Consider the following 54112-nt stretch of genomic DNA (forward strand, 5'->3'; position numbering starts at 1 on the left):
GGCAGCGGCTGGCCGCAGCCCTTCGCCCCGGCGTGCCATCGATCCTGCTGACCACGCTTTTGGCGCTCACCGGCGCCTTTACGGTCTTTGCCTTTGTCGCGCCGCTGGCCATCGAAGGCGGCGGCCTGAGCCCGATTGCGCTGCCTGGCATGCTGCTTGCCTTCGGTGTCGGCGCCGTCATCGGCAACATTGCCGGCGGGCAGGCGGCCGACCGCTTCGGCGCGACGCGCACCGTCAGCTGGTCGCTGGCGCTGAGCGCGGTGATGCTGGTCATGCTTTCGGTCATCCCGGCATTCCTGCCGCACAGCATCGCCGGGCCGGCGCTGATGGCCATGATGGTGCCATGGGGTATCGTCGGCTGGGCCTTCCCGCCGGCGCAGGCGAGCCGCATCATCAGGCTGGCACCCGATGCGGCGCCCATCGTGCTGTCGCTCAACGGATCGGCGCTCTATCTCGGCGTGGCGCTGGGCGCCGTCGTCGGCGGTGCGGTGTTGCGCTATGGCGCGCCGGCCGATCTCGGCCTGGTCGCGGCAGTGTTCCCGATCCTCGGGCTTGGCGTCATGCTGGCCGGCCACCGGGCCGCCCGGGCGGTAGCCATGCCGGCCGAATGAATAAAGTTTTGGCTACCGCCGACCGTCCGAGACCTCAGGGCGCTGCCGGCGGTATACCGAAATCCAGCGCGGCGATGTCGTCCAGCGCCGCTCGCAGCTTTGCCGCCTGCTCCTTGCCGACCATGTCCTCAAAACGCTGCTGGGCGACGCGCCACAGCTTCATCGCCTCATCGAGCTTGATCAGGCCCTGCGGCGTCAGCCGCACGCGCTTGATACGGCGGTCGTCCGGATCAGTGAAGGTCTCGACATAACCGTCGCGGATCAGCGGCTTCAAAGTATGGCCGAGCGCCGACAGGTCCATGACCAGGGCCGCGGCGATGGCGCCCATGGCCGGCTCGTCGCCGATATGGATCTGGTAGAGCAGGCCCTGCTGGGTGGCCTTCAGACCCGACGGGGCGACCACATCGTCATAGAACTGACCAAGCTTGCGCGTCGCGCGGCGCAGCACGGCGTTGTTGCAAAGGGTCAGGCCCGGAAGGGGGTCTTTCGACATGATAGGTCCTCGGCGACGGCGACATGATGCCGGTTCGCTGCCTTACAAATAATCCCCGCGTCAATCATTGACAAGATAGTGGCATATACCTACTTCGCAAACAGTGGCATATGCCACTAAGTGAATCGCACGGCTTACCGGCAAGGCGAGGGCCGTCGCCCACCGTGCCTCCAGCCGGTTCGAAGCGAAGCAGATCAAACCGAAAAAGGAACAGGACAATGAGTGTACAGAGCAACAAGGGCACGGCGGTTGTCACCGGCGCCTCGTCGGGCATCGGCGCGGTTTATGCAGACCGGCTGGCGGCGCAGGGCTATGATCTGGTGCTGGTGGCCCGGCGTGCCGATCGGCTCGAGGAACTGGCCGGCAAGCTGCGCGCCGAATACGGCCGCAAGGTTGGCGTGATCAGCGCCGATCTCGCCGACGACGGCGATTTGCGTCGTGTCGAGCAGGTGATATCGGCCGACGACAGCGTAACGCTGCTGGTCAACAATGCCGGCCTTGGGGGCGCGCAGGTCGTGGCAACGGCCGACGCCGATGTGGCGGAGCGGATGATCAAGGTCAATGTCATCGCCTTGACACGCTTGACGCGCGCGGCGCTGCCGGGACTGCTGTCGCGCAACCGTGGCGCTATCGTCAACATCGCTTCGGTGCTGGCGTTCGACACCTCGTTCGGCGGCATCTACAGCGGCACCAAGGCCTATGTCGTCAACTTCACCGAGGCCTTGCAGCGCGAAATCGCCGGCACGGGGGTGAAGGCTCAGGTGGTGCTGCCAGGGGCCACGCGAACCGAATTCTGGGAACTTGCAGGCAGCGATATCGACAGCCTCCCGAAGGAGATCATCATGACCGCCGACGATCTGGTGGATGCAGCACTTGTCGGCCTTGCCAGGGGAGAAGCCGTCACTGCACCAGCGCTTGCCGATGCGGCCAAGCTGGACATCTTCCTTGGCGCTCGGCAAGCCTTCTACGGCAGCTTGCATGCCGACAAACCAGCGGCACGCTACGCGGCGTGAGGGTCGAGGTGGGATTGGCGCCCTCGCAGAATTTGAGTTCCTCGCCCCACGTTGGTGGGACGAGGAATTCAAGCGTTTAGAGCGGTTCAGCTTTTGATAGAATCGCTGACCCGCTCTAAGTGTTTTTTTTTTACGCAATTCCGAACGGAAAACCGCTACGCACTTTTCCTGGAATTGCTCTAGGCTGGCCGCCACATCGGAATGATCGAGGCGGCGAGCAGCAGGCCGAGCACGATGTTGAGCACTCGCCACTGTCGCTCGGTTCTAAGCAACCGGGCGAGCAGCGTGCCGGCCACACACCAGGCCGACAGCGACAGCGCGGCTGCCAGGCCGAAGATTGCGCCGAGCAGAAAGGCAAGCTGCAGCGGTCCGTCGGCGAGTGCGGCAAACGACGCCGCCGCCCCCAATCCCATCGCCCAGCCCTTGGGGTTCATCCACTGCAGACCGGCGCCACCGAAAAAGCTGTTCGGCTTTGCCATGGTCACGTCCAGATTGGGTGGGCCGCTGCGGCCGATCTTGAAGGCGAGCCAGATCAGATAGAGCGATCCGGCTATCTTCATCGCCAGTTGCAGGGACGGAGCCGCCGCCAGCAGGCCGGCGAGCCCGGCCGCACCTGCCGCGGCCACCGTGGCCAGGCCGGCTGCACTGCCGGCCATCAGCGGAACCGAGCGGCGAAAGCCGAACTGCGCCCCCGACGCTGTCGACAAGGTCGTGGCCATGCCGGGCGTGGAGGTCGAGACCAGCGCAAACAGGACGAGCGGAAAGATGGCCTCAAACATGCTGTTTCCTCTGTTGGGAATCCGGCATGCTAAGCATTGTCATGCATCATTAAATGCAATGTTTGCAATGGTTGTCATTAGAGAATATAATGCCAATCATGATCCGCAATCTCGACACGGCCTTGGTCCGGACCTTCGTCACCGTCGCCGACAAGGCCAGCATGACGGCGGCGGCGAACGCGCTGCATCTGACGCAGGGCGCCGTCAGCCAGCAGATCAAGCGGCTGGAGGAGGTCCTCGGCTGCAGCCTGTTCGAGCGCGACCGGCGCGGGCTGCGGCTGACCCGTTCCGGCGAACGGCTGTTCGGCAAGGGCAAGCGCCTGCTTTCGCTCAATGACGAGATCTGGGCCGAGATGGCGACCAGCGCAGTTGCCGGCGAGGTGCGGCTCGGCGTGCCGTTTGATCTGGTCGGCACCATGCTTGCGCCGGTGCTGAAGACCTATGCCGAAACCTATCCGCAGGTCGAGATTTCGCTGGTCTGCGCTTCGTCGCCGGAGCTTGCGGCCGCCCTGGCGGCTGGCACGATAGACCTTGCCGTAATCGAAGAACCGATCGGTCCGTCCACCGGCGAATGTCTCGTCATCGACCGGCTGGTCTGGGTCGGCGCCAGAGGCGGCATAGCGCGCCGCAAGCGGCCTTTGCCGGTTTCGATGGTGGCGGACACCTGCGCCTTCCGCCCGGCGGTGCTGGCGGCGCTCAACGAGCATCGGCTGGAATGGCGGACCGTGTTCGAGAACGGCAACCTCGACGCGACGACGGCGACGGTGCGTTCGGACCTGGCCGTCACGACCTGGCTGGCCTCCACCGTGCCTGGCGATCTCGACATTCTATCCGCCGATCCGGAGCTGCCGGCCTTGCCGAATTTCTCGATCAATTTGCATCTGCCGAAGCATGGTGTCGGGCCGGCGGCGCGGGAATTTGCCGCGTGTATCCGCGACGGGCTGGCGCGGCGGCAACAGGCGGCGTGATCGGCAAAATGGCAAAGGGACGGCCGGTGTCGGCCATCCCCTTGTTGTTGAGGAAGTGCGCGGTCGTCTATTTCCAGGTTCGGCGTCTCTCGATCTCGGCTTCGGACGGCTGTTCCTGGGCGAAGGACCCGGTCTTGATCTCACCGCCACGTTCATAGGTCGCCATGATGACGCCGGTGGTCGATACCTGTGAGCGGCTCAGCTTGAAGGCCGCCGGAATTGCGCCGCTGCCGAACAACCGCTTGCCCTTGCCCAGCACCAGCGGGAAGGTCAGCAGGCTGATCTGGTCGATCAAGTCATTGGCGAGCAAGGTCTGGATGAGTTCGCTCGATCCCTGGATGAGCAGGTCGGGGCCGTCCTCCTGCTTGAGCTTGCGCAGTGCGGCCACGACGTCGTCGCCCAGCCACCGGCTGTTTTGCCACGACAGCGTATCGGGCCGGTGCGTTGCCACATATTTGGTGGCGGCGTTGAAGCTGTCGGCGATCGGACCGCTCTTCTGGTACGGCCAATGCGCGGCGAAGATGTCGTAGGTCTTGCGGCCGAGGAGCAGCGCGAAGGGTTTTGCGAAGGTCTCACCAATAAAGGCGCCCCCGACGTCGTCCCAGTAATGGAACGTCCAGCCACCGAATTCGAAGCCGCCGACCGGGTCTTCTTCCGGCCCGCCAGGCGCCTGCATGACGCCGTCGAGGCTGACGAATGTCGCAGTGATGATCTTCCTCATTGGATTCTCCCTTTTTCATTATCCGTGCCGTTTAGGCCGGAGTTCGGCCAAAGGACGCGCGAAAGGACGCCTGTCCGACAGCGGCCGGAAAAATTTCCGGCATTCCGGTTTCACGAAGGCCCGATGCTCCGCGACGAGAACCAGACGTCGCCGATGACGGCAGTGGCGGTATTGTCCGGTGCCTTGTCGGCCGTCAGCCAGATCGAGCGGCTGCGCGCCGCCTTTTCGCGATTGGGGATTTTCGTCGCGGAGCTTGCGAGCGAGGCGCCGATGCAAGGGATGAACCATGACCGCATGAACGGATCGCAGGCAAAACCCTGTTCGGTGTGGGTCACCATCACCGCGAGGCCAACGCGCTCGGCCGGACGCCACGGAAAGACCATGCGGCCGCCGGGTTTCAGCGCCTTCAACCACTCGGCCGGGGGAGCCGCGACGCCGGCATTGACATAGATGATGTCGGACAGTGGCAGGCCGCCGATGACCGCATCGCCATGGATAACGGTGACCTTGTCATAAGCTTTGAGATTCTTTCTCGCGCGGTCGGCGAGACTGGGTTCCAGTTCGAAGGCAGTGACTACGCCGCCCGGCGAAACCAGCTGTGCCAGCAGAGCTGTGTAATAGCCGGTGCCTGCGCCGACATGGGTGACGGTCTCGCCGGGTTTTGGCGCCACCTTGCCGATCCACACGGCGTGCAGAAACGGCTCGCCATTGTTGATGCCCTTATCAGCGTCAAGCGCTACCAGCACGTTCTGATAGATGTGTACGGGATCGGCGCTCGGCGTTTCGACCTTGCCGTCGCCGGCAACGACCGTCCACGGCCCAGGCCCGAGAAAGGCTTCGCGCGCCACCGCGGCGAACACGTCTTCGAGACGCGGATCGGCCGAACCTGCATTGGCGGCCATCAGTCGCGCGTAGAATTTTCGGGCTTCGGCAATCCGCGTCATGGCCTGGCAAGATAGCGCGGATTGACGATTTGTCGCGTCCGTCCTGGCTGAAAGAAGCTTTCAGCCAATGCCGGCGACGGTGTCGTAGAGCAGCTTGAAGTTGAGCACCAGGATGAGAGCGGCGACCGCCCAAGCCAGCGCCGCCACGGCGCGCGAAATGGCGAGATTGCCCATCTTGCGCTTGTCGGAGACGAACTGCACCAGCGGCACCACCGCGAAGGGGAGCTGCATCGACAGGATCACCTGGCTAAAGACGAGGAGCTGGCCGGTTCCCTTCTCGCCATAGAGCGCGGTGACGACCACCACCGGGATGATGGCGATGCCGCGCGTCAACAGGCGGCGCGCCCACTGCGGGATGCGCAGGCGAAGAAAGCCTTCCATCACGATCTGGCCGGCGAGCGTCGCCGTCACCGTGGAATTCAGGCCGGAGGCAAGCAGCGCCACCGCAAACAGGATTGAAGCGATGCCGAGACCAAGCAGCGGCGAGAGAAGCTCGAAGGCCTGACCGATCTCGGCGACGTCGTGATGGCCGGTGCCGTGGAAGGCCACCGCCGAGACGATCAGGATGGAGGCGTTGACGAACAGCGCCAATATCAAGGCGATGGTCGAGTCTGTGGTCGCCCATTTGATGGCGTCGCGCTTGCCTTCATCGGTGCGCTCATACGCGCGGGTCTGCACGATCGAGGAATGGAGATAGAGATTATGCGGCATCACGGTGGCGCCGATGATGCCGATGGCGATGTAGAGCATCGCCGGGTTGGTGACGATCTCCGACGACGGCACGAACATGGAATGCAGGATCGAGCCGACCGGCGGAGCGGCGGCGAAGATCTGGATGGCGAAACAGCCGAAGATGATGATCAAAAGCGCAACGATGAAGGCCTCGAGGTAACGGAAGCCCCTGTTCATCAGCAGCAGAACGAGGAAAGCGTCGAGGGCGGTCAAGACGGCGCCGCCGATCAGCGGAATTCCGAACAGCAGCTGTAGCGCAATCGCAGTGCCGATGACCTCGGCCAGATCGCAGGCGATGATGGCCAGCTCGCAGGCGATCCACAGCATGAAATTGACCGGCCGCGGATAATAGGCACGACAGGCCTGGGCGAGGTCGCGACCGGTGGCGATGCCGAGTCTGGCGGCGAGCGCCTGCAGCAGGATCGCCATCAGGTTCGACAGCATGATGATGAAGAGCAGCGTGTAGCCGAACTGGGCGCCGCCGGCGAGGTCGGTCGCCCAATTGCCAGGGTCCATGTAGCCGACCGAAACCATGTAGCCAGGGCCCATGAAGGCGAACAGCCGACGAAACCAGACCCCGGACTGCGGCACGGCGATCGAGGCGTTGACCTCGCGCAGGCTCGGCTGCTCGTCGTCTTCCGGCCGGGCAAATCGCCACATCGTTCGGGATGCTGCTCCGGCTTCGGTTTCTGACATTGGGGGATTTTCCGCTGGATCGGCTACGTTGCCGTTCTATCTAGGTCAGGGTTGAAAATTATGCAATATGCTATAATTCATTGTGTGTGCTTTTGAGGACCCCTTGCCGGCGGGGCGAGGGGAGCGGGATCGCTGGTTGCGTCCGCCGTCGAATGCAAATAAACGGCCAGAAGAATGGAAGCCCCGTGCTATGAATGTGCAAACGCCGGTGCATCCGCCGACGATCGAGGAGGAGCGCATATTGGCGCTGAAGAACAGACCGGTTCCACGCGAAAAGCTGCCTGACGCCGAGATTCACTCGGAGGGGTTCAGGCAGACGCGCGAAGCGCGTCGCAGCGCGCTGGTCGAGGATTACGTCGAACTCATCGCCGACCTGATCGAGGACGGCAACGAGGCGCGCCAGGTCGATATCGCGGCGCGGCTCGGCGTCGCCCAACCGACCGTGGCCAAAATGCTGACGCGGTTGTGTGCGGATGGGCTCGTTTCCCGGAAACCCTACCGGGGCGTGTTCCTGACGGATGCCGGCCGCAAGGTCGCGGAAGAGAGCCGCATTCGCCACCAGACGGTGGAAGCCTTCCTGCGCTCGCTCGGCGTCAGCGCCGAAACGGCGCGTATCGATGCCGAGGGCATCGAGCACCATGTCAGCGCCGAGACGCTTGAAGCGTTTCGCAAGGCAATGACGGCGACACGCTGAGTTTACCGCCATTGTCGACAGCCCTGCCGGAACCGCCGCGTTGCCGCTGCGTTTGAGATCGTGCCACGCGATTGGCGCGAGGCCGAGGAGGATACGATGGGCGTTGAACAGGCACCGACACCGAAGGGCAAGCAAGCTGCCAAGGGATTGAAGCAAGCTGCGGCGAAGGACGAGCGCAAGACGGAAGCGGAAACCGGGCATCAACTGAGGAAAGGTGCGGCCCGCTTCGATGAGCGCTCGAAGAGCTCGGACGGAAAGAGCGCCGGTGCCAAGCAGAAGATCTGAGCGTAACACCCATGACCCGGAAAGGCGCCAACAAAGTGTCCGCGAGCAGCGTGGCGCCCGCACCAGCGGGAGCATAGCGACGCGCCGGGATCGATTCTCTGCATGCGCACGACGCCGGAGCCGCGCCGCACCATTCGCTCGATTGACGCCGACAACCCTCATGTTGCGGCCCGTCAGCCTTTGCGCAGCGTGCCGTGACGGCTGCAGCGCTGCGAAGCGCCCTTCATGCGAAAAATGCTGTGACTTGATGCAGCCGTTGGGATATTTGTTGTCGGGTCCGGTGAGCCGAGACACGGTTCGATAGACCGGAAATATATTACGGGGGATTCGCCATGCTCTGGAAGGGTCGTCGTCAAAGTGACAATGTCCAGGACCAACGTGGTCAGAGCGGTGGCGGGTTCAACCTGCCTGGCGGCAGGCCCGGCCAGTTTCGCATCCCAATCGGCGGACGCGCCGGCGGCGGCGGCATTTCTACCATCGTCATCCTGGTCGTGGTGTTCTTCGCGCTGAAGGCCTGCGGCATCGACCCCATGCAGATATTGGCTGGCGGCGACGGCGGCCTGCTGCCGGGCGGCGGCGGCCAGATCACCGACAACAGCGGTGCGCAGGGCACAGGTGCGCCGGCCTCCGACGAAATGAAGCAGTTCGTCTCGACGGTCCTGGCCGAGACCGAGGATACCTGGAGCGGCATTTTCCAAGCCAACGGCCTAACCTACGAGGACCCGAAGCTGGTTCTGTTCAGCGGACAGATCCGATCGGCCTGCGGCTTCGCCTCTTCGGCAGCCGGTCCGTTCTACTGTCCCGGCGACCGCAAGGTCTACCTCGACACCACCTTCTTCCAGCAACTCGACCGACAGTTCGGCGCTTCGGGCGATTTCGCCCAAGCCTATGTGATCGCGCACGAAGTCGGCCACCACGTGCAGAACCTCACCGGCATCCTGCCCAAGTTCAACCAGATGCGCCAACAGATGGGCGAGGCCGAAGCCAACCATATGTCGGTGCAGGTCGAGCTTCAGGCCGATTGCTTCGCCGGCGTCTGGGCGCATTTCACCGGGCAAAAAGGCATCCTGGAACAGGGTGACATGGAAGAGGCGCTGAACGCGGCCCAGCAGATCGGCGATGACACGATGCAGAAGAAGATGCAGGGCTATGTCATTCCGGAAAGCTTCAACCATGGCACGTCGCAGCAGCGGCAGACCTGGCTGGCGCGCGGCTACAGGAGCGGCAAGCTTTCGGATTGCGATACGTTCAACACCCCGATCTGAAGCGCTTGGTTTTCTCGCTGATCTGACGGCGGCATTGCCGTCAGGGAATGTCAGGATGGAAACATCGTCGGCGTTCCCTTATTGTTCCAGGCGATGCACTCACCTATAAGGTGCCTTCGCCTTCGCCCCGGGCGGCCCGAGGAGATATCATCATGATCGATCCCAAAACCGCCAAGCGGGGTCTTGCGCTCGTTTTCACCACGCTGCTGCTCGACATTATCGGCTTCGGCATGATCATGCCGGTGCTGCCGGCCTATCTCAGGGTTGACTGGCGTCGACGCTAGCGAAGCCGCGATCGAAGGTGGCTGGCTGTTGTTCGCCTATGCGGCGATGCAGTTCGTTTTCGCACCGGTGATGGGCGGGTTGAGCGATCGGTTCGGACGACGGCCGATCCTGCTCGCCTCCGTGCTCACCTTCTCCATCGACAATCTGATCTGCGCCATTGCCTGGTCCTACCCGATGCTGTTCATCGGCCGGGTGCTGGCCGGCATCAGCGGTGCCAGCTATTCGACGACATCCGCCTTCATCGCCGACATCTCGACCGATGAGAACCGGGCGAAGAATTTCGGCCTGCTCGGCATCGCCTTCGGCGTCGGCTTCGTCATCGGGCCGGCTCTGGGTGGGGTGCTCGGCACGTTCGGGCCGCGCGTGCCGTTCTATTTCGCTGCCGGGCTTGCTTTCGTTAACTTCCTGATCGCGCTGTTTTTCTTGCCGGAAACGCTTGATGACAGGCACCGTCGCCGCTTCGAGTGGAAACGCGCGAATCCGGTTGGCACGCTCATCCAGATGCGCAGTTACGAAGGCATCGGCTGGATCGGCCTTGTCTTCTTCCTGATGACGCTTGGGCACATGATGTATCCGGCGGTCTGGTCGTTTGTGTCCAATTACCGCTATGGCTGGAGCGAACAGCAGATAGGCTTCTCGCTTGGCGCCTTCGGCCTGTGCGGGGCGATCGTCATGGCGACGGTGCTGCCGCGCGTGATCCCCAAGCTTGGCGAGTGGAGGACGGCGGTAATCGGTCTGGCGTTTACCGCCCTCAGCGCCTTCGGCTACGCCTTCGCCTGGCAAGGCTGGATGATCTATGCGGTGATCGTCGTCGGCTGCCTCGAAGCGTTGGCCGATCCGCCGCTCAGGAGCCTCGCCGCCGCCAAAGTGCCGCCTTCGGCGCAAGGCGAACTCCAGGGCGCGATGACTTCAATCTTCTCGATCACCTCGATCATCACGCCGCTGCTTTATACGGCGATCTTTTCCTGGTTCACGGGGCCGAACGCGCCCGTGACCTTCGGTGGCGCGCCCTATCTGCTCGGCGCGATTTTCCTGACGCTGGCGCTCATCGTCTTCATCACGAAAGCGGCCAAACCGACGCCGCAGGAAGCCGAGCGCATGCATGCGCAGGAAGCGGTGACTGACACGGCTTGAACGGCGCGACGCGCGCCTCGGTCCTTCCACTGCTTGGCTGGTTTGCCGCTAAGCCCGCTCCGCCAGCAATTCCTCGCCGCGCTTTTCACGGATGAGGTTGACGAAGCGGCGGAACAGATAGTGCGAATCCTGTGGGCCGGGCGAGGCTTCGGGATGATGCTGGACCGAGAACACCGGCCTGCCTGTCAGGGTGATGCCGCAGTTCGAGCCGTCGAACAGCGAGACATGGGTCTCTTCGACGCCGCTTGGCAACGAGTCGGCATCGACGGCAAAGCCGTGGTTCATCGAGACGATCTCGACCTTGCCGGTGGTGTGGTCCTTGACCGGATGGTTGGCGCCGTGATGGCCCTGATGCATTTTGGCGGTCTTGCCGCCCAGCGCCAGCGCCAGCATCTGGTGGCCGAGGCAGATGCCGAAGACCGGGATGTCGGTCTTGAGCAGGTCGCGGATAACAGGAACGGCGTAGTCGCCGGTGGCTTCGGGATCACCGGGACCATTGGAGAGAAAGATGCCGTCGGGCCGCATGGCCAGGATCTCCTCGGCGCCGGTGTTGGCCGGCACCACGGTGACCTTGGCGCCAAGACCGGCAAGCAGGCGCAATATGTTGCGCTTGACGCCGTAGTCGATGGCGACGACATGCATGGACGGATCGGTCTGTTCGCCAAAGCCCTCGTCCCAGACCCAGGGCGTCTCGCGCCAGACCGAGGATTGGCCGGACGTGACGTCCTTGGCCAGATCGAGCCCGATCAGGCCGGACCAGGCGGAGGCCTGGCGCTTCAGATCATCGACGTCGAAGATGCCGTCCGGCGCGTGAGCGATGACGGCGTTCGGCATGCCCTTTTCACGGATCAGCGCGGTCAGTGCGCGAGTGTCGATGCCCGAAAGCGCTACGATGCCGCGTTTCTTCAGCCATTGGTCGAGACCGGCTGCGGCACGATAGCTGGACGGATTGGTCACGTCGGCCTTGAACACGGCGCCGACGGCGCCGGCGCGGGCAACCGGGTTGAGATCCTCGATGTCCTCGTCATTGGTGCCGATATTGCCGATATGCGGAAAGGTGAAGGTGACGATCTGGCCGGCATAGGACGGATCGGTGAGGATTTCCTGATAGCCTGTCAGCGCGGTGTTGAAGCAAACCTCAGCAACGGCGGAGCCGGTGGCGCCAAGACCGCGACCCTCGATGACGGTGCCGTCGGCCAGCACCAGCAAGGCGGTCGGCTTCTCAGTGGCCCAGGGGGCAGTCATCGTTGCCATGGCGGCACTCCTAAAGGGCTGCGCCCTTCGATCGGCGCAGCAAACCGCGCGCAGCGGCGATTTCGCAGCCAGCGAGCGCAACAAAAATTCAGTTCATGCAAGGCCCAGTACATAGGATAAGGCGCCAGAGCGGTCAATGCGGCCATGCCGAACGGCATCGATTTATTTCATTGAACGATATCAGGCATTTGCCGGTCAGTGCCGAATTTGCCTTGGGCTTTTGGCAAGGCTATTGTCCGCGCCACATTCGAAGGAGAAAGCATCATGCGCGGCAAAATCGCCGAATCCCTGAAGAGCGCGATGAAGGCGCAGGACAAGCGGCGGCTGCCGACCTTGCGGCTGATCCAGGCGGCCATTCACGATCGCGACATCGCCAATCGCGGCGCCGGCAAGGAGCCGGCAAGCGATGACGAGATCCTGCAGATACTGGCCAAGATGGTGAAGCAGCGCGAGGAGTCGGCCAAGGCGTTCGACGACGGCAAGCGGCCGGAGCTTGCCGCGCAGGAGCGCGACGAGATGGCCGTTATCCGGGACTTCCTGCCGACGCAACTGGGCCAGGCCGAGACCGAAACGGCAATCCGCGCCGCCATCGCCGAGACCGGCGCCAGCGGCGTCAAGGACATGGGCAAGGTGATGGCCGTGCTCAAGGAGAAATATGCCGGCCAGATGGATTTCTCCAAGGCGAGCGGCATCGTCAAGGGACTGCTGCAGTAGGGATTTTCCCGCTGCAGCGATGTCATAAGTCGTGGGGAGCGACCGCGAGGAGCCAGCCCGCCGGATGATCCTCAAGTGCTCTTCGATCTCTTCTGAGAGCGGGTGGTAGCTCGCACCGACATGTTCAGTGCCACGGCGGCGCGAATGAGCGCCTTCAATGCCTCTTCATCGATCTTGTCGCCCTCATGGATATCGATGGCGCGTCTGGTGTTGCCTTCGAGGCTGGAGTTGAAAAGGCCTGAAGGGTCCTCCAGCGAAGCACCCTTGGCGAATGTCATCTTCACGACATTCTTGTAGGTCTCACCGGTGCAGATTATTCCCGCGTGCTCCCACACCGGAACCCCTCGCCACTTCCATTCCTCGACCACTTCGGGGTCAGCCTGCTTGATGAGGCTTCGGACCCGAGCGAGCGTCTCGCCCCGCCAATCGCTCAGCTCGCTGATTCTCGCATCTATCAACCGAGAGGGAGCGTCTCCTCCTTCTGCTTCCTTCGAACCGCTCTTCTTCGTGGCTGCTGTCGCTTTGGTCATATTGGTCCCAGTGGCTTGTGCACGTTCGGCGTCTGGCGTCTCACGACGGCATAGATGCGGCGAGCCATTTTCCATTCGGGCGAAGCGCCCGGCTCGCGACAAACTCTCGACGCCGAGGAGGAACCTTCCTCCCTCCGGACACGTTTTGCAACGAAGATCATACGAAAATGGAGCATCGATTGGCGGCGCGTGTGTTGAACATTATCGGCGCCACCACCAGCGCTGGCGCCTATTCGCCGGGGCAGGAACAGGCCCCTGCGGCCTTTCGGCGACACGGGCTTGCAGAGGCGCTCGCGAGCCGAGGCAGAACCATCACGGATCAGGGCGATGTTGCATCGTTTAGGTGGCGGCCGGATCCCTCGCGGCCGCAGGCCATGAACCTGGAGGCCGTGCGCGACGCCTGTGACTTGGTCGCAAGCCATGTGGCGACGGCGATCGCAGCGCAGGAAGACGTGCTTGTTTTAGGCGGCGATTGCACTGTGGAGCTGGGAACCGTCGCCGGAGCGAACGCCGCCGACGCGCGGATTGGACTCGTCTACATAGACTTCGACGCCGATCTCAACACGCCCGACACGAGCGATGGCGCCTTGGACTGGACCGGTGTCGCGCATCTGCTGGATATTCCCGGGTGCGAGCCTGCGCTCGCCAGGCTCGGCCCGACCTGTCCGATGCTCGTGCCTCGGCAGCTTCTCTATTTCGGCGTTGAGAATATCACTGCGCCCGAAGGCATCACGATGCGGGATTATGCGATTGAGGCAATATCGCGCGAGGAAGCGTTGAGCGATATCGACGCGGCGGCGACGCGCGCGGCCGAATGGGCGGCGCGCTTTGATTGCGTGCTCATTCACCTCGATGTCGATGTACTCTCCTTTATCGATTTTCCGGTTGCCGAGAATGTGCGCCGTTGCGACGGTCTCAAACTGGAGCAAGCCGCCTTCGTGCTGAAGCGGTTGACCGCCCTGCCGCAATGGCGCGGCCTGACCATCACAGAGGTCAATCCGGCCCATGCGCCAGACGAGTCCACCGCATTCAAACGCTTGAATGAGGTGCTTCTAGACGCCCTTGGCTAGTTCGAGATGCGTCTCACAGCCGTTCGCCGGGCAATTGGCTGGCTTGCTTCACCCAGGCGGCGAACTGAGCTTCGTCGAGCTGGTCCTCATAAACGTCGAGATAGCGCACTTCCTTGTGCTTGGATTCCCCCGGAGGAACCGGACTCAGCGACGTGCCTCGGAAGAAGGTCACTTTGACGTAGCGCGCAAAGACATGGAACGACAGAAACCAGCCCTGGCCCTCGATGCCGTAAAAAGGCGAGTTCCATTTGACTGCCTTGTGCACGCTGGGGACGGTGCGCACGATGATCGCGTCGAGGTGCCGCCCTACGTCGCTTTTCCAGCCCGGCATGGCCGCGATGTAGGCCTGCACGGGAGCATCGCCGTAGCCCTTCGGTATCTGAGGGTTGCCGCCCGAGAGGAGGGTCGGTTTCGTCGCGACCCGCTCGGCGGCCTTCGCCGACTTCTCAGACGTGTTGCCGGCCATTGTGTTCACTCCAATTGGTAGACCTAGTCGATAATGCTTGATTTTAGAAAGCTGCCCCTGAAGGTCAACTTCCTACTCCGATTGATCTCTGCCCAAAGCGATAAGGGCACAGGCAGAGGCGCCAAGGTCGTACGTCAATGATCGAACTCGTCAAACCGGCGCTTGAACATCTGCCGTCCTACAAGGCCGCCCTTGAGCGCGGCTGGTCGCCGGACAATATGCGGCTGATGGAGGCTGTGCGCGAACAGCTTGCGGCCATCGAAAAGGATCCGGTGGTTTTCCTCGCCGGTCTCGACGACCGGGACGCCAAGGGACCCCCAATCCATCTGCCGGACGGATCGACAGTGCCACGCCTGCCGGGATTCCGGCGTTGGATCTGGGATGGCGAAGTCGCAGGCTCGATCGGCTTGCGCTGGCAGCGCGGCACCGCCGAGCTGCCACCGCATGTGCTCGGCCATGTGGGTTATGCTGTGGTGCCGTGGAAGCAGCGGCGCGGCTATGCGACGGAGGCGCTGCGGCTGATGCTCAGCGAAGCGAGGGCGCTCGGCCTGCCCTTCGTCGAGATCACTGCCAAGCTGGGTAATCTCGCCTCACAGAAGGTGGTGCTGGCCAATGGCGGCCAGCTCGTCGGGCGTTTCTTCGAGGACGCTGTCTATGGCGGCGCCGAAAGCTTGCGGTTCCGGATCGAGTTGTAGGAGGCTGATGGGCGTTGGGTCGGCCCTCCGCCTCATCCGTCAGCGGTCGAAATCCATCGACAATGCAGTATCCCTCTGGGCTTCGAGTTCGGCGAGCCTGCCCTGGAGCGCACTGCTGATCGAGGCGTAGGCGGCGGCGCCGAAGGTCAGCCGCCGAGGAGCGGGATTTTGTTCTACGGAGGCGATCATCGTCTCGACCATCTTCTCTGGATCGCCCTTCACTTCGAAGCGGCCTTCGGCAAAAGCCCGGCGCAGGTCACCAACCGGCGTGTTCTCATAGGTAACGGTAGGCTCGGCGCTGACCAGGCCGGCCGCAAAGTTCGTCCGCGTCGGTCCGGGCTCGACGATCGTGAAGGCGATGCCAAACGGCGCGACCTCCTGCCGGGCGGATTCGACAAAGCCCTCAATGCCCCATTTGCTGGCGTGATAGAGGCTGAAACCAGGATAAGCCATCTGCCCGCCCTCCGAGGAGATTTGCAGAATCTGGCCACCGCCCTGGTTCCTCAGATGCGGGAGCACGGCGCGGATGAGCTGGATCGAGCCGATCAGGTTGGTGTCGATCAGATCACGGATCTGGTCGTCACCCAGTTCTTCAGCTGCGCCGAACAGACCGTAGCCGGCATTGCTGACTATGACATCGATGCGGCCCAGATCGTGAAAAGCCTTGTCGACCGTCCGCCGCATTGCCTCGGTATCGGTAACGTCAAGCGAAGCGATCCAAAGGCGATCGCCGTAATCCGCCTTCAGGCCGGCAAGCGCCTCCGGCTTGCGCACGGTCGCGGCCACCCGGTCGCCGCCGGCCAGAAGCCTTTCCGTCAAGAGCCGTCCGAAGCCGGAGGAGGTGCCAGTGATGAACCACGTTCTGGTCGTGGGAGAAATCTTGGTCATGGGAGAAGTCCTTGTTCGCCAAGCCGCGTGATCGCGGCAATCTCCACACAAGATATCCCTCCAAATTATTGGTATCATCCACCCAATCTTGCATGAGTTGATGAAGATTTCCCATGAATGACGGACCCGACCTCCGCGAACTGACCGCACTTGCCGCAATTGTCTCCCGCCGCAGCTTTCGCAAGGCGGCGGACGATCTCGACCTGTCGCCCTCGACGCTCAGCCACATGATGCGGGCTCTGGAGCGAGACATGGGCGTACGCCTGCTCAATCGCACGACGCGCAGCGTGGCGCCGACGGAAGCAGGCGAAAGGCTCGTCGCGCGCCTGCAGCCGCTGTTGCGGGACATAGACGCGGCGCTTGCGGAAGTGGATAACTTCCGCAACCTTCCGGCAGGTACCCTACGGGTCAATTCCAGCGAGATCGCAGCCCGACTGCTGCTGAAATCCGTGATACCGGCTTTTCTTGCGCGATACCCGCAGGTTTCGCTCGATCTCGTCACCGAGGGGAGATTGGTCGATATCGTCGCCGAAGGCTTCGACGCAGGCATCCGCCTTGGCGAGGCTGTGCCGCAAGACATGGTCGCGGTACGCTTCGGCGGCGAGACACGCTTCATTGCCGTCGCGTCGCCTGCCTACCTCGCCGCCCGCCAGGTCCCGAGAGTGCCGGACGACCTGAAGGATCACAGCTGCATCCGATTCCGCCTGCCGAGCGGCAAGCCCTATCGCTGGGAATTCGAGAAGCATGGCCAGGAAATCTCGATCGATGTTCCGGGCACGCTCACTCTCGATCATATGGAACTGATGGCCGAGGCAGCGGTCGGTGGCTTGGGAATCGCTTACATCTCCGACAGGTCTGCCCAGACCTACATCGAGCAGGGAGCGCTCGTCAGTGTGTTGGATGATTGGTGTCCGCCTATTTCCGGCCTATACCTCTACTATCCCGGTCATCGTCTTGTGCCGCCGGCCCTGCGCGCCTTTATCGATGTGCTGAAAGAGACAGGCTAAGGGGCCTATCCGCGCGGTGTCGTCTATTCGGCCGCGGCCGGCAGGGGTGGTGCGGCCTTGCTGCGCCATTCCGAAACATGCGAGGCGAGCGCGACCGCCACAGCGACCAGCATGGCGATCGCGCCAACCACCGGCAGGCTGCGGTAGCCGTAGCCGGCGTTGAGCATGGCGGCGCCGAGTGAGGCGGCCAGCGCGATGCCGACATTGAAGCCCGCCGGGATGAGTGATGAGGCGAGGTTGGAGGCATCCGCCGTCCAGGTCAGGATACGGGTCTGAATCGGCGTTCCGATGGCAAAGCTGAGACCGCCCCAGACAATGATCGCCACCACCATCGGCACCGGGTACGGGCTGACGGCGTAAATGACGGCAAGTGTCACCGCTTGCATGAAAAGCATGGTGATGAGCGACGGCATCAGTTTCCAGTCGGCGAGCCGCCCGCCAAGAAAGACGCCGATCGTCGCGCCGACCCCGTTGAGCAGGAGCACCCAGGGCACCAGGTCCTCGTCGAGGCCAGTGATTTCAAGCAGCGTCGGCGTGATGTAGGTGAACAGGCCGAACTGGCCGATCATCAGCATCAGCATGAGGATCAGCGACGTCCAGACCTGCTGGCGTGCGAGCACGCGAACCTCGCTGCCAAAGCTGACCGACTGGCGCGACGAACCCGTCTTGCGGGGCAGCAGGGCGGTGATCGCTGCGATGGACACCACGCCAAGCGCGCACATCACCCAGAATGTCGCGCGCCACCCCCAGATATTGCCGATCGCCGTGCCGGCCGGCACGCCGATGACATTGGAAACAGTCAGGCCCGACAGGATGAGCGCAACGGCCATTCCACGCTGGTCCTGGCGGACCAGGCCGACCGCCACCACCATCGCGACGCCAAAATAGGCGCCGTGCGCCACGGCCACCGCAATCCGCAACAGCAACATGGAGGCGAAGTCGGGTGCAAGTGCGCAGGCCGCCTGGCCGATGGTGAAGGCTGCGGCTAGGCCGAGCAGCAAGGCCTTGCGAGAAATCGCCTTGGTGGCGAGCGTCAGCAGCGGTCCGCCGACCGCGATGCCGCCGGCGTAGCCGGAGACGAGATAGCCGGCAGTCGGGATGGAGACGCCAAGGCCATCCGCCACCTGCGGCAGCACGCCGGCGATGACGAACTCGGTGGTGCCGAATGCGAAGGCAGCGATGAACAGGGCGATAAGGGGAAGCATGGCGCGGGAAGGCGATCCTTGAATGAGATGGCCTCAAATCACGAACGAGAGCTGCGGGCAATCCAGAAATTATCGACGCCGCTTTAGGTTTTCTTGATCCCACGACAAGGGAGAGGGGAAAACAACGTCAAGGCCTATCCAGCCTTCAGCCGCGAGCCGGTGAGCAAGCCGCGTTCCTCGAGCACGGGATAGGCCATCGAGGCGAGCAGCGAGTTGATCTGCTTCAAGTCGCGGATGGTGTCGAGATGGATCGAGCTGGTCTCGACGCTCTTGGCGGTGCCGTCGCGCAGCCGCACGAAATGGCTGGCGCTGGTCTCCTTCTCACGGTCGCGCAGCCGGTCTTTTTCCAGCACCAGTTGACGGGCGGTCTCCGGATCACGCGAGACCAGCACATTGAAGGCGAGCCGTGCATTGGCGAGTACCAGGGCGTGGAACGCGCAAAGCTCGCGCCAGCCCTCGGGCGTGAACTCCAGCCCGCGTTCGAGCTTCTTCCGGACATGCACCAGCATGTTGCGCACAATGATGTCGCCGACCTGTTCGAGCTTGACGCAGGCGCCGATCAATTCCTGGCAGCGCAGCGCCTCGTCTTCGCTCAGCGGATTTTTGGTGACCTTGGCCAGATAGAGCTTTATCGCGGCGTGCTTTCTGTCGACGCGGTCGTCGAGAGCGGCCAACGCCTTGATCTTGTCGGCGTCGGCACTCTCATAGAGTTCGATGATGCGCTTCAGCATAATCTCGACCGTCTCGCAGACCCGCACCACTTCGCGGGTGGCGTTGGCCAATGCCTGGCTCGGCACGTCGAGGGCACTGTCGTTGAGCGCGGACAGCTCGACGACGTCGAGCGCTTCGGCCGGAACCTGTCTGGTGCCGAGCGCCACGATCTTTTCCGAAGCACGGTAGACGAGACCGGCCAGCGGCAGGCCGGCAACCAGGATCAGGATGTTGAACAGGATATGCGCGTTGACGATCTGGTCGGGCACGGTGGCGCCGAGAAAGGCAACCGGCGGCTTCAACCACAGGAACAGGATCAGCATGGCCAGGGAGCCCATGCCGCGCATCAGGAGATTGCCGATTGGCACGACACGCACGCCCGGCTCCGCGTTGCGGGTGAGCAGCGGCGCGATGATCGACGAGCCGAGATTGACGCCGAGCACCAGCACGATGCCGAGTTCGGGCGGGATGAGGCCGCGGCCGGCTAGCGTCACCATGAGCAGGACCGCGGCGATCGAGGAATGGAACAGCCAGGTGACCAGCGCCGCCAGGAGATAGGCGGTGACCGGGTCGCCGGAGAAGTAATTGACGATGACCGGCATCAGCGTGCTCTGGCGCAGCGGCTCCGACGCCTGGCCGATCATTTCCAACGACAAAAGCAGCAGGCCGATGCCGACCAGGATACGGCCGAACTGGCGCCAGTCGCGCCGCTCGGTGGCCATGAACATGACAGTGCCGGCGACCAGACAGATCGGTACCAGCAGCGACAGATCGAAGGTGAGCAGCTTGACCACCAGCGCCGAGCCGATCTCGGCGCCGCGCACGGCAAGCTGGCCCGACATGCCGCTGACGATGCCGGCGCCGGCGAAGGAGCCGACCAGCAAGGTGACGGCGGTGGAGCTTTGCAGCGCGACCGCCAGGCCGCAGCCGGCCAGAACGGCCATGAAAGGATTGCGCATGGTGGCGCGCAGTTTGTGGCGCAGCACATCGCCATACGCACGCTCGACGCCGGTCTTCACCAAGCGAGTGGCAAACAGCATCAGCGCCACCGCGCCGGCAAGATGCAGCAAAACGACCGAGCCGCTCATATCAGGCTCGCAGCCCAACAGGAGTCAGCGATGCGGGCACCATGACGGCAAAAGCGCAAAAGAGGGTGCGAATCAAGGACATTGCAAGGGTCGATACTACTCCGATTAATTTTAGCCGGATAATAAATTTTGCCCTATTCGGCGGCGGCTGGCACGCGACAGGGCGTGTCGGAAATGGATGGATCGCAAAATGGTTGCATTGCCCGCCGGCTTCCGGTTGGCCGCGCGCCCGAATGCGGGCGACAGCTTCAGATATCCTTTGAAGAGAATGTTGAGTTAGCCAGCCTAAATGTAAGAAATCATTACAAAAACGTAATCTTCATGTTCAGTTTCGGTTCATCCTTCGAGCTCTATTCCTCAGGCATCGACAACCAAGGAGTACCCACCATGAAACGCATCATCCTTTCCGCAGTTGCCCTTTCGATGCTGGCTGCCACGTCCCTGCAGGGCCAGGCAGCGCCGCTGAGCGCGCCGAATGCACCGCATTCGAAATATAGCCAGATCGACTGGAAGAAGTCGGACAAGCATGTCGACGTGAAGAAGCGTGTCGACGTGAAGAGGCGTGTCGTGGTGAAGAAGAAAATTGTGGTGAAGAGGAACCATTGGCGCAACGGCCAGAGATATTCCAGTTGGAAACGCCATCAGCCGATCCGCGACTATCGCCATTATGGCCTGCGTCGCCCCGGCCGCGGCCAGGAGTGGATCCGCGTCGGCAATGACTATCTCTTGGTCAGCGTCGTCTCCGGCATCATCTTCGGCGCGATCGCCGCGCACTGACCGTCAGACGTCGACCGGCACTATGCCGGAATTGGAAAGAAGGCGGCCGGCACCGGCCGCCTTCTTTTGCCCTGTGAAAACCGGGTATGGTGGCGCATTAGGAGTCGTCGGGTTTCGCCGGCGTGACTATATGGAGGGCAAACGAGCCGTTCCCGATGCGCTTTCCACCCGCCTTTCTTGACGAGATACGCGACCGCGTGCCGATTTCATCGGTAATCGGCCAGCGCGTGGCGTGGGACAGGAAGAAGACCAACGCGCCGCGCGGCGACTATTGGGCGTGCTGTCCCTTCCATGGCGAGAAGAGCCCGTCCTTCCATTGCGAGGACAAGAAGGGCCGCTACCACTGCTTCGGCTGCTCGGTTTCGGGCGATCATTTCAAGTTTCTGACCGAACTCGACGGGATGAGCTTTCCCGAAGCGGTCGAGAAGATCGCCGACATGGCCGGCGTTCCGATGCCGGTTCGCGATGCCCAGGAGGAGCGGCGCGAAAAGGAACGCGCCAGCCTGACCGATGTCATGGAGATGGCGACCGCCTTCTTCCAGGATCGGCTGCAGGGACCTGAAGGCGCAAAAGCCCGCGCCTATCTGCGCGACCGCGGCCTGACGCCGGCGACGCAGCAGTCATTCCGGCTCGGCTATGCGCCCGACAGCCGCAACGCGCTGAAGGAGCATCTTGCCGCCAAGGGCGTTCCCAAGGCCGATATCGAGGCATGCGGGCTGGTGCGCCATGGCGACGACGTTCCGGTTTCCTACGACTGGTTCCGCGACCGCATCATGTTCCCTATCCCGGATTCCAGAGGCAAGGTAATCGCCTTCGGCGGGCGGGCGCTGGCGCCCGATGCGCTGGCCAAATACATGAATTCGCCTGACACCGAGCTCTTTCACAAGGGCAATGTGCTCTACAATTTCGCGCGCGCGAAAAAGGCATTGGCCAAGGGCGGCACGGTCATCGCCGTTGAAGGCTACATGGACGTGATCGCCCTGGCGCAGGCCGGCTTCGAGAATGCCGTGGCGCCGCTCGGCACCGCTCTGACCGAAAACCAGCTCGAGCTGCTGTGGCGCATGGCCGGTGAGCCGGTGCTGTGTTTCGATGGCGACCAAGCCGGGCTGAAGGCGGCATGGCGCGCCGCCGACATGGCGCTGCCGGCGGTTCAGGCAGGCCGCTCGGTGCGCTTTGCTCTTCTGCCCGAAGGCAAGGATCCCGACGATCTGGTCAAGGCCGAAGGGCCGGACGCGTTTCGGACCGTGCTGGCCGAGGCGCGGCCTCTCGCCGATCTTTTGTGGGCGCGCGAAACGGCCGGCGGCATCTTCGATACGCCGGAGCGGCGGGCGGAACTGGAAAAGACGCTTCGCGCACTGACCAGCCGCATCCGCGACGAGAGCCTGCGCTACCACTATCAACAGGAAATGCGCGAGCGGGTGCTGAGCTTTTTCGGCGCCCAGCGCGGGCGCCAAGAGCGTCGTCAAGATGGACGGCCCGGCGACCGCTTTCAAGGCAAGGGCTCAGCCCCTGGCGGACAGTTCGCACGCGGCGGCGGTGGACGCACCGCGATCACCGAAAGCCTTGGCCGTTCGGCGCTGGTCAGGCGCGGCAGTGAGGGGATGTCGGTGCGCGAGGCAACGATCATTGCAGCTCTTGTCAATCATCCGACGCTGATCGACGAGAATTTCGCACATGTCGAGTTCCTCGACCTCGCCAACACCGATCTGAAGCTGCTGCATGCAGCCATTCTCGATGCGATGGCGCATGACATGGCCAACGACCGCAATGCGGTGATCGCGACGATCGAACGGGCCGGCTGCGGCGAAATCTGGGCGCGCGTGGTGGCGCTGATCAAGCGGGCGCGGCAATGGCCGGCGCTGGAAACGGCCGGACTTGACGATGCCCGCGACGCCTTCAGCCAGGCGCTCCACTTGCAGCGGAGCGCGCGCACCTTACATAAGGAGCTGAAACAGGCGGAAGCGGCGCTCGCCAGCGATCCCACGGACGAAAATTACCGGCATCTCGTCGAGATACAGGCGCAATTTCGTGATGTGCAAGCAACGGAAGCGCTGATCGAAGGGTTCGGCGTGTCCTCGGGCAGGGCCGGGCGGGCGTAGGTCGAAGCTTACGAAAGAGTGAAAGTGCGGAACCGTGCTTGCGCGTCGAATCAGCCGCGGCGCTTTAAGTCGGGTAATTGATTCGCTTTTTTCATGCGAATCATGCGAGAGGCGCTTGACCTTCTGGCAGAATGACGGAATCAGGACGATTCGAAACGTTAACCCGCGCCGGCGTCGACGGGAAATGCAGCGATGTGAGGTACCGGTCACTGGACAGGCAGTCAGCCTGCCACAGATACCAGGGTTAATCTGGACTTAACGAGAGATGCAGTTACTGGCCCGGGGAAGCGCGTTCGAGAGCGAACGCATCTGATTTAACCGGTACGGCAGCTTACGCGGCTTTGATACTTGGCCGCTTGGAGAAAATAAAGAATGGCGACAAAAGAAAAGGAAGAGGTCGAGACCGAACGCGAAGGCGCCACCGATGGCCCTCTGCTCGACCTTTCCGACGATGCTGTCAAGAAGATGATCAAGGCCGCCAAGAAGCGCGGCTATGTCACCATGGACGAACTGAATTCGGTGCTGCCCTCGGAGGAAGTGACCTCCGAGCAGATCGAGGACACGATGGCCATGCTCTCCGACATGGGCATCAACGTGGTCGAGGACGACGAGCAGGGCGAGGAGCCCGAAGCCGCCGACGCGGCTGCCGACGCCGAGGAAGACGCCAACGAGCTGGCCGAGCAGACCGGCACCGCCGTTGCCGCGACGACCACCAAGAAAGAGCCGACCGATCGCACCGACGATCCGGTTCGCATGTATCTGCGCGAGATGGGCTCGGTCGAGCTTCTGTCGCGCGAGGGCGAAATCGCGATCGCCAAGCGCATCGAGGCCGGCCGCGAGACGATGATCGCGGGACTGTGCGAAAGCCCGCTGACCTTCCAGGCCATCATCATCTGGCGTGACGAGCTCAACGAATCAAAGATCCTGCTGCGCGAGATCATCGACCTCGAGGCGACCTATGCCGGGCCGGAGGCCAAGCAGGCGCCGGTGGTCGAGCGGATCGAGGAAGCCAAGACCGAGGAAAAGCCGCGCCGTTCGCGCGAGGACGAGGACGACATCACCAATGTCGGCGCCGACACGCGCGGTCTGACTGATGACGACGAGGAAGACGAGGACGAGGCGAGCCTGTCGCTGGCAGCGATGGAAGCGGAATTGCGTCCGCAGGTGATGGAGACGCTCGACGTCATCGCCGACACCTACAAGAAGTTGCGCAAGCTGCAGGACCAGCAGGTCGAGAACCGGCTGGCCGCAGCCGGCACGCTGTCGCCCAGCCAGGACCGCCGGCTGAAGGAGCTGAAGGACCAGCTGATCAAGGCGGTGAAGTCGCTGTCCCTAAACACGGCGCGCATCGAGGCATTGGTCGAGCAGCTCTACGACATCAACAAGCGCCTGGTGCAGAACGAAGGCAAGCTGTTGCGGCTGGCCGAAAGCTATGGCGTGCGCCGCGAGGAATTCCTGAAGGAGTATCAGGGCTCGGAGCTCGATCCGAACTGGACGCGCTCGATCGGCAATCTGACCTCGCGCGGGTGGAAGGAATTCACCAAGAACGAGAAGGACGCGATCCGCGACCTGCGTGCCGAGATCCAGAACCTCGCCACCGAAACGGCGATCTCGATCCTGGAATTCCGCAAGATCGTCAACCAGGTGCAGAAGGGCGAGCGCGAAGCCGCGATCGCCAAGAAGGAAATGGTGGAGGCCAATCTGCGCCTCGTCATTTCCATCGCCAAAAAATACACCAATCGCGGCCTGCAGTTCCTCGACCTGATCCAGGAAGGCAATATCGGCCTAATGAAAGCGGTCGACAAATTCGAATACCGCCGCGGCTACAAGTTCTCGACCTATGCGACGTGGTGGATCCGGCAGGCGATCACCCGCTCGATCGCCGACCAGGCGCGCACCATCCGCATTCCGGTGCACATGATCGAGACGATCAACAAGATCGTGCGCACCTCGCGCCAGATGCTGCACGAGATCGGTCGCGAGCCGACGCCGGAGGAACTGGCGGAAAAGCTCGCCATGCCGCTGGAAAAAGTGCGCAAGGTGCTGAAGATCGCCAAGGAGCCGATCTCGCTCGAAACGCCGGTCGGCGACGAGGAGGATTCGCATCTCGGCGATTTCATCGAGGACAAGATGGCGATCCTGCCGATCGACGCGGCGATCCAAGCCAATCTGCGCGAAACGACGACACGGGTGCTTGCCTCGCTTACCCCGCGCGAAGAACGCGTGCTCAGAATGCGTTTCGGCATCGGCATGAACACCGACCACACGCTGGAGGAAGTCGGCCAGCAGTTCTCGGTGACCCGCGAGCGCATCCGCCAGATCGAGGCCAAGGCGCTGCGCAAGCTCAAGCACCCGAGCCGCTCGCGCAAGCTGCGGAGCTTCCTCGACAGCTGATGCGAGGTAACGAATAAGCAATTTAAAGGGCGCTGCGGCGCCCTTTTCGTTTGTGGCAGGGATCGTCTTGCAGACGGTGCGGTTGTTCTTGCAGCGCACCCGCTGCGGGAGGATAATTGCGTGTCGGATGCATTTTCTGGGCGACAAACCCGGATGCCCGCCCCGGCAGTGACGCCGTGCTCCGAGGCCCCGGAGGGAGGTGTGCATGACAAACTATATCGTGCTGATCAACTGGACGGAGCAGGGCGCCAAAAATGTGCGCGAGTCGCCGAAGCGGCTCGATGCCGCCAAGAAGCTGCTGGGAGACATGGGCGGCTCGTTCAAGGCGGTTTATCTCACCATGGGCGAATGCGATATGGTGGCGGTCGTCGAAGCGCCGGACGATGCGGTGCTGGCTCGTTTCTCGCTGATACTGGCGACAGGCGGTAACGTAAGGACGCGGACGCTCAAGGCTTTCCCGGAATTGGCCTATCGCGAAATCATCGCCTCGCTCGGCTGAGGCGCTGCACGGCTATAGACGACGCAAGGCCCGAGCATCGGACGACCAGGCACCGCTTGACGGCGCCCGATCGTCCGATCATGAGGGGGAATGCTGCTTTCGCTCGAAAAGAATTTTATTTTTATCCATATCCCGAAGACGGCCGGGACCTCGGTTACCCGTGCGCTCGGGCCGTGGAGCCTGAAACCAAAGCGAACGCAGTGGCGTCGGCTGCTGTCACACCTTCCCGTGCGCGAAACGCCTCCAAACGTATTCCTCAGGCAGCATGACAAAGCAAGCTGGGTGAAGCACAAGCTGCCGGCAGAGATCTATGACAGCGCCTACAAGTTCGCTGTCGTGCGCAACCCTTACGAACTTGCAGTCTCGACCTATTATTTCCGCCGGGACTATCTCTCCGGCCGGCGCTGGAACAGAGCCCGGGTCTTGGATTTCAAGGCTTTCCTGCGCTATCTCGAACGCAAGAACCGTTTGGTGCGGGTGGACCAGACGAGCTGGATCTCGGACAGTCGCGGAAACCTCATCATCGACGAGGTTTTGCGTTTTGAAACACTGGCCGAGCAATTCAACGCCCTGGTCGAACGGCTCGATCTGCCGAACGAGGTAAAGCTTCCCCGAGCAAACGCCAATGCACCTTACGATTATCGCGCGGTCTACGATGACGAGGCGAAAAGCATCGTGCGGCGGCTCTATTTCAGGGATTTCGAGCGCTTCGGCTACGAATTCTGATTTTTCCAGATGTCCGCAATTCATCGACACGATCGCGACCAGGATGGTCCAAACCGTTGCGGGGCGAAGGCATTTCCCGGATAGTCAGCGCAGCCCCTCAGCTCGGGTCTCGAAACACATGCCCAAGCCTCTGCTGACCATCTGGTACAACACCCGTTGTCCGGTTTGCGACGCCGGCATCGTCAGGCAGAAGCGGCGGCTGATCGAGGCGATCAAGACCGGGCGGATCGCGTTTCGCGACATCAATGCCGAACCGTCGGCGCTGGCCGGATACGACGTGTCGCTGGAGGACATCCGCCGCCGGCTGCATGCAACCGATGCGGACGGCAAACTGCTGGTCGGCGCCGACGTGGCAATTGCCGTCTGGCTGGCAACGCCGGGCGAGGGCTGGCTCGCCGCGCTGTTCGGCAACCGCGCCGCGCTGCCGTTGACGCGCTATGCCTATGATCGCTTCGCCGATCTTCTCTATGCCTGGAACCGGCGCAAAGGCCGCTGGTAAGCGGTATTCGTCCGAAAGCCGCGCGTGGCACCTAATCGAAGGGCCCGGAGATGCTTCCGAGCCCTCGTTATAGGCCGCCTAACTGGTTGCAGGCTCGCACAGCCAGCCGACGATACGGCGCACCGCCGGCAGTACCAGCAGCAGTGTCGGAAACGCCACCAGCCAGGACAGTGCCCAGGCGGTCAGCCAGGTGGCCGGCAGATCGGGCTGCGGCCCAAGGCTTTTCAACGTCGAGATGAACGAGACGATGAAGGTCATCAGCAACGACAACACAAGCGGGCTGACGATTGCCGCATAACGCGCAGGCAACTTCCTGCGCCCGATTTTTATGGTCATTCGGATTTTCCTGAAGTGTCCGGTCTGTCGCATGGCATCCATATCGCCGGTCTTCCGGCGTAACTGCCCGGCAAGGACCGGGGTGGATGCGTTGCTTGACGTCAGACGCTTACGGAACGGTCTTCGACCCTCGCGCACCGTGTAGCCAAGCTCGCTGGCCAAATCAATCCCGCTGGCGTCATTTTCAGATACATCGTAAGATATATCTTGACTCCATCATCTCGCCTGCCTAACTACGACATATCGTAAGATATAACTTAAGGAGCAGACAATGCACGGACATCATCATTTCGGCGAGCGCGCCGAGCGCGTCTTCATGCATATGGCCGGCAAGTTCGGCGGCCGTGGCGGCGGCTTCGGCCCATTCGGGCATGGTATGAGGGGCGGCGGACGCGGCGGGCCAGGCGACATGTTCCGCGCCGGACGCATGCTGGCCGACGGCGATCTCAAGCTGATCACGCTGTCGCTGCTGGCCGAGGCGCCGCGTCACGGCTACGACATCATCAAGGCGCTGGAGGAGCGCACCAGCGGCGTTTATAGCCCGAGCCCAGGCGTGGTTTATCCGACGCTGACCTTCCTGGAAGAGGCGGGCTATGCCGTCTCGTCGGCGGAAGGCAACAAGAAGGTGTTCTCGATCACCGAGGCAGGACAAGCACATCTCAACGACAATCGCGAGATGATCGACCACGTGCTCGACCACCTCGAGCGTTTTGGCCGCAAGATGGCAAAGGCGCGCGATTGGTTCGGCTGGAACGATGATGGCGAGGAGGGCGGACGTCGCGGTCGCGGCCGATCGGAAAAGCGCGACCAATTCCGCGCCGTGCGCCATCGGTTGCGCGCAGCGCTGAGCGAAATCGTCGATGCGTCCGAAGACAAGCAGGCTCAGGCGATGAGCATCCTGGTAGACACCGCCGAGGCCCTCGAGGCGCTGTCACGCCGCTGACGTCCTACCGCATCGGCCCGAAAATCGGAACCGATTTTCGGAAAGCACGATGCGTAGGTACAGAGTTTTAGAGCGCACTTTGTGCGTCCAAGTGGGACGCACGTCGCTCTAATGCGGGCCTTGCCGGTTCCATCAAGGACCGGTAGTAAAAATCACCCTGTGCCGCGCTATGTGGTGCAGGGTGATTGCCGTTGGAGGATACCCATGTCATTTCTGAAGCGTCTTTTCGGTGGCGGTAGTGACGCTGACGAACCGAAAAGTGCCGCCCCGGCAAAGCAGATCGAGCACAAGGGATTCCTGATCAGCGCCACGCCCTACAAGGCGGAAGGCCAATATCAGACCTGCGGCGTGGTTTCGAAGGAGATCGACGGGGTGATAAAGGAACACAAATTCATCCGGGCCGACCGCTTTGCCGGGCTCGACGATGCTGTCGACATCTCGATCAAGAAGGGCATCCAGCTCGTCGATGAGCAGGGCGAGAAGATGTTCGGTTAGCGTGGCAAACGGCGATGTCGCGCGACTTCGAAGCGGCGTCGGATAAAAGCCTTGTCGCTGCCCTTGAGCTGTATCGGGCATCAGGCGACAGGTGAAAAGGCAAGTGCTCCGGCGCTTGCCTTTTCAGTTCTGGTTACCAGTGTGCGCGCTTTACGCGGCAGCGGCGACTGCTCCGGTCGAGGCCACCACCGCATCCACCTTGGCTGATGCCTTGGCCAGAGCGGCTGTAACTGCGTCCGGTCCCATGCCGACGCCTTCGATGCGAATGACGTCGACATCGGTCATGCCGATGAAGCCAAGCACGCTGCGCAGGTAAGGGATGGCGTGATCCAGCTGCACGGCGGCGCCTTCCGAATAGATGCCACCCGAGGCAAGGACGATATAGACCTTCTTGCCAGTGACGAGGCCCTTCGGGCCGTCCTCGCCATAGGCGAAAGTCTTGCCGGAGCGGGCGACGTGATCGACCCAGGATTTCAGGGTCGACGAGATGCCGAAATTGATGAAGCCGGTGGCCAGGATGATGGTGTCGGCCGCAAACAGCTCCTCCAGCACGCCGTCGGAAACGCCGACGACTTCGGCCTGGCGCTGGGTGCGGGCTTCGACGGGCGTATAGATGCCGGTCGAATAGTCCGGGTCGATATGCGGCAGCGGGTTTGCCACGAGATCACGCACGACCAGCTTGGCCGAAGGGTCGGCGGCAAGCAGCTTCTCGGCAAGTTCGGTGGCAATGTGGGTCGAATGCGAGGCAGTGCCGCGCGGACTCGACGTTACAAGAAGGATGGACATGGCGGGCTCTCCAGAGTTGGAATGATTTGTCCCGCCAGATATGGGTCCATTTACCCATTTAAAAAACTGGTATATTTTCTATATTACCCATCTACAATTTGGATAAGGCAATGCAACCCAATCCGACGCTTGATCAACTGCAAATCCTGGTAACGGTGGCCGATACCGGCAGCTTCTCGGCCGCCGGCCGCAAGCTCAACCGCGCGCAGTCGGTCATCAGCTATGCCATCGCCAATCTCGAGGCACAGCTTGGGCTGAAACTGTTCGAGCGCGATGGCACGCGCGAGCCGCAGCTGACCGATGTCGGCCGGGCGACGCTGGAGGACGCGCGGCGCATGGTCGGTGTGCTGCAGCGCATCCGCTCGCGTGTCGACGGCCATAAGCAAGGGCTGGAGGCTGAAGTCGCGCTGTCGGTCGATGTGGCGCTGCCCTCCACAGTGCTGGTGCGCGTGCTGAAGGCATTCGAGGCGCAATTTCCAACCGTGATGCTGCGCCTGCATATGGGCACGCTCGGCCTGATTCCCGATCATGTCGCCAACGGACAGGCCGATCTCGGTATTGGCGGCCTGCTGGGCGAGGTCGACGCGCATCTTGTGCGCATTGGCTTCATGTCGATGGTGCCGGCCGCCGCGCCAAGCCATCCGCTGGCGCTGCTTCCCAGGCCGGTGCCGCTCGAGGAGGTGCGCGAGCACACCCAACTTGTCGTCAGCGACCAGTCCGAGCGCACCAAAGGGCGCGATTACGGCGTCTTTGCCTACCGCACTTGGCGGCTGACCGATGTGCGGACCAAGCATGCGCTGATGCGCGAAGGGTTGGGTTGGGGCGGGCTGCCGCGATGGTTGATTGCCGACGATCTGGCCAACGGCCGGCTGGTGGAGCTCGATCTGGAGCCGTATAGCGAAGTCCGCTCGCCACTCTATGCCATGCACCGCGCCGACCGCAGCCCGAAGCCAGCCGCGGCCTGGCTGATTGACCAGTTCAAGCGCCAGCTTGGCTGTTTCAACGAGTTCGAGCCGAACGAGGTGCCTGAGGATGAGCCGGAGCTGGAGACAGTCCGTCAATCAGCGCCATGAGGACGGTGCGGTAATCCTCGGTCGAAGCGCCTGCTTCAATGGCCAACGCCGCTCGGTCGAAGGCGGCGGCGAGCAGCGCGGTCAGCGCGTCCACCGGCAATCTCTTCATGGTCTGCTCTCGCATCGCCGCGACGAGGCCCTCGCGCAAGGAACGGTTGCCGTGGCGATTGTCTATGTCGTCCATGGCGGCGCGGCCGAGCACGGCCGGTCCGTCGAGCAGCAGCAGCCGGGTACGGCCAGGTGCGCGCATGGCGCTGAGATAGGCATCCGAACCGGCGATCAGCGCGTCGTGGGCAAACAGCGAGGGTGGCGAGGCGCGCTCGATCTCTTCCGCCACAGCCGCCGCCTCCTGTTCGACCACCGCGGCAAACAGCGCCTGCTTGTCGGCAAAGTGATGATAGAGCGCACCACGCGTGACGCCGGCCGCAGTGACGATCTCGGGCGTGCCGGTCTCCGCATAGGACTTTTCGGTGAACAGTTTTCGCGCTGCGGCGATCAGGTCGGCGCGCGTCGCTTCGGTGCGATCGCGATTGGAGCGGCGCGCGGATTCCTGTTGCATACATGCAGCCTGTATGTTATTTCTACTTACATGCAGACTGTATGTTATTTGACGGGAGAAAGAAAGATGAAGACGACGAGCTATTATCCGGTGCTGATGACGGGCGACGTTGCCGGTACGAAAGCCTTCTATATCAAGCACTTCAGCTTCAAGCCGCTGTTCGAGAGCGACTGGTACGTGCATCTGCAATCTACCGAGGATCGCCGCGTCAATCTCGGCATCGTCCATGGCGACCATGAGACGATTCCGGAAGAGGGGCGCGGCCGTACGTCAGGCCTGCTGATCAATTTCGAAGTCAGAGATCCGGATGCAGTCTACGAACGGATCCTTGCTGCCGGCCTGCCGATCCTGCGAACGCTCCGCGACGAACCCTTCGGCCAGCGCCATTTTATCACCAGAGATCCCAATGGCGTGCTGATCGACGTGATCAAGCCGATCCCGCCGAGCGCGGAGTTTCTGAAGCAGTTTGTTGAAGGGGCGGCGGGCTAAGCAGGATAGCTGCTGGCAGGAACTGTCTGTAGATGTGACGTGAAGGCTTCAGCCGCGTGGCCGGCCACATCTTTGCGGTCTATGCTGAGGCTTGTCAGCCCGGGCTCATTCCATGCGTGAAATCTGCCTTGTCCGCGCACCCTCAAACCTTGGCCTCCGCCCACTGCGGCCAAGTCATATACCGGGGACGTGGCGTGCGCCGCAGGCGTTGACCGAAGCCGGGTTGGTCGAGACACTTTCGCCCCTCAAAGTGATTGATCTTGATCGGCCCACCTATAGCACGGAACCGCAGCCGGGTACCCGGCTGCGCAACGGCAACGCGATACGCAGCTTCAATCTCGAGCTCGTCGAAGTTGTTGCCGGGGCGCTGGGAAGAGGCGAGTTCCCGCTGGTCGTCGGCGGCGACTGCTCGGTCCTGCTTGGCGCACTGGCCGCTGCACGGCGATCCGGTCCGCTGGCATTCGTCCATGTCGACGGCCACAGCGATTTCCGCCATCCGGGCAACTACGACATCCACGCTTCACTCGGCTCGGCCGCCGGCATGGACCTTGCGCTCGCCACCGGACGTGGCGAGCCGTTGCTGACCGACTGGCCTGGCATTGCAAGCCCCCTTGTTGCGGACGAACAGGTGATTCAGATCGGCGAACGCGAGAACCGCACCCCCGACTTTGCCTGGCCCGACATCAATTCGACCGGGATGACGCTGATCGATGTCTTTGCCGTGCGAGAGCTTGGCGCGGCAAAAGTCCTGGAAAAGACCTGGACCACGCTGGCGCGAACCGGCTGGCCCTATTGGGTGCATTTTGACGTCGATGCCCTCGATCAGACAGTGATGCCGGCGGTGGACTCACCGGGCAGCCCCGGCATCGATCCCGACGATCTCGTCGCCATCCTCGCGGCGCTGGTGGCGGATCCACGCTGCGCCGGAATGGACATGACCATTTTCGATCCGGACCTCGATCCGACCGGCGAACTGGCCGTGCTGCTGGTTTCGCTGCTCGGCCAGATCTATGCGCCGCGATAAAGTCAGCTTCGCGCCACCGGCATCACCGTGACCTGAGTGATGCCGGAGCGGCGCACCACCGTGCATAGCGTCTCGCGGCCGATGCGCTCGGCATCGAGGGTGCGCACCAGGTCGTCGACGCCGGTGACCGGGCGGCCGTCGATTGCGGCGATGATGTCGCCTTCCCTGAGGCCGGCCTTGGCCGCCGGGCTGTTCGCCTCGACGCTGCGCAGGCGCACCGCCGTGCTGCTCGACACTTGCGAGAGGAGGGCGGCTCGGCGCGGCAGGTTTGCCGTGTCGGCCGAGACACCGATGAAAGCGCGGCGCACGCGGCCGAAGCGGATGATCTCCGAAATGACGAAATTGGCGGTGTTGGAGGCAACCGCAAAGGCGATGCCTTGCGCGCCGTGGATCATGGCGGTGTTGACGCCGATGACCTCGCCCGCCGATGACACCAGCGGTCCGCCTGAGTTGCCGGGGTTGAGTGCTGCGTCGGTCTGGATGACGTCGTCGATCAGCCGGCCGGTGGAGGCGCGCATTGAGCGGCCGAGCGCCGAGACGACGCCTGATGTGACGGTCCATTCGAAGCCGAGCGGGTTGCCGATGGCAATGGCGATCTGGCCGCGCCGCAGGCGCTTGGAATCGCCGAGCGGCGCGATATCGGCAAAGCTGCCGTCCGCCCGCACCAGCGCGATATCGGTGTCGGGGTCGCGGCCGAGAACACGGCCTTCTCTGGAGACGCCGTCCGGCATGGTGACGCGGACGGTGCGTGCATCGCCGACGACGTGGAAGTTGGTGACGACGAGACCGTCGGGCGTGATGACGAAGCCGGAGCCTTGACCGCCGGCGCCACCGATGCGTTCGATCCGGCAGACGGCGGGACCGATACGGTCCACAGCATCGGCGACCGTCGCCGAATAATCATCGAGCAGCGCAGCGTCGAGTTGCAATTGCTGGGCGGGGAGGGACATGGCAGGGCTCCGTGTCTTTAGAGCAAGATGAAGGATGCCTATATGTGCGGAGCGGCCGGATCGGCCGCGACCTGACCAGATGGCCAGTCCAACGCGCAACTAGCCGTCAGGCGAGTACCCGCGCACGCGCTGCCGGGCGATATCTGGGTTAGAGCGACGAGCGTCCATTGGACACTCCAAGACTTTGAGTTCTCGCATCGTGCTTTGCGAAACCGATCCGATGTTCGGCCGATGCGATAAAAACCCAGGAGACAATCATGAGCGACTTCAATCTGAGCGCATTTTCCGACGCCATCGCTGATATCGCTGCGGCTGCGGCGCCGGCAACGGCGAGCTTTGCTGCGCATCAGCATCGCACCGCGACCGCCTTCCATTGGCGCGACGGCTATTACGTCACTGCCGAGGAGGCGATGGAGGCCGGCGAGGAAATCGAGCTGATGCTATCTTCGGGCGACAAGGTGAAGGCTGAGCTGGTCGGTCGTGATCCCTCCACGGGTACCGCCCTTTTGAAGCCGGCCAGTGCGCCGGACGTGCCGACGCTGACCAAGGCAGGTACGGTGCGGCCGGGCAATCTGGCCATCGTCGCCGGCAATAGCGACGGAGCGTGGCTCGCCACATTTGGTACCGTGGGTGAGGTCGGTCCGGCCTGGCGCTCGATGCGCGGGGGCACGATCGACCGGCGCATCAATCTTGCCGTCAATGCCGGTGGCCGTTTCGAGGGTGGCCCAGTGCTCGACGCCAAGGGGGCACTGATCGGCATGCTCCTGTTCGGGCCGCGCCGGCGGGCGCTGGTCATGCCTTACGAGACGATCGAACGGGCAGTGGCGACGCTGCGCGAGAAGGGCCATGTCGCGCGCGGCTACCTCGGCGCCGGTCTGCACCCGATCCGCAACGGCGACTCGCATGGCGCCATGGTGATGAGCCTCGACGACAATGGTCCTGCAAAAGCGGCCGGCCTGCATCTCGGCGACATTATCGTGTCGTGGAACGGCGAGGCCGTGCATGGTCCGCGCGAGCTGATCCGCAGGCTCGGGCCGGACAGTGCCGGCGCGTCGGTGACGCTCGGTGTGGTACGCGGCGGCGAGCAGCGCGATGTCGTGCTGACCATCGGCGAAAAGCCGCTGAGCTGAGAGAATCGGTGGCTGTTGAGGCGATCATAAGCGACAGGACCGCGGATGCCGTGGTGGCGGAGCGGCGGCTAACCGTGCTGATCGCGCTTGGCGATGCGGCGCATGCCGAGCACCTGTCTTCCGCGCTCGCCGCGAGCGGGGATCTGCTGCCTGTTACGGCCGGCAGCAGCGATGGCGGCGAGCGGGCGGACGTCGCCATAGTCGACGAGCGGAACCTGCAAGGCACGGCCATCGATCCCGCCATACCTCGGGTGCTGCTGTCCCGGCGGACCGGCCACGAGCCGCCAGACGACAATCTTTTCGCCGTCCTGCCGGCGGCGGCTGACGACCTGTTGATCGCCGCTGCCGTCCGGCTTGCCGCGGCAGGTTACAGGATTTCAGGCGGCCGCCGCGTATCTGGCCGGCATGATGATGATTTCGCCTTCCATGACGGCGACCCGCTGGACGAGGAGCCGGTCGACGATGAGACCGCGAGGCCGGCGCTTTCGCCGCGCGAGAGCGAAGTACTGGCGCTATTAGCCGAAGGCGCGCCCAACAAGGTGATCGCGCGGCGGCTGAATATTTCCGTACACACGGCGAAGTTCCACGTCGCGGCGATCCTGATCAAGCTAGGCGCGGCCAACCGCACCGACGCGATCGCCATCGCCATGCGGCAAGGCCTGGTGCTGGTGTGACGGTGGACTACACAGCCGGTTCGATATCCGTCAGCCGGAAATCGTCGCCCTTGAACAGCAGCGGCATGGCTTCGAGACGGGCCGTGGCATAGGAGATGCAATCGCCGAAGTTGAGAGCGGCCGGATGCCGGCCCTTGCCATAGCGCAGGAAAGCTTGACGGGCCACAGCGGCGTGGTCAGCCGTGAACGGGATCGTCTCGATCGAGGCGGTGCGCAAAAAGGCTTCGAAGCGGTCGACGATCTGGTCTTGCCAGCGGCCGACCAGCACCATCGTCGTCTCAAGCAGGGTCGGTGCAGCGAGCAGCCGTCTTTCAGCTTGGGCGATCGCCAGAACGAAACGATCATAGCCTGGTTCCGTGCGCAAAATAGCGACAAGGGCAGAGGAGTCGATGATCATCGCGTCGGGATTCCAAGTTCGTCGTAGCCGAGGATTTCGTCATCGGTCATCGCGTCTTGGCGTTTCGGTATCTGCGCGGCTCTTTCGGCGATCGCCATCAGGCGCTGAAAAAGGTCGTCGGCCTCGTCGCGCGGTACAAGCCGCTCGCGCGCAACTTCGCGCTCGAGGCTTTGGCGGATCGCTTCCGTCACCGACACGCGACGGCGGCGGGCAAGTTCCCGCGCCAATTGCTCGACTTCCGTGTTCTTGATCGACAGGCCCATTCTATATTCCGCCTCTTTTTACAGAATATATACTACTCCGCTATTAAGTCCACAGATTCGCGCCTCCGCAGCGTCACCATCCCTCGATGCTCCCCGCTCTTGTATCCTGCGACGACGCGGGCAAGGATCGCGACAACAGATTTGCAAGGAAGGCGGAAGACATGTCGCTCAAGGGAAAAACCCTGTTCATCTCCGGCGGGTCGCGTGGCATCGGCCTGGCGATCGCGCTGCGCGCCGCGCGCGACGGCGCCAATGTGACGATCGCGGCCAAGACCGCCGAGCCGCATCCAAAGCTGCCGGGCACGATCTACACAGCGGCGCAAGAGATCGAGCAGGCCGGCGGCAAGGCATTGCCGGCCTTATGCGACATACGCGAGGAGGAGCAGGTGGCCGATGCGGTCGCCCGGACCGTCGAAAAATTCGGCGGCATCGACATCTGCATCAACAATGCCAGCGCCATCCAACTCACCGGCACGCTGGAAACCGACATGAAGCGTTACGATCTGATGCACCAGATCAACACGCGCGGCACATTCCTGGTTTCCAAAATGTGCATTCCGCACCTGAAGTTGGCTGACAACCCTCACATCTTGAATCTGGCGCCGCCGCTCGACATGAAGGCCAAATGGTTCAAGAGTCATGTCGCCTACACGATGGCCAAGTTCGGCATTTCGATGTGCACGCTGGGCATGAGCGCGGAGTTCGCCAGGGACGGCATCGCTGTCAATTCGCTGTGGCCGATCTCGACGATCGATACGGCAGCGGTGCGCAATCTCCTGGGTGGGGCGACGGTGGCGGCGATGAGCCGTTCGCCCGAGATTATGGCCGATGCCGCCCATGCGATCCTGCTCAGACCGTCGCGCGAAGCGACCGGCAATTTCTATATCGACGAGGAGGTGCTGCGCGCCGAGGGCGTCAGCGATTTTTCGATCTATGCGCCTGATGCGACAGGTCCGCTCGCCGGTGACTTCTTCGTGCCCGACGAGGTGTTTGCAAATTCGGAAACCAACATCAAAAGTATCTACTGACGGGCACCGGACGCCGTTCTCACTCCTCAGCCTGCTTGGCTTTTCGGTTCTCCAACAAAGCCGGCAAAAAACCCCGCCGGCGAGGGGGGTACCGGCGGGGCTCTTGTGTCCCGCTGGAGTCGGGACAGGGCAGGGAAGCCCTAACCAGAATCTGGGGTGGACGATCCCGCGATTCAATGCCTGGTTAAATAGTGACGTACATTCGCCTTCAACCTCGGCTCATTGCTGGACTTAGCCCATCCCGGTGAAGCCGGGATGGGCTAAGTCTTCCCTCATAGATTCCAGAAACCAGTTCAGGTTTCTGGAATTGCGAGTTAATTCGCACTGGCGACCGGCGCCACCAACGAGGTGATGCGGCGGATGGCGACGCGCCGGTTCTCGCGCTCAGGCTCCGACGTGTTGACCTTGAGATACTCCTCGCCATACCCCTGTGTCGTCAGGTTCTCCGGCGGGATGCTGAAGGCATTGGTCAAGGCTTCGGCGACCGCCTCCGCGCGACGGTCGGATAGAGCGAGGTTCGCCTCCGGCCTGCCGACGGCATCGGTATGGCCTTCGATCAGGAAGGTTTCCGCCGGGTTCTTCTCGAGCAGCTTCTCCATGGCGCTGGCGACGCCTTCCAGTTTCTGCACTTCCGAGTCGGGGATCGAAGCCGAACCGAATTCGAAGTTCAGCGTGTCCAGGTCGATGCGGCGGGCGATGTCGCGCACGCGGGCCGAGCGCTTGACCTCGTCGATCGAGTAGAGGCGCTGGACCCTCTCCACCGGCGGCTGTTCGAGGAAGGTGTAATAGTCGTTCGGATCCTCGACCTCTTCGGAATCCAGAATGTACTCCTCGCGCGGAATGTCGATCTGAATCGGCGGCAGGTCGTCACCCGGATCGCGCCAGTCGCTTTCGTCATCATAGTACCGCTCGTCGACATAGCTCAGCACATATTCGCGTCCGTCGGGCGCAATGCGTGAACGCTGGATGACATCGCCGTAGCGATTGCGGATGGTGACGATCTGGACACCGTTGTCTCGCTCGACGATTTCCCGAGTGCGATCGCCCGACAGGTCCTCATAATAGACGTTCCTGGCACCACGGTGCATGCGCGGGGCATCATTGCTCTCGACGATCGTCTGGTTGTTGAACTGGAGGATAACGCGATCGCCGAGTTCCCTGACGACGTCGACCCCTCGCGGGCGCGGACGGCGGCGGATGTCCTCGTCGTCGGGTGCACGCTCAACGCGTTTGCCCTTTTCCTCCGTTACCGGAACCATCCTCTCAAGCTTGATCGCTTGCTGGGCCGCCCTGTCGTCAGTGGGCGGCGGTCCCTGGTCGACCGGAGCCGGCTTCGGGGCTTCCGCCTGTTCCCCGTTCTGCTGGGTGGGCTGATCGCCCGCGTCCTGGCCGCCGGTCTCTTGCGCGTTGTCCCTGCCGCCCCGGCGCTTGCGCACGGCATCTTTCTGGCTGTCGAACACGGGAGCCTCGCCCTGGGCCGGACCTTCCCCTTCGGCCGGCGCGGCCTGTTCTCCCTCGGCGGGCTGCTCGCCGGTTGAGGGCTGCTCCCCTGTCACCGGCTGTTCGCCGGCAGGCTTCTGGCCACGCTTTCTTGCCTGGTCCAAAGGCTGTTCGCCCTCGGCAGGAGCCGCTTGCCGGTCGGTTGGAGTGGGAAGCGGCTCTGCCTGCGGGTCAACCTCACGGGCGGGTTTTCCCCTCTTGGCCGGCTGTTCGGATGGTGCGGCCTCGATCTGTTGATCCTGGTCCCGCTTCTTCCTGCGCGGCGTGACCGGCTCGTTGTCATTGGCAGGTGCGGCCTTCTCGCGAGGCTTCGTCTGTCCGGCTGGCTCTTCGGCGGGTGCTGCCTCGATCTGCTGTTGCTGATCGCGCTTCTTTCTACGCGGCTTGGGTTGCTCGTCGCTTGCTGGCGCCGCCTGCTCAGTGGGCTGGTCGGCGGGTGCGGCCTCATTCTGCTGCTGCCGATCGCGCTTCTTTCTACGCGGCTGGGGCTGTTCGTCGCTCCCAGGTTCGCCCTGCTCGGCAGACCGTTCGGCGGGTGCGGCTTCAGTCTGCTGCTGCCGGTCGCGCTTCTTTCTGCGCGGCTGGGGCTGTTCGTCGCTCCCAGGTTCGGCCTGCTCGGCGGATCGCTCGGCGGGTGCGGCTTCGGTTTGCTGTTGCTGCTCGCGCCTCTTTCTGCGTTGATTGCCCTGTTGCTCGTCACCGGAAGGCGCCGCCTGCTCCGCGGGAGCCGATTCCCTCTGCCGTTGCTGTTTGCGCTCCTTGCGCGGCCTCTGTTCCGGTTCTGCCTGCTGTGCGCAGCCTTCCGCCGACTCGCCTTCGGGGCAATTCGATTGCGCCAGGATCAACGGCGCTACCGTACGCTGCGGCGGGCCGAACGCGGCGCTGCCCTGCAGCGGGAATGCGCCCAACGGCGCGGACGCCATCAACAGGCCAAGTGCCGTGCCTGCCAGAATCCGTGGTTGGCGTTTCATTAGAAATCCTCCTTTTGGCGTCCCATCCCGGCCCAAACTGTTCATCAACCGGATTGGTTCCGGTTAACGGGCATTAACGGCCACGAAGGGCGATTGGCCGGCGTTTTGAAGGCCACTTCGTGTCATTCCTATGGTGCTTGGCTACAGTTCCGGCCGGGTTTGCAGTGTTGCCGCGCTTGACCTTGACGCCAGCGGGGGCCACATCCCATCGATGGAAACGCCGTTCTGGAAAACCAAGTCGCTCGAAGCGATGACCCCGGCCGAGTGGGAATCGCTTTGCGACGGCTGCGGCAAATGCTGCCTGTCGAAACTCGAGGACGAGGACACCGGCGAGATCTACTGGACGAGCGTCGGCTGCCGGCTGTTCGATGCCGGAACTTGCCGCTGTTCTGACTATGTCAACCGGCTGGCGCGCGTCCCTGACTGTGTCGGGCTGACGCCGCAGAATGTGCGCACGATCAGCTGGCTGCCCAAGACATGCGCCTACCGGCTGGTCGCCGAGGGACACGATCTTTACTGGTGGCACAGGCTGGTGTCGGGAAGTGCCGAGACGGTGCATGAGGCCGGCATCTCGATGCGCGGCCGGGTCAGCGCCAGCGAGACCGATCTTGCCGAGCCGGACGATTATTTCGAGCACATGCTGGACGACGAGCCTTAAAGCGCGCCGCGTCGGGAGGATTCATGCGACCCGCCTTAAGTTTTTGTAAGGCGTCGTCCCAAAAATCGCTGCGCGCTTTTGGGCGATATGCATTACGATCGCGGCCGGAACCGGCGGCAAACCGGCGTTTCTGTCCAGAGTATCGGGAACCGGTCGCGGGAGGCGAAGGACTGCGATGATCTCCTGCCCTGCACCTGAACCGGAAATGAACGGCTGGTTCGTGAAAAGTTCAGATACGCAGGCGCATTCTCCTCCCATTGGTTGATTAAGACTAATTGGTTCGATCAAGACGGGCGGAAGCCCTCAACAAGGAGAGAAGACAATGTTCAACACAATCAAGATGGTGACGCTTTCGGCCCTTGTCAGCCTCGGCACACTTGCCGCCGTCCCCGCTCATGCAGACAGCATCTATCTCGGCTTCGGCAACGACAACGATCCTCGCGTCGGCGTCTACACTGGAGACGATGACGGCTACCGCCGCGGCCATCGTCGCGACCGCGACTGGCGCCGGTCCTGCTCGCCGGATCGGGCACTTGGCAAGGCGGAGCGCATGGGCCTGCGCCGCGCCCGCATCGTCGATATCAACCGCCGCACGGTCAAGGTCGCGGGCCGCCAATATGGCGATCGCGTGCTGGTCGTGTTCGGCAACGAGCGCGGCTGCCCGATCCTGCGTCGCTGACGCAGGCGGCACGTCGCCTACGGCCGGAAAGCATGATCTTCTGCGAAGATCAGCTTGGGACATGACCTTCGGTGAAGGTCAGTCCGGGACATGATCTTTAGGGAAAGTCAGTCCGGGACATGACTTTAGGAAAGTCAGTCTGGGACATGACTTGAGGGAAAGTCAGTCCGGGACATGACTTTAGGAAAGTCAGTCCGGGACATGACTTTAGGAAAGTCAGTCCGGGACATGACTTTAGGAAAGTCAGTCCGGAGACACGACCTTCTGCGGAGGTCGGTCTGGAGACACGACCTTCTATGAAGATCGGTCTGGGGTAGCGGAGCCCCTTTCCGCCAGGACGGAAGGGTGCGGCTCGAAAAAACCCCGGAGGATCGGTCCTCCGGGGTTTTTGATGCAGCAAGATCGATATTGCCGGTCGCCCGCGCTTCAACAGCACCGAACCGCGGGTCGGAGCGTTCAGGCGGCGGTCACTTCAACTCGAAAGTGACAGTAACCTGCACCGTGTAGGAATTCTCGCCGGCCTCCACCGGAACCGATGCGCGGGCCGCGTCGAAGGACTTGGCGTTCATCGGTATCGGTGGCGGCGCGACGTTCTGGTCGGTGATTTCCAGCACCCGTCCGATCCCGACGCCGGCGGCTTCAGCCAGCGTCTTGGCCTTGGCCATGGCGTCGGCGACGGCCTTCTTGCGGGCTTCGGTGACAGTTGCCGCCGGATTTTCGTTGGAAAACGAAATGCCGCCGCCCTGGTTGACGCCAAGCGACACAGCCTTGTCGAGAATCTCGCCTGTTTTATCGATGTCGCGGATACGAACCGAAAGCGTGTTGGTCACCTGGTAGGCAATGAGTTCGGCTTCCTGGCTGCCGTCCGGCTTGTTGGTGTAGTTGTAGCGGGGGCTGATCTGGATACCGGCCGTCTGCAGGTCGCGCTCCTTGATGCCAGCCGACTTCATGGCGGCGATCACGGAGGCCATGGCGTCGTTGTTGGCATCGAGCGCGGCACGCGCGGTCTTGGCCTCGCGCATGACGCTGAGCGTCAGCAGCGCCAGATCCGGGGCCGCGGTCGCTTCGCCTTCGCCGGTGACGACGATGCGGGGCGGGGGCGGCGAATCGGCCGCGCCGGCCATCGCCGGAAAAGCGATTGCGGCGGCGAGCGCCAAGGGAAAAAGATGTCTGGTCATAAAAATCTCCTCGGTCAGCGATCCAGTCGCGCTTGTCGACTACCGCATCGGCCCGAAAATCGGAATCGATTTCGGAAAGCACGATGCGTAGATTCAAAGCGTTAGAGCGTACTTTGTGCGTCTAAGTGGACGCACGTCGCTCTAATGTCCGAATATGGGCTGATTGGGGCGATCTCGGCCCCCCGTCCGGAAAGCCTTGTGCGGTTCCGGGAAAAACATTAATCCAGCTGCGTGTGGGGCCTGTAGCTCAATGGTTAGAGCCGGCGGCTCATAACCGCTTGGTTGGGGGTTCGAGTCCCTCCGGGCCCACCATGACCATTGATTTTATTTCGGAAAAGTGCCCTCGGCCCAAAACGTTTTGGGTCCATTATGGGCCAAAACAAGGACCGTGGTCCCGGTTTGTTCCGACTCGGTGTGATTATCTGACGATGCGGAGGTTTGCCCGTCGATTCATGGCGTCGCGTTTGGCCTCGCGCTCGTTGATCGCGCGAGCAATATCGACCGCGATCCGCTTCTTGTTGGCCTCACGCACGTAGTCATCCGTCACCGTCATGGAGGAATGCCCCATGGCGTCCATGATGGCCCGGGCCTGGATGTTGCATTCAGCGAGGTAGGTGCCGAAGGTACGGCGCAGGCCGTGAAGCGTATGCCCGTCAGGAATATCGGCCTGTCGTGCCCAATGCTGCATCATGCCTGTCAGGCTTTTTTCTGAAAACGGGTTGCCATAGCCATTCTTCAAGACGGTTCCACCCTTCGAGCGGTCAAGCGGGTCTAGCGCAGCCGCCAGTTTGTCCACTACCGGGATAAACATCTCCCGTCCGCCATGACGGTTTCGGTTCTTCTTCTGTCGGAAGGCGAACGCCTCGATCAATGCCAAGGAACCGTCGAACATTTCGATCTCCTCGGTCACGAGATCATCCCATTCAAGGTCAGCGATGTCGCCTCGTCGGTTGCCGAGCCAGAAACCAAGCGCGTAGCACGTCCGAGCCGGCGTTCCGATCGGATGCCGCTCCTCGTACTTTTCTCGGATCGCAATTGGCCAAGCCGGGTTCTTGGTCGATTTGGGCACGCGTACGCGGATTGACAGTGAAGGATCATCCTGCGGCTTTATCCATTTCTCGACATCGGTCGCGACCCATACAAGCTTCTTGATGGCAACCAGCATATGTTTGGCGACTGTGCGGTTTCTCCTGAAGATGCTTTCGATGATGGCGCGAAGCCGATCCGCGTCGAGATGTTCCACCGGAGTATCGCGCCAAGTGAGTGGGTAGTTTGGATCGACCCGTAGGTTGAGAAAACGCTCAATCAGTCGCGCATTCTTCCGCTGCGTCGCTTCATCAAAATCGAGCCACTCCATTGTCGTTTCAAGCCGGCGCGCGGCATGGCCAAAAGTTTTTGGCAATGCCCGACCGGGCAAATCGATGATAGCTGCCTTCTTGTGTCGGCCCTGCGTGGCCTTCTCGTAAGCGGCCTCGAACTCGGGATCGCCGGGCTTACCCGGAAGGCGGATTTCGGGCATGCCTTTTGCGCGGTAGCGATAGATTAGCTTGCCGTTCTTGAGGCGCGAAGATACCCCAGGGTAACTGGGGTCCTTAAATGGGCGAGCCATCAAATGCTCCTTTCAGGACCCTTTCAGATCTGCCCGTACCGACCGGGTTTTGCTTTTGATGGCAACGCGCAGGAGCACCGGGTAAGGAAAGCCTCTTCCTTGCTCTATGCCTTCAAAGGTGCGCTTCGGTATTCCCAGCACCTTGGCCGCGGCTGCGGCAGTGAACCCTTCCTTGGCGCGCCATGCTTTCACGTCTTGCGCAAGTTTCTCATTCTCGCTCACGTCATGCCTTCCGCACGGGCTGTCATCGTACTACGTCTGCAGCGTATACGCAACAAGCGTAGCTGCTATCTTTTTTCTACGTCGCGTTTGCTTTGTTCCAACAGCTCTTGAAGGCCGCTATCTTTGTCCGGCAACGAGGTGAAAGCAATATCAAGGGCGACACGATCCCAGACAGCGCGGCTGTTGATGCGCTTGGGCTGGGGCATCCGCCCATCGGCAACCATCTCGTCAAAAAGCGTCGATCCGACACCGATGTAACGAGCCGCTTCCTCACGAGACAGCCCTCGTGGGGCATACGAGATTGCGTCACTCTTCATAGACGCTGCCTCGGTCCTGGTAATCGGGGCGTGTTGGTTTCGAAACACAAAGCCACATCCTAGTTGCCAACTCGTAGCGAGGAGATCGTGTTGGGAAAATAAGAAGAGCTTCGTTAAGCGGGAACCAGCCTGACTCGTTCGTTCGGCGTAAACTGGCAGCAACGTGTGAACAGCTGCATTCCGGCAGGAGAGCATCCATCGGCAGGTCGGCGGACGGCTTTTCGCTGAGCTGGTGATCAGCGACGTCGCGTTCGGGGCCGGGAGGGGACTGTCTGCTATCGCGAACTAAGTTGCAGCAACCGGCCTCTTGCTGAACTTATTGCGAAGATTCTGAAGCTCTGCAACTTTCAGGGTATGAAACAATCGGCGCACCAGCAAGCAGCCAGCATTTATGGTGCAAAAGCTATTTGTCTTCGGGACGCTGAAGAGGGCTTTCCTGGTGGGAGCGAAGTTTTTGTGAGGATACAGGACCCGGGATCATCATCTCCTCCTCGCCGGACCGTGGTCCGCGCCGATGATGCTCAATGAATCAGGTGTCGGGTACCAGATCGTCGGCCAGCTGTACCAAGTGGATAACAAAGCTATTCAAAACCTGGATAGGCTTGAATTTTTGGGCGAACCGGGCAATTTTCGCTTGTCGATCGAAGTTGAGCCAGCCCAAGGCGGCTCATCGAGTCTCCCACTTGCCTATATGAATGCACGGGAACTGGGCCATCCCTGTCAACTCGGATTATCCTCAGGTGTACGAAGATGGGCGCTTTATTCCGTTCTAGCAGAGGAAATTAGCACCCATTTTGCAACGTCGTCAGCCGCCGACGGATGCGGGCCGGAATAGGACGGGCAGCTCCTGGCGCCTCCATAGCCCACGCCGTTCTGCCCGCACGCCATCACACCATCGCTGATCTGACCCTCCACCATCGAACATGGCCAAGACAGGGCGGAAAGGGCCGGTATGACGATGGAATTCGGCAATCGGCTGGATTGGCCGTTGAGCACCCTCCTTCAGCACTACGGCCTGTATTCCCCGGCTCTCGATCTGACGACCGAATTGGATGTTGCCATCTTCTTCGCGAGCCACCGGTTCAAAAAGGAAAGAGGCATCTCCGCCTACGAATTTGTCGGATCCAACGCGCGGCAGGCGGTTATTTACCTCATCAACTGAACGAGAGCGCACAACCATGAACGCGTCCGGCTATTCGACGAGCTTGATCCTCAGCGACCGAAACTTCAGTCCTGAGTAATCTTCGGGTCGGGTCCAGATGCCATGAATTTGGCCGCTGACTTTCTCTAGGGGGGGCATCTTCCTTGACTTCGATCTTGCCGCGCCTAGTCGAGTCGAAGTGGGACATATCTTTCCAAGGATAGGGGACGATCGATTCTTGGCGGCCCTTAAGAGCAATTTGACAGGAGGACCTCGGGATGCCCTGACCGATTTCTATTCGGACTAGTAATCGTCGCGCCGCCGCGAGTGCTGACCGATTGAATTCACTGGTTGAGAAGACGGAAATCTGTCATGCACCCGACTGATGAGGGAGGATTTGATGCCGCTGCCTACGTTCGCCGACGCGATCGTTGACTCCGAGAAGTTTGCGAAACGTCACCTCCTGCTTGGCAATGGTTTCAGCATCGCCTGCCGCGCTGACATCTTTCACTACGGGTCTCTCTTCGCGCAAGCTGATTTCTCGACAGCGCCCGAGGTGGTTTCTGTCTTCAAAGCCTTGGGAACTCAAGATTTCGAGGCAGCGATCCACGCTCTGGAAAACGCTGCAAAGATACTTCCGGCATATACGTCCCACGGCGACACTGCGACGGCCACGATGCTCGAGCATGCCGGTCTCCTGAAGGAGATCCTCGTGCAGACCATCGCGGGCAACCACCCGCATGTTCCGCTGGATATTCCCGACGACAAATTTTGGGCCTGCCGCCTTTTCCTCTCCCATTTTCTCTCAGGGGCCAAGGCGGGGTGTGTCTTCACCCTGAACTACGACCTGCTTCTCTATTGGACTTTGATGCATGGAGACATGCCATTCGGCGCGCCGATTAACCTCGTCACCAATGACGGCTTTGGCAACGACGAGGACGCTCCTGACGCCGACTATGTCGTATGGCAAGGCGAGACGAACGCCCACAGCGCTAGCGTGATGTTCCTCCACGGTGCCCTACACCTATTCGATTCCGGCAAGGAGCTGTTGAAATATACGTGGATCAGGAAGGGCGTCCCTCTGATAGACCAAGCCCGACAGGCGCTCGCCAATAATTCTTTTCCGCTGTTTGTCGCTGAGGGAACAAGTGCCCAAAAAAAAGCGAAGATTCGTCACAACGCTTATCTGTATCAAGGCTTCAAGCAGTTCACTGCAAACGTTCAAACCGGAACGCACTGCCTGTTCATCTTCGGTCACTCCCTCGCCGAGAACGACGATCACATACTGACCCGCATCGGCCGTGGACGGTGCAAGAAGTTGTACGTCGGGCTGTACGGCGATCCCGTAGCCGATTGGAATCAGAAGATTATTGCGAGGGCGCAGACCTTGGCGGATATGAGAACGACGAAGTGGCCGCTAGAGGTTGATTTCTACGACGTGGCGTCGGCCAAAGTTTGGGGGACCTGATAGACTCTGACGACTCTCACTGCCTTCTCCGCCTGCTCGCTCTTCCTCGATCTTCGTCTGAATAGAACGGCTGGTTTCAGGAGATATTGCTGGGCGTTTAGATGGCTATTCAGAGGCGCAGAGCTGGCACGCTTTTGGCCGGCTCATACCACGCTCTCTTCGGACTTGATCGGTCTCGAAATCGCGGAGATGTCGATGGCGAGGCTTTGGCATAGTTCGCTTTAGCACCAATCCTTTTGAGCATAGCAACGAAAGGAAAGCGGGTAGTAGAGAAGGTTCCTGCGACTTCGGCGAGGAAAGGAAATGGTGGGCGGCCGACCGATCGCATGAACCATCCGATCGCGGGATCGCCGTTCGTCACCGCATGGGATGTCGGGGCATCGGTGCTTTCTGCTCCACGGCAGCAAGAGGCTCCGTGATCGGACTTCTGGGATCGAACTCCTCCTGCTCGTGCACGAGACGACTCGCGGTGAGGAGGTCAGCCAAGCCGGCGATCGCGCTTGCGTGCATGTCGCCGACAGGACCGGCCACGCCCGGCGCGGGTCTCCCGAAGCGGCGGAGCAGTTCGGTGTCCATCATATGGGGACGCAGCGGAATGTCGGCGTCGGCAAGATGTCTTTCGAGGTGCTGGAATATGCGGACGCCTCCGGCGTCCATGTCTCCCCAGTGAAACGTCGGCACCTGCGCCTGGGCCGCCAGCCTTACGATCGTCGCGAGCGTCGGTCGCGAGGGGAAGCCACCGGAATAGACGACGAGGGCTCGTTCGGACCGTGCGACCTCCCGGATGTGCCGCACGAATGACGTGAAGTTCTCGATCGTCAGGACGTAGTCTGGGTTCGTCAGGAGACCGATCCCGCCGGCGCAGTCGGTAGGTATTCCGACATAAGGCATTGCCGGAAAGGACCGCCCGTCCAGCGATACGTCACCGTGCAACAGGATCGGTTGCGGCAAGCGCCTGATACCGGCGCTGGCAAGTAGCTCCTCCGGATCGAGGCGAGTCTGCTCCTCCGTGCTCGCGAAGATCTTCGCCATCGCTGCGGCGACTTGCCGGAGATTCTTCTCCAGCGCCTTACTGTCACCCACCGTCAGCCGCGAGAAGGTCCGGAAGTCCTGCTCCCCTTGCGGATCGCCCGACATGCGGCCGCTTACTGCGATGGCGAGGCCGATCACGTTTGCAAGCGTTCGCCCGTCCCCATTCCGGATTCCGATGTGGGACACGCCCCGCGTCCAGGCCACAACGGCGTCGTCGATCAAGTTGGCGGCGCCGGCGGGTAGCCCCGGCTGCGACCGCAGTTCTGAAACGGCTTGGTGTGCCAGTTCGCCAGCCGGCCGCCGTCCGACCTGCCGATAGAGCACTCCGGCATCCTTCAGCCTTGCACCGGTTACCCGACGCTCCATCTTCGGGCCTGTTCGGACCAGTTCGATCCCGCCTGCTCGCTCCAGCGCTGCGAGTTCCTCGTCGAAGGTGTCCCGCAGGTCCATGTTGGCGAAGCCATTGTTGTCGATCGAGGCGATCAGGTTTCGCGCAGCGGGATTGCGTTCATGCCGCGCGAGCAGATCGTCGATGAGTGAAATGACGGTCGAAAACCCGCGCCGTCTCATTCGGCCGCCTTCGCATCGAGACCAAGGCGCTCCGCGAGTTCGTCATCCGTCGCGTACTGCGGATTGATGGCGCGCATCTCCTCGCGGACGCGGTCCTTGATCCGGATGGATTCAGCGAGGGAAACGTCGCCGCTGCGGAATACGTCGATGATATAATCAAGGTTCTCGTAGACGACCGCGCGTTTCTCGGTCGGCGCGGCGATGACGACCTGCAGGCCGATCGCTCGGTAGAATTCGAGCAGCGTCCGCTGGTTGGGGCCATCCATTTTGCTGAAGGCCTCATCGAACACGGCAAGCCCAATGCCGAGATCGCTCCGAGCGGTCGCCTGGCGGACGCCGTGGTAGGCGCTGGCGAGGGCCGCTCCGATGACGACGTAGAACGGCACCTGACGTTCGGCACCGCTGGCCACGCCGCGTCGGCGGTCGAAGCTCGTCGTCCGCCCGGTGGCGATGTCGCGCATCCTGAGGTCGTAGGTGAAGTAGCTGCGGTAGTCCTGAAAGACTGTAAAGTCGAAGGACTCGTCGGCGAGAAGCTGTTCTATCTGCCTGAGCGCCCGCGCGTGCCGCTCGTCGCGGGGCTCGGCCCGACCGAACAGAGCATCCAGCACGCGCTCGTCGGTCTCGCTGTCCTTGGCGAGATGATAGAGGTCGTCGAACTCCGGTTTGACGAGCTCCGCCAGACGATAGATCTCACCGTGAAGAGGGCGTGTACGGAGCGCCGCCGACAGCTTCTCCATCTCCGAATGAAGCTGCCCGAAGCGGCTGTTCAGCTCATGAACGAAAGTTGTCTTGAAGAGACGCGAAACCCGATCTGCCGCCTCGTCAGCTTGCTCGCGGTACCGGATGAGTTCGTTGTCTTCCAGCATCGCAATGCCACCTGACACCCATGGTTTCACCGTGCCGATGATCGGTACGTCCGCATAGCCCTCGAGTGCGTCGGGGAAATCGATGGCATACCTCCCAAGGGCCGCCCGGATCTCGTGACCGAGCTCCCGATGCCCCTGCTTCGCATCGTCCGCAGCCTTCTCCATATCGGAAGCAATCCTGGCCGGATTTCTAGCCGAATGTCCCCTATATCGCTCGCGAAGCGATCGCATTTGTGCCGCGGAGGTCACGACACTGCGGAAGTGTCGACGGCGATGGGCGAGGCACAGATAAGAGCCAACGCTCTGCTCGCCCGCGCCCAGCCTCGCCTTGACCTCCTCAATCTTCGATCTGAGCGACGCGCGACTATCGATCATTTCATCGCGATCTGCCTTGAGACTGTTCAATAATGCCTGCGACCGCTTCTCGGCGTCGAGTAGTTCAGGGTCGACCTGGGCCGATATCCGATCGAGTCGTCGCTTCGCGTCGGCACGCCTGTCGGTCAGATCCCCCAGCGCGAATGCGAGCGCTTCCAACTTGTCCTTTTCGTCGACCGGTCTGCTGCAATCCTCGAGCCGCCGGATCGCATCCTCGAAGAAGCGCCTCTTCTCAAGATGAATCCCCAGAAGCTGCGCGCGCTGTTCTATCCGCCCCCGTAATGTGGCCTCCATCAGTGGTGCCGCAGCCCGCCCAATCTTGAGGCCATCGGGCCGGCGCATCTCAGTAACCAGGCCATCGTAATATGCACCGTCAGCCATAACGGCGCGGCCGCTGGATAGAAGCTCATCTTGGTTCTCCGCAAGCCGTACATTGCCTATTCTGAAGACTACGAACGCCATGGCCAGCTTGTCGTCACTGCCGATCATCGAAGCTAGCGTGCCGCCTTCGGCCACGGTGGGCCTCGACTGGAGCTTGCGGGTGTTGGCTACGCGGCATCCCGGATAGGCGTCGCGTCCATGCCGCAGGATCTCGGTTGCACGGTAGGCATGCTCCGGATCGACAATAATGGCCTCGCGGTCGCGGGTGAGTAGCGACTCAAGCGCATTGCGCCAACGTTCGTCGATTACGTCGGCGACCTCGCAGAGTGTGCGTGGCGTCATGCCTTCGCGGCGCAGAGCCTCCATAAGTTTCGAGGTTGCGGTATTAAGGGTAATTTGTCCCCGTTTGGCGTTGGCAAGCAGTTTGCTGTCCTCGGCTGTCTCGGCCTCAAGTTGCTTGACCCAGACGATAGCGTCATCTCGTTGGTCGGTCGCCTTTTCTGTCCGGGTGATCGCCGCTTCAGAGACCGCGTCCAGCAGCTCATCCATCTTCGCCGGATCGCGTGGCCAATCGGGCGGTGCGAGCCCGCGGCTGTCCTCCTCGACGCGTTCGAGCGCGCGGAACAGTTCGCCCGGGTTTATGACGCTCAGCTTGTCGCGCAGCCCCAGGAGCTGGATCGCGCGCGCAGCGCGGAGATGTCGAGCCAACAGGCGCTCCATGACGCTAGCATGGTCCCGTTCCAGCCCCCTAATCTCCTGCTCAACAATGGCGCGCTGTCCCTGCGCGCCGGTCGCAGCGATCTGTCGCTGGACGGATGCGAGCGCCTCGGTCTCGCGCTCAATCTCCTCCTCTACCCGCGCGAATTCCTCCATGACTGCATGCAACTCGCGCGACTTCGACCTGTGTTCACTGATGTTCGTCAACAGCTTGGTGAATCCTTCGACCAGCATGGCGGTCTTCTCGATCGCGCGACAGGTGAGCTCCTCGGCGAGAAGTCGGTCGAACTCCGCTATTTGGGCGCGGATTGCGCGAAGTGCTTCCAGTCTTCGGTGGAGGTCGGCAATGGTCTTCTGGATCTCGCGGTAGCGGCGGATAGAATCGCGTAGCTCGGCGATGTCGATCGGTTTAGGCTCGAGCAGGTAGCGGTGCACGAACTGTTCGACAGACGAGATGTCCGTGAAGGAGAGCGCGGCCACGAAAGTGCGAACAAACCGCTCCGGATCCGACGCGCGGCGCCCCGTGAACAGCGCGCGCATGTACTCGCGGATGAATGTCTTGGCATCGTCCGGCGTGAGGAGCTGACCGCCCGCTTCGCCGCAGGCCTGATCGAGTCGACGGCGCACAATGGACCAGACGGTCGGCCGGGATGCTTCTTGGCCGATATCCAGCAGCATCGAAGTGTCGACGCTGATCCCCTCGGCGACAAACCGGCCCACTACCTCTGTCTGTTGTCCGCGGGCGGCCTCAACAGACAGCCCGAGGCTCACAGGCATCCGCCGCCTTTCCGGATCCTCGAAGACAAGCGCGATGTAGGTCCTCGCTTGGTTCCGAAGGAATGTGTCCTCGCTGAGTTGGCCGAGGCAGTAGCCCCCGAGGGTGCGGTCCGAACGGCCGCTGCTCTCGCCCGCCGAACGGTTGAACCGGTACAGACGAGACGAACCGCCCGCCATGATCGCCTGTATCAGATCGATGATTGTAGACTTGCCGGATCGGTTCTGGCCGAGAATGGCCGCATCGCCGGCCAGATCGAGGTCGGCCCGCACCATCATGTGCCAGTTCACAAGGACGATACGCCGCAGTTCCATCATGCCTCGCCCCCCGCTACGGCCTGATCGTCCGCGTCAGGTGGAGAGGTGACCGGACGCGACAGGATCTGCTCGAGCGACGCGACGAAGTCGTCGCCGGCGACGCTTGTGACGAGCGCGCGAATGTCGAGATCCATATCCTGGGCGTCCGCGTCGAACTCACCGAGGCGAACGATCGCCTTGCGTTCGAACACCCGGAGCACGTCGCGGAACTCGTTCGGCGCAAGCGCCGCTCGCCGGCTGCCGGCGACTATGCCCTGATAGGCTGCATACGCCTCGTTGAGCGTCGTGCGGACAGTTCCGTTAGTGTAGATTTCGCCGAGTTGGAGCGCCTCCTCCCAGAGTCGTCGCATGACGAGTAGGGCGATCGTCTCATCGATGCGCAGCCGTGGTAGCGACATGCGCTCCGGATCGGGCAGGATCCCCGCCCAGCCTTCGGTCTCCCGGTGGACGAGGCGATAGCCAGCGACGTCAAAGTAAGCCTCGACGAGCTTCGCGAGCTCAGGACGGTGCAGCGTTTCGAGCAGCGTCGCGGCCCCACGGTCCTCCAAGTGGACGAACTGGTTCCGCATCAGATGCGCGATGAGCTGCGTGACCCTTAGTAAGCCGCGAGGGTTCGAGTTTTCGAGCGCGTTGAACTCAAGCAGCATGCCCGACCTCGAGGGTGATGCTATCGTCGAGGCGCTTCACGTGAAAGCCGCTGCAGTCCAGCCACTCGTTTGACACCGCCTCGTCGGACGCCGCGAGCTCGAACCTGCCCTCGAGCGCCTTAGCTAGCCGGGAGTCGGCGGCGGCGCCGAAGCCGCCGGCGACGATCATTCGAATGGATTCGAAGGCAAGGAAGTCGTCCACGGTCTCGACCCTCATTGAGCCCGCCGTAGTCTCGCCAAAGGGCGGTACCCGCCTTTCGAGGAAACGACTAACCTTTGCCGGAGAGATGGTCAGACGATCCAAGTACTCCCGCTCGAGCTGACGCCTGAATTCGCGTATCGAATCGAGCGGCGGAAGGGCCAGATCGGCGTCGGCAATCTCCGGCCGCGCCCCGCGCGGCTTCGCGAGGAGCTCGGGCGCGACCACGGTCATCCGCGGCTCAATCAAACCTCGGACCGTAAGATCGTCCACGCCCCGTGAAAGAGCGTCGTCGAGACCCTGGATTACATGCTCGCTGCGCTGGAGGAAGTTGGTCCGGCGCCCCGCATACCTGACCACGTTGCGCAGCCGCGTCTCGAGCCTGGACCGGTGCTGCTGAATAGCGTCGAAAGATTCCTCGATCCGCTCGAACACGCGGCGGATCCGAAACAGATCCTCCTGCACAAGGTCGCGCGCCGCTTGCCCATCGGGAACGAGCCGGGCTTCAAGATACGCGTGGGCGACTGCGGCGATGTCAATCTCAGAATCCTCCAACTCGTCGAGGGAGGCGAGAATGGTCCGCCGATGCCGATAGGGATGCGCGGTGGTCGAGATGGACGTGTAGTCGCGCAGGAGCACCCGCTCGACGAAGTCCTCGAAGTAGTGCCGCAGCCGCTCGGAAAGCGTCTCCGACACGAGCACCTGCCGATCAACTTCACGCAGGGCCGCGAGCACGCTTCTCAGATACCGTCCGAAACGCGCCGAATCCTGGGCGGCCTTGTTGAGGCCGAGGGCATTCTCGGCCGGCTTCTCGCGCACCGCACGGATCGCGTTTCTCACCTCCACCACCAAGCCACCGAGTTGCTCAGCGCCGCCCTCTTTTAGGGAGCACAGGAATTCGGCGAGACGCATCGCGCCGGACGGCATCTCCACGGTCGTCCTGAGGCCATAGCTCGCCTCGTCCAGCCAGCCCGTCTGCAGCATCCGGTTGTAGATATGCCGAGACCGGCTGATCGCGGTCCCGGTGGCCTGATCGTCCGAGCCTGCGACGCGGCGACGCTTGACCCGTCGGCCGGTCCGCGTGACGAGGCGGTCGAGATC

Annotated in this window: 55 protein-coding genes, 1 tRNA gene and 1 pseudogene (2 of these 57 only partly in view); 31 read left to right on the plus strand and 26 right to left on the minus strand. The window is 62.2% G+C overall.

From position 1 onward, the window contains the following. Positions 1-611, plus strand: partial view of an MFS transporter gene (locus AC0L26_RS01570; protein ID WP_473630939.1) — the 3' portion only. 568 nt of this gene lie to the left of the window's left edge; the window shows 611 of its 1179 coding nt (coding positions 569-1179); its start codon lies beyond the left edge, outside the window; its stop codon occupies positions 609-611. A 34-nt stretch (positions 612-645) separates the two neighbouring features. Here AC0L26_RS01570 and AC0L26_RS01575 read toward each other — a convergent pair whose 3' ends face one another. Next, complete coding sequence (locus tag AC0L26_RS01575) at positions 646-1104, minus strand: MarR family winged helix-turn-helix transcriptional regulator (RefSeq protein WP_473630940.1); 459 nt, start codon at positions 1102-1104, stop codon at positions 646-648. A 218-nt stretch (positions 1105-1322) separates the two neighbouring features. Between AC0L26_RS01575 and AC0L26_RS01580 the strand changes: the two genes are divergently transcribed. Beyond that, on the plus strand, positions 1323-2117 hold the full coding sequence (locus AC0L26_RS01580) for an SDR family NAD(P)-dependent oxidoreductase (protein WP_473630941.1): 795 nt from the start codon (positions 1323-1325) through the stop codon (positions 2115-2117). A 179-nt stretch (positions 2118-2296) separates the two neighbouring features. Here the strand turns inward: AC0L26_RS01580 and AC0L26_RS01585 are convergent, their stop codons facing one another. Next, the gene (locus tag AC0L26_RS01585) at positions 2297-2896 is read right to left on the minus strand and encodes a LysE family translocator (RefSeq protein WP_473630942.1); all 600 of its coding nucleotides are present in this window, start codon (positions 2894-2896) and stop codon (positions 2297-2299) included. Positions 2897-2994: 98 nt separating this feature from the next. Between AC0L26_RS01585 and AC0L26_RS01590 the strand changes: the two genes are divergently transcribed. Then, a complete protein-coding gene (locus tag AC0L26_RS01590) occupies positions 2995-3864 on the plus strand; it encodes a LysR family transcriptional regulator (protein WP_473631515.1) in 870 nt (289 codons plus the stop codon). Between the two features lie 67 nt (positions 3865-3931). On the opposite strand, the gene AC0L26_RS01595 is transcribed toward AC0L26_RS01590, so the two are convergent. From AC0L26_RS01595 to AC0L26_RS01605, 3 genes are all read right to left on the minus strand, one after another. After that, on the minus strand, positions 3932-4585 hold the full coding sequence (locus AC0L26_RS01595) for a dihydrofolate reductase family protein (RefSeq protein WP_473630943.1): 654 nt from the start codon (positions 4583-4585) through the stop codon (positions 3932-3934). 110 nt (positions 4586-4695) lie between these two features. After that, entirely contained in the window at positions 4696-5487 is a 792-nt protein-coding gene (locus tag AC0L26_RS01600; protein ID WP_473630944.1) for a protein-L-isoaspartate O-methyltransferase family protein, read from the minus strand. Between the two features lie 102 nt (positions 5488-5589). Next, positions 5590-6957: an Nramp family divalent metal transporter gene (locus tag AC0L26_RS01605; RefSeq protein WP_473630945.1), complete on the minus strand. Its 1368-nt coding sequence runs from the start codon at positions 6955-6957 to the stop codon at positions 5590-5592. 241 nt (positions 6958-7198) lie between these two features. Here AC0L26_RS01605 and mntR point away from each other — a divergent pair, with 241 nt between their 5' ends. From mntR to AC0L26_RS01625, 4 genes and pseudogenes are all read left to right on the plus strand, one after another. Then, a complete protein-coding gene (mntR, locus tag AC0L26_RS01610) occupies positions 7199-7651 on the plus strand; it encodes a manganese-binding transcriptional regulator MntR (RefSeq protein WP_473631516.1) in 453 nt (150 codons plus the stop codon). Positions 7652-7747: 96 nt separating this feature from the next. Further along, positions 7748-7936 (plus strand): hypothetical protein, encoded by a 189-nt coding sequence (locus tag AC0L26_RS01615; protein WP_292397183.1) that lies wholly within the window; start codon positions 7748-7750, stop codon positions 7934-7936. Between the two features lie 332 nt (positions 7937-8268). Further along, positions 8269-9201 (plus strand): KPN_02809 family neutral zinc metallopeptidase, encoded by a 933-nt coding sequence (gene ypfJ, locus AC0L26_RS01620; RefSeq protein WP_473630946.1) that lies wholly within the window; start codon positions 8269-8271, stop codon positions 9199-9201. 152 nt (positions 9202-9353) lie between these two features. After that, positions 9354-10620, plus strand: a pseudogene (locus tag AC0L26_RS01625) (TCR/Tet family MFS transporter). 48 nt (positions 10621-10668) lie between these two features. Here AC0L26_RS01625 and carA read toward each other — a convergent pair. Then, entirely contained in the window at positions 10669-11874 is a 1206-nt protein-coding gene (gene carA / locus AC0L26_RS01630; RefSeq protein ID WP_473630947.1) for a glutamine-hydrolyzing carbamoyl-phosphate synthase small subunit, read from the minus strand. Between the two features lie 264 nt (positions 11875-12138). On the opposite strand from carA, the gene AC0L26_RS01635 reads away from it, so the two are divergent. Continuing rightward, the gene (locus AC0L26_RS01635; protein ID WP_473630948.1) at positions 12139-12588 is read left to right on the plus strand and encodes a GatB/YqeY domain-containing protein; all 450 of its coding nucleotides are present in this window, start codon (positions 12139-12141) and stop codon (positions 12586-12588) included. A gap of 71 nt (positions 12589-12659) precedes the next feature. Here the strand turns inward: AC0L26_RS01635 and AC0L26_RS01640 are convergent, their stop codons facing one another. Beyond that, entirely contained in the window at positions 12660-13118 is a 459-nt protein-coding gene (locus tag AC0L26_RS01640) for a DUF1801 domain-containing protein (protein WP_473631517.1), read from the minus strand. 179 nt (positions 13119-13297) lie between these two features. On the opposite strand from AC0L26_RS01640, the gene AC0L26_RS01645 reads away from it, so the two are divergent. Continuing rightward, complete coding sequence (locus AC0L26_RS01645) at positions 13298-14188, plus strand: arginase family protein (protein ID WP_473630949.1); 891 nt, start codon at positions 13298-13300, stop codon at positions 14186-14188. Between the two features lie 13 nt (positions 14189-14201). Here the strand turns inward: AC0L26_RS01645 and AC0L26_RS01650 are convergent, their stop codons facing one another. Then, complete coding sequence (locus AC0L26_RS01650; RefSeq protein WP_473630950.1) at positions 14202-14654, minus strand: DUF1801 domain-containing protein; 453 nt, start codon at positions 14652-14654, stop codon at positions 14202-14204. A 137-nt stretch (positions 14655-14791) separates the two neighbouring features. Here AC0L26_RS01650 and AC0L26_RS01655 point away from each other — a divergent pair, with 137 nt between their 5' ends. Further along, the gene (locus AC0L26_RS01655; RefSeq protein ID WP_473630951.1) at positions 14792-15349 is read left to right on the plus strand and encodes a GNAT family N-acetyltransferase; all 558 of its coding nucleotides are present in this window, start codon (positions 14792-14794) and stop codon (positions 15347-15349) included. 39 nt (positions 15350-15388) lie between these two features. On the opposite strand, the gene AC0L26_RS01660 is transcribed toward AC0L26_RS01655, so the two are convergent. Next, positions 15389-16237 (minus strand): SDR family oxidoreductase, encoded by an 849-nt coding sequence (locus AC0L26_RS01660; protein WP_473630952.1) that lies wholly within the window; start codon positions 16235-16237, stop codon positions 15389-15391. Positions 16238-16350: 113 nt separating this feature from the next. Between AC0L26_RS01660 and AC0L26_RS01665 the strand changes: the two genes are divergently transcribed. Beyond that, entirely contained in the window at positions 16351-17244 is an 894-nt protein-coding gene (locus tag AC0L26_RS01665) for a LysR family transcriptional regulator (RefSeq protein ID WP_473630953.1), read from the plus strand. 23 nt (positions 17245-17267) lie between these two features. On the opposite strand, the gene AC0L26_RS01670 is transcribed toward AC0L26_RS01665, so the two are convergent. Continuing rightward, a complete protein-coding gene (locus AC0L26_RS01670) occupies positions 17268-18449 on the minus strand; it encodes an MFS transporter (RefSeq protein WP_473630954.1) in 1182 nt (393 codons plus the stop codon). Positions 18450-18583: 134 nt separating this feature from the next. Then, positions 18584-20248 carry a Na/Pi cotransporter family protein gene (locus AC0L26_RS01675; RefSeq protein ID WP_473630955.1) on the minus strand — a complete coding sequence of 555 codons (1665 nt, stop codon included), beginning with the start codon at positions 20246-20248 and terminating at the stop codon, positions 18584-18586. A 387-nt stretch (positions 20249-20635) separates the two neighbouring features. Here AC0L26_RS01675 and AC0L26_RS01680 point away from each other — a divergent pair, with 387 nt between their 5' ends. The 6 genes from AC0L26_RS01680 (at position 20636) to AC0L26_RS01705 (ending at position 27242) form a co-directional block, all read left to right on the plus strand. After that, positions 20636-21025: an RcnB family protein gene (locus AC0L26_RS01680; RefSeq protein ID WP_473630956.1), complete on the plus strand. Its 390-nt coding sequence runs from the start codon at positions 20636-20638 to the stop codon at positions 21023-21025. Between the two features lie 155 nt (positions 21026-21180). After that, positions 21181-23124: a DNA primase gene (gene dnaG / locus AC0L26_RS01685; protein ID WP_473630957.1), complete on the plus strand. Its 1944-nt coding sequence runs from the start codon at positions 21181-21183 to the stop codon at positions 23122-23124. Between the two features lie 372 nt (positions 23125-23496). Then, on the plus strand, positions 23497-25518 hold the full coding sequence (rpoD, locus tag AC0L26_RS01690; RefSeq protein WP_095488943.1) for an RNA polymerase sigma factor RpoD: 2022 nt from the start codon (positions 23497-23499) through the stop codon (positions 25516-25518). 205 nt (positions 25519-25723) lie between these two features. Beyond that, positions 25724-26017, plus strand: a complete 294-nt coding sequence (locus AC0L26_RS01695; RefSeq protein ID WP_473630958.1) for a GYD domain-containing protein — start codon at positions 25724-25726, stop codon at positions 26015-26017. Positions 26018-26107: 90 nt separating this feature from the next. Continuing rightward, positions 26108-26743 carry a sulfotransferase family 2 domain-containing protein gene (locus tag AC0L26_RS01700; protein WP_354487146.1) on the plus strand — a complete coding sequence of 212 codons (636 nt, stop codon included), beginning with the start codon at positions 26108-26110 and terminating at the stop codon, positions 26741-26743. A 118-nt stretch (positions 26744-26861) separates the two neighbouring features. Further along, a complete protein-coding gene (locus AC0L26_RS01705; RefSeq protein ID WP_473630959.1) occupies positions 26862-27242 on the plus strand; it encodes a thiol-disulfide oxidoreductase DCC family protein in 381 nt (126 codons plus the stop codon). A gap of 78 nt (positions 27243-27320) precedes the next feature. Here the strand turns inward: AC0L26_RS01705 and AC0L26_RS01710 are convergent, their stop codons facing one another. Then, positions 27321-27578 carry a DUF2798 domain-containing protein gene (locus AC0L26_RS01710; protein ID WP_473630960.1) on the minus strand — a complete coding sequence of 86 codons (258 nt, stop codon included), beginning with the start codon at positions 27576-27578 and terminating at the stop codon, positions 27321-27323. Between the two features lie 271 nt (positions 27579-27849). Here AC0L26_RS01710 and AC0L26_RS01715 point away from each other — a divergent pair, with 271 nt between their 5' ends. Beyond that, positions 27850-28521, plus strand: a complete 672-nt coding sequence (locus AC0L26_RS01715) for a PadR family transcriptional regulator (protein WP_473630961.1) — start codon at positions 27850-27852, stop codon at positions 28519-28521. A 204-nt stretch (positions 28522-28725) separates the two neighbouring features. Next, a complete protein-coding gene (locus AC0L26_RS01720; RefSeq protein ID WP_473630962.1) occupies positions 28726-29016 on the plus strand; it encodes an HlyU family transcriptional regulator in 291 nt (96 codons plus the stop codon). Between the two features lie 150 nt (positions 29017-29166). On the opposite strand, the gene AC0L26_RS01725 is transcribed toward AC0L26_RS01720, so the two are convergent. Further along, positions 29167-29802 (minus strand): FMN-dependent NADH-azoreductase, encoded by a 636-nt coding sequence (locus AC0L26_RS01725; protein ID WP_473630963.1) that lies wholly within the window; start codon positions 29800-29802, stop codon positions 29167-29169. A gap of 110 nt (positions 29803-29912) precedes the next feature. On the opposite strand from AC0L26_RS01725, the gene AC0L26_RS01730 reads away from it, so the two are divergent. Further along, complete coding sequence (locus AC0L26_RS01730; protein ID WP_473630964.1) at positions 29913-30875, plus strand: LysR family transcriptional regulator; 963 nt, start codon at positions 29913-29915, stop codon at positions 30873-30875. On the opposite strand, the gene AC0L26_RS01735 is transcribed toward AC0L26_RS01730, so the two are convergent. After that, entirely contained in the window at positions 30802-31434 is a 633-nt protein-coding gene (locus AC0L26_RS01735) for a TetR/AcrR family transcriptional regulator (RefSeq protein WP_473630965.1), read from the minus strand. The genes AC0L26_RS01730 and AC0L26_RS01735 overlap by 74 nt on opposite strands. Positions 31435-31500: 66 nt before the next feature. Between AC0L26_RS01735 and AC0L26_RS01740 the strand changes: the two genes are divergently transcribed. Beyond that, the gene (locus AC0L26_RS01740) at positions 31501-31923 is read left to right on the plus strand and encodes a VOC family protein (RefSeq protein WP_473630966.1); all 423 of its coding nucleotides are present in this window, start codon (positions 31501-31503) and stop codon (positions 31921-31923) included. A 223-nt stretch (positions 31924-32146) separates the two neighbouring features. Then, positions 32147-32947, plus strand: coding sequence for an arginase family protein (locus AC0L26_RS01745; RefSeq protein ID WP_473630967.1), 801 nt, complete (start codon positions 32147-32149; stop codon positions 32945-32947). A gap of 2 nt (positions 32948-32949) precedes the next feature. Here AC0L26_RS01745 and AC0L26_RS01750 read toward each other — a convergent pair whose 3' ends face one another. Then, the gene (locus AC0L26_RS01750) at positions 32950-33897 is read right to left on the minus strand and encodes a S1C family serine protease (RefSeq protein WP_473630968.1); all 948 of its coding nucleotides are present in this window, start codon (positions 33895-33897) and stop codon (positions 32950-32952) included. A 257-nt stretch (positions 33898-34154) separates the two neighbouring features. Between AC0L26_RS01750 and AC0L26_RS01755 the strand changes: the two genes are divergently transcribed. Then, complete coding sequence (locus tag AC0L26_RS01755) at positions 34155-35027, plus strand: S1C family serine protease (protein ID WP_473630969.1); 873 nt, start codon at positions 34155-34157, stop codon at positions 35025-35027. Between the two features lie 8 nt (positions 35028-35035). Then, positions 35036-35701, plus strand: coding sequence for a response regulator transcription factor (locus AC0L26_RS01760; protein ID WP_473630970.1), 666 nt, complete (start codon positions 35036-35038; stop codon positions 35699-35701). A 7-nt stretch (positions 35702-35708) separates the two neighbouring features. Here AC0L26_RS01760 and AC0L26_RS01765 read toward each other — a convergent pair whose 3' ends face one another. Both AC0L26_RS01765 and AC0L26_RS01770 read right to left on the minus strand, forming a co-directional pair. Then, the gene (locus AC0L26_RS01765; RefSeq protein ID WP_473630971.1) at positions 35709-36098 is read right to left on the minus strand and encodes a type II toxin-antitoxin system VapC family toxin; all 390 of its coding nucleotides are present in this window, start codon (positions 36096-36098) and stop codon (positions 35709-35711) included. Continuing rightward, positions 36095-36361, minus strand: coding sequence for a type II toxin-antitoxin system VapB family antitoxin (locus AC0L26_RS01770; protein ID WP_473630972.1), 267 nt, complete (start codon positions 36359-36361; stop codon positions 36095-36097). Before AC0L26_RS01770 ends, AC0L26_RS01765 begins: the two co-directional genes overlap by 4 nt. A 161-nt stretch (positions 36362-36522) precedes the next feature. On the opposite strand from AC0L26_RS01770, the gene AC0L26_RS01775 reads away from it, so the two are divergent. Continuing rightward, positions 36523-37389 (plus strand): SDR family oxidoreductase, encoded by an 867-nt coding sequence (locus AC0L26_RS01775; RefSeq protein ID WP_473630973.1) that lies wholly within the window; start codon positions 36523-36525, stop codon positions 37387-37389. A 314-nt stretch (positions 37390-37703) separates the two neighbouring features. On the opposite strand, the gene AC0L26_RS01780 is transcribed toward AC0L26_RS01775, so the two are convergent. Continuing rightward, positions 37704-39860, minus strand: a complete 2157-nt coding sequence (locus AC0L26_RS01780; protein ID WP_473630974.1) for an OmpA family protein — start codon at positions 39858-39860, stop codon at positions 37704-37706. Between the two features lie 211 nt (positions 39861-40071). On the opposite strand from AC0L26_RS01780, the gene AC0L26_RS01785 reads away from it, so the two are divergent. After that, complete coding sequence (locus AC0L26_RS01785) at positions 40072-40518, plus strand: YcgN family cysteine cluster protein (protein WP_352930862.1); 447 nt, start codon at positions 40072-40074, stop codon at positions 40516-40518. A 322-nt stretch (positions 40519-40840) separates the two neighbouring features. Further along, the gene (locus AC0L26_RS01790; RefSeq protein WP_473630975.1) at positions 40841-41197 is read left to right on the plus strand and encodes a hypothetical protein; all 357 of its coding nucleotides are present in this window, start codon (positions 40841-40843) and stop codon (positions 41195-41197) included. A 467-nt stretch (positions 41198-41664) separates the two neighbouring features. On the opposite strand, the gene AC0L26_RS01795 is transcribed toward AC0L26_RS01790, so the two are convergent. Continuing rightward, complete coding sequence (locus AC0L26_RS01795; protein ID WP_473630976.1) at positions 41665-42375, minus strand: SIMPL domain-containing protein; 711 nt, start codon at positions 42373-42375, stop codon at positions 41665-41667. A 236-nt stretch (positions 42376-42611) separates the two neighbouring features. Here AC0L26_RS01795 and AC0L26_RS01800 point away from each other — a divergent pair. Continuing rightward, positions 42612-42687 (plus strand) — tRNA-Ile (locus AC0L26_RS01800). 106 nt (positions 42688-42793) lie between these two features. Here the strand turns inward: AC0L26_RS01800 and AC0L26_RS01805 are convergent. The 3 genes from AC0L26_RS01805 to AC0L26_RS01815 all read right to left on the minus strand — a co-directional run bounded on the left by AC0L26_RS01805 (position 42794) and on the right by AC0L26_RS01815 (position 44523). After that, positions 42794-43984: a tyrosine-type recombinase/integrase gene (locus AC0L26_RS01805; protein WP_473630977.1), complete on the minus strand. Its 1191-nt coding sequence runs from the start codon at positions 43982-43984 to the stop codon at positions 42794-42796. Positions 43985-43996: 12 nt separating this feature from the next. Beyond that, positions 43997-44206, minus strand: coding sequence for a helix-turn-helix domain-containing protein (locus tag AC0L26_RS01810; protein ID WP_473630978.1), 210 nt, complete (start codon positions 44204-44206; stop codon positions 43997-43999). Positions 44207-44271: 65 nt separating this feature from the next. After that, positions 44272-44523, minus strand: a complete 252-nt coding sequence (locus tag AC0L26_RS01815) for a helix-turn-helix transcriptional regulator (protein WP_473630979.1) — start codon at positions 44521-44523, stop codon at positions 44272-44274. Positions 44524-45037: 514 nt separating this feature from the next. Here AC0L26_RS01815 and AC0L26_RS01820 point away from each other — a divergent pair. The 3 genes from AC0L26_RS01820 (at position 45038) to AC0L26_RS01830 (ending at position 47132) form a co-directional block, all read left to right on the plus strand. Next, positions 45038-45358, plus strand: a complete 321-nt coding sequence (locus AC0L26_RS01820; protein WP_473630980.1) for a hypothetical protein — start codon at positions 45038-45040, stop codon at positions 45356-45358. Positions 45359-45475: 117 nt separating this feature from the next. Next, positions 45476-45685, plus strand: a complete 210-nt coding sequence (locus tag AC0L26_RS01825; protein WP_473630981.1) for an FRG domain-containing protein — start codon at positions 45476-45478, stop codon at positions 45683-45685. Positions 45686-46064: 379 nt separating this feature from the next. Continuing rightward, entirely contained in the window at positions 46065-47132 is a 1068-nt protein-coding gene (locus tag AC0L26_RS01830) for a DUF4917 family protein (RefSeq protein WP_473630982.1), read from the plus strand. A 357-nt stretch (positions 47133-47489) separates the two neighbouring features. On the opposite strand, the gene AC0L26_RS01835 is transcribed toward AC0L26_RS01830, so the two are convergent. The 4 genes in view from AC0L26_RS01835 to AC0L26_RS01850 are tightly spaced (each overlapping or abutting the next) and all read right to left on the minus strand, a layout consistent with a single transcriptional unit that may run on beyond the window. After that, positions 47490-48734 (minus strand): Wadjet anti-phage system protein JetD domain-containing protein, encoded by a 1245-nt coding sequence (locus AC0L26_RS01835; protein WP_473630983.1) that lies wholly within the window; start codon positions 48732-48734, stop codon positions 47490-47492. Then, on the minus strand, positions 48731-52165 hold the full coding sequence (locus tag AC0L26_RS01840; RefSeq protein ID WP_473630984.1) for an SbcC/MukB-like Walker B domain-containing protein: 3435 nt from the start codon (positions 52163-52165) through the stop codon (positions 48731-48733). Before AC0L26_RS01840 ends, AC0L26_RS01835 begins: the two co-directional genes overlap by 4 nt. Beyond that, positions 52162-52812 (minus strand): DUF4194 domain-containing protein, encoded by a 651-nt coding sequence (locus tag AC0L26_RS01845; RefSeq protein WP_473630985.1) that lies wholly within the window; start codon positions 52810-52812, stop codon positions 52162-52164. The genes AC0L26_RS01840 and AC0L26_RS01845 overlap by 4 nt, the downstream gene beginning before the upstream one ends. After that, positions 52802-54112 carry the 3' portion of a Wadjet anti-phage system protein JetA family protein gene (locus tag AC0L26_RS01850; RefSeq protein WP_473630986.1) on the minus strand. Its footprint extends 249 nt past the window's final position, so the window shows 1311 of its 1560 coding nt (coding positions 250-1560); its start codon lies beyond the right edge, outside the window; the stop codon is at positions 52802-52804. Before AC0L26_RS01850 ends, AC0L26_RS01845 begins: the two co-directional genes overlap by 11 nt.

The sequence above is a fragment of the Mesorhizobium sp. WSM4823 genome, assembly GCF_055811195.1.

What these genes read in the sequence shown, in the direction of transcription:
- AC0L26_RS01575 (WP_473630940.1), bottom strand. Translation starts at nt 1,104, where the DNA reads ATGTCGAAAGACCCCCTTCCGGGCCTGACCCTTTGCAACAACGCCGTG.
- AC0L26_RS01580 (WP_473630941.1), top strand. Translation starts at nt 1,323, where the DNA reads ATGAGTGTACAGAGCAACAAGGGCACGGCGGTTGTCACCGGCGCCTCG.
- AC0L26_RS01585 (WP_473630942.1), bottom strand. Translation starts at nt 2,896, where the DNA reads ATGTTTGAGGCCATCTTTCCGCTCGTCCTGTTTGCGCTGGTCTCGACC.
- AC0L26_RS01590 (WP_473631515.1), top strand. Translation starts at nt 2,995, where the DNA reads ATGATCCGCAATCTCGACACGGCCTTGGTCCGGACCTTCGTCACCGTC.
- AC0L26_RS01595 (WP_473630943.1), bottom strand. Translation starts at nt 4,585, where the DNA reads ATGAGGAAGATCATCACTGCGACATTCGTCAGCCTCGACGGCGTCATG.
- AC0L26_RS01600 (WP_473630944.1), bottom strand. Translation starts at nt 5,487, where the DNA reads ATGGCCGCCAATGCAGGTTCGGCCGATCCGCGTCTCGAAGACGTGTTC.
- AC0L26_RS01605 (WP_473630945.1), bottom strand. Translation starts at nt 6,957, where the DNA reads ATGTCAGAAACCGAAGCCGGAGCAGCATCCCGAACGATGTGGCGATTT.
- AC0L26_RS01615 (WP_292397183.1), top strand. Translation starts at nt 7,748, where the DNA reads ATGGGCGTTGAACAGGCACCGACACCGAAGGGCAAGCAAGCTGCCAAG.
- ypfJ (WP_473630946.1), top strand. Translation starts at nt 8,269, where the DNA reads ATGCTCTGGAAGGGTCGTCGTCAAAGTGACAATGTCCAGGACCAACGT.
- carA (WP_473630947.1), bottom strand. Translation starts at nt 11,874, where the DNA reads ATGGCAACGATGACTGCCCCCTGGGCCACTGAGAAGCCGACCGCCTTG.
- AC0L26_RS01635 (WP_473630948.1), top strand. Translation starts at nt 12,139, where the DNA reads ATGCGCGGCAAAATCGCCGAATCCCTGAAGAGCGCGATGAAGGCGCAG.
- AC0L26_RS01640 (WP_473631517.1), bottom strand. Translation starts at nt 13,118, where the DNA reads ATGACCAAAGCGACAGCAGCCACGAAGAAGAGCGGTTCGAAGGAAGCA.
- AC0L26_RS01650 (WP_473630950.1), bottom strand. Translation starts at nt 14,654, where the DNA reads ATGGCCGGCAACACGTCTGAGAAGTCGGCGAAGGCCGCCGAGCGGGTC.
- AC0L26_RS01655 (WP_473630951.1), top strand. Translation starts at nt 14,792, where the DNA reads ATGATCGAACTCGTCAAACCGGCGCTTGAACATCTGCCGTCCTACAAG.
- AC0L26_RS01660 (WP_473630952.1), bottom strand. Translation starts at nt 16,237, where the DNA reads ATGACCAAGATTTCTCCCACGACCAGAACGTGGTTCATCACTGGCACC.
- AC0L26_RS01665 (WP_473630953.1), top strand. Translation starts at nt 16,351, where the DNA reads ATGAATGACGGACCCGACCTCCGCGAACTGACCGCACTTGCCGCAATT.
- AC0L26_RS01670 (WP_473630954.1), bottom strand. Translation starts at nt 18,449, where the DNA reads ATGCTTCCCCTTATCGCCCTGTTCATCGCTGCCTTCGCATTCGGCACC.
- AC0L26_RS01675 (WP_473630955.1), bottom strand. Translation starts at nt 20,248, where the DNA reads ATGAGCGGCTCGGTCGTTTTGCTGCATCTTGCCGGCGCGGTGGCGCTG.
- AC0L26_RS01680 (WP_473630956.1), top strand. Translation starts at nt 20,636, where the DNA reads ATGAAACGCATCATCCTTTCCGCAGTTGCCCTTTCGATGCTGGCTGCC.
- dnaG (WP_473630957.1), top strand. Translation starts at nt 21,181, where the DNA reads ATGCGCTTTCCACCCGCCTTTCTTGACGAGATACGCGACCGCGTGCCG.
- rpoD (WP_095488943.1), top strand. Translation starts at nt 23,497, where the DNA reads ATGGCGACAAAAGAAAAGGAAGAGGTCGAGACCGAACGCGAAGGCGCC.
- AC0L26_RS01695 (WP_473630958.1), top strand. Translation starts at nt 25,724, where the DNA reads ATGACAAACTATATCGTGCTGATCAACTGGACGGAGCAGGGCGCCAAA.
- AC0L26_RS01700 (WP_354487146.1), top strand. Translation starts at nt 26,108, where the DNA reads ATGCTGCTTTCGCTCGAAAAGAATTTTATTTTTATCCATATCCCGAAG.
- AC0L26_RS01705 (WP_473630959.1), top strand. Translation starts at nt 26,862, where the DNA reads ATGCCCAAGCCTCTGCTGACCATCTGGTACAACACCCGTTGTCCGGTT.
- AC0L26_RS01710 (WP_473630960.1), bottom strand. Translation starts at nt 27,578, where the DNA reads ATGACCATAAAAATCGGGCGCAGGAAGTTGCCTGCGCGTTATGCGGCA.
- AC0L26_RS01715 (WP_473630961.1), top strand. Translation starts at nt 27,850, where the DNA reads ATGCACGGACATCATCATTTCGGCGAGCGCGCCGAGCGCGTCTTCATG.
- AC0L26_RS01720 (WP_473630962.1), top strand. Translation starts at nt 28,726, where the DNA reads ATGTCATTTCTGAAGCGTCTTTTCGGTGGCGGTAGTGACGCTGACGAA.
- AC0L26_RS01725 (WP_473630963.1), bottom strand. Translation starts at nt 29,802, where the DNA reads ATGTCCATCCTTCTTGTAACGTCGAGTCCGCGCGGCACTGCCTCGCAT.
- AC0L26_RS01730 (WP_473630964.1), top strand. Translation starts at nt 29,913, where the DNA reads ATGCAACCCAATCCGACGCTTGATCAACTGCAAATCCTGGTAACGGTG.
- AC0L26_RS01735 (WP_473630965.1), bottom strand. Translation starts at nt 31,434, where the DNA reads ATGCAACAGGAATCCGCGCGCCGCTCCAATCGCGATCGCACCGAAGCG.
- AC0L26_RS01740 (WP_473630966.1), top strand. Translation starts at nt 31,501, where the DNA reads ATGAAGACGACGAGCTATTATCCGGTGCTGATGACGGGCGACGTTGCC.
- AC0L26_RS01750 (WP_473630968.1), bottom strand. Translation starts at nt 33,897, where the DNA reads ATGTCCCTCCCCGCCCAGCAATTGCAACTCGACGCTGCGCTGCTCGAT.
- AC0L26_RS01755 (WP_473630969.1), top strand. Translation starts at nt 34,155, where the DNA reads ATGAGCGACTTCAATCTGAGCGCATTTTCCGACGCCATCGCTGATATC.
- AC0L26_RS01765 (WP_473630971.1), bottom strand. Translation starts at nt 36,098, where the DNA reads ATGATCATCGACTCCTCTGCCCTTGTCGCTATTTTGCGCACGGAACCA.
- AC0L26_RS01770 (WP_473630972.1), bottom strand. Translation starts at nt 36,361, where the DNA reads ATGGGCCTGTCGATCAAGAACACGGAAGTCGAGCAATTGGCGCGGGAA.
- AC0L26_RS01775 (WP_473630973.1), top strand. Translation starts at nt 36,523, where the DNA reads ATGTCGCTCAAGGGAAAAACCCTGTTCATCTCCGGCGGGTCGCGTGGC.
- AC0L26_RS01780 (WP_473630974.1), bottom strand. Translation starts at nt 39,860, where the DNA reads ATGAAACGCCAACCACGGATTCTGGCAGGCACGGCACTTGGCCTGTTG.
- AC0L26_RS01785 (WP_352930862.1), top strand. Translation starts at nt 40,072, where the DNA reads ATGGAAACGCCGTTCTGGAAAACCAAGTCGCTCGAAGCGATGACCCCG.
- AC0L26_RS01790 (WP_473630975.1), top strand. Translation starts at nt 40,841, where the DNA reads ATGTTCAACACAATCAAGATGGTGACGCTTTCGGCCCTTGTCAGCCTC.
- AC0L26_RS01795 (WP_473630976.1), bottom strand. Translation starts at nt 42,375, where the DNA reads ATGACCAGACATCTTTTTCCCTTGGCGCTCGCCGCCGCAATCGCTTTT.
- AC0L26_RS01805 (WP_473630977.1), bottom strand. Translation starts at nt 43,984, where the DNA reads ATGGCTCGCCCATTTAAGGACCCCAGTTACCCTGGGGTATCTTCGCGC.
- AC0L26_RS01815 (WP_473630979.1), bottom strand. Translation starts at nt 44,523, where the DNA reads ATGAAGAGTGACGCAATCTCGTATGCCCCACGAGGGCTGTCTCGTGAG.
- AC0L26_RS01820 (WP_473630980.1), top strand. Translation starts at nt 45,038, where the DNA reads ATGATGCTCAATGAATCAGGTGTCGGGTACCAGATCGTCGGCCAGCTG.
- AC0L26_RS01825 (WP_473630981.1), top strand. Translation starts at nt 45,476, where the DNA reads ATGACGATGGAATTCGGCAATCGGCTGGATTGGCCGTTGAGCACCCTC.
- AC0L26_RS01830 (WP_473630982.1), top strand. Translation starts at nt 46,065, where the DNA reads ATGCCGCTGCCTACGTTCGCCGACGCGATCGTTGACTCCGAGAAGTTT.
- AC0L26_RS01835 (WP_473630983.1), bottom strand. Translation starts at nt 48,734, where the DNA reads ATGAGACGGCGCGGGTTTTCGACCGTCATTTCACTCATCGACGATCTG.
- AC0L26_RS01840 (WP_473630984.1), bottom strand. Translation starts at nt 52,165, where the DNA reads ATGATGGAACTGCGGCGTATCGTCCTTGTGAACTGGCACATGATGGTG.
- AC0L26_RS01845 (WP_473630985.1), bottom strand. Translation starts at nt 52,812, where the DNA reads ATGCTGCTTGAGTTCAACGCGCTCGAAAACTCGAACCCTCGCGGCTTA.